The sequence below is a fragment of the Cryobacterium tagatosivorans genome (assembly GCF_004402215.1).
Classification (GTDB): domain Bacteria; phylum Actinomycetota; class Actinomycetes; order Actinomycetales; family Microbacteriaceae; genus Cryobacterium; species Cryobacterium tagatosivorans.
Genome location: NZ_SOEZ01000010.1, coordinates 1 through 56,576, shown reverse-complemented (window position 1 = coordinate 56,576; position 56,576 = coordinate 1). Strand labels below are relative to the sequence as shown.

At 67.7% G+C, this 56,576-nt stretch carries 53 protein-coding genes, 1 tRNA gene and 1 pseudogene (1 of these 55 running past the window's edge); 29 read left to right on the top strand and 26 right to left on the bottom strand.

Annotation, left to right across the window (positions count from 1 at the left end; translation table 11 throughout):
• The 11 genes from E3O23_RS01975 to E3O23_RS01925 all read left to right on the top strand — a co-directional run.
• Nucleotides 1-251 carry the 3' portion of an FAD-binding oxidoreductase gene (locus E3O23_RS01975; RefSeq protein WP_134487520.1) on the top strand. The gene continues 1,240 nt to the left of window position 1, outside the view, so 251 of the gene's 1,491 nt are visible here — the last part of the coding sequence; the start codon falls outside the window, past its left edge; the stop codon is at nt 249-251.
• 58 nt (nt 252-309) lie between these two features.
• Nucleotides 310-1,227: a creatininase family protein gene (locus E3O23_RS01970; protein WP_134487517.1), complete on the top strand. Its 918-nt coding sequence runs from the start codon at nt 310-312 to the stop codon at nt 1,225-1,227.
• A gap of 143 nt (nt 1,228-1,370) precedes the next feature.
• Nucleotides 1,371-2,483 carry a sugar ABC transporter substrate-binding protein gene (locus E3O23_RS01965; protein ID WP_166790379.1) on the top strand — a complete coding sequence of 371 codons (1,113 nt, stop codon included), beginning with the start codon at nt 1,371-1,373 and terminating at the stop codon, nt 2,481-2,483.
• A 24-nt stretch (nt 2,484-2,507) separates the two neighbouring features.
• Nucleotides 2,508-4,085, top strand: a complete 1,578-nt coding sequence (locus tag E3O23_RS01960) for a sugar ABC transporter ATP-binding protein (protein ID WP_134487511.1) — start codon at nt 2,508-2,510, stop codon at nt 4,083-4,085.
• An 80-nt stretch (nt 4,086-4,165) separates the two neighbouring features.
• Complete coding sequence (locus tag E3O23_RS01955; RefSeq protein WP_166790378.1) at nt 4,166-5,311, top strand: sugar ABC transporter permease; 1,146 nt, start codon at nt 4,166-4,168, stop codon at nt 5,309-5,311.
• Nucleotides 5,312-5,345: 34 nt separating this feature from the next.
• On the top strand, nt 5,346-6,479 hold the full coding sequence (locus E3O23_RS01950) for a Gfo/Idh/MocA family protein (protein ID WP_198415102.1): 1,134 nt from the start codon (nt 5,346-5,348) through the stop codon (nt 6,477-6,479).
• A gap of 38 nt (nt 6,480-6,517) precedes the next feature.
• Nucleotides 6,518-8,383, top strand: a complete 1,866-nt coding sequence (locus E3O23_RS01945) for an oxidoreductase (protein ID WP_134487505.1) — start codon at nt 6,518-6,520, stop codon at nt 8,381-8,383.
• 9 nt (nt 8,384-8,392) lie between these two features.
• Nucleotides 8,393-9,196 carry a DeoR/GlpR family DNA-binding transcription regulator gene (locus E3O23_RS01940; protein ID WP_134487502.1) on the top strand — a complete coding sequence of 268 codons (804 nt, stop codon included), beginning with the start codon at nt 8,393-8,395 and terminating at the stop codon, nt 9,194-9,196.
• A 15-nt stretch (nt 9,197-9,211) separates the two neighbouring features.
• Nucleotides 9,212-10,474: a Tm-1-like ATP-binding domain-containing protein gene (locus E3O23_RS01935; protein WP_134487499.1), complete on the top strand. Its 1,263-nt coding sequence runs from the start codon at nt 9,212-9,214 to the stop codon at nt 10,472-10,474.
• The gene (locus E3O23_RS01930; RefSeq protein ID WP_338145292.1) at nt 10,471-11,232 is read left to right on the top strand and encodes an SDR family oxidoreductase; all 762 of its coding nucleotides are present in this window, start codon (nt 10,471-10,473) and stop codon (nt 11,230-11,232) included. The genes E3O23_RS01935 and E3O23_RS01930 overlap by 4 nt, the downstream gene beginning before the upstream one ends.
• 213 nt (nt 11,233-11,445) lie before the next feature.
• Nucleotides 11,446-11,700: a DUF3263 domain-containing protein gene (locus tag E3O23_RS01925; RefSeq protein WP_134487494.1), complete on the top strand. Its 255-nt coding sequence runs from the start codon at nt 11,446-11,448 to the stop codon at nt 11,698-11,700.
• Nucleotides 11,701-12,167: 467 nt separating this feature from the next.
• Here E3O23_RS01925 and E3O23_RS01920 read toward each other — a convergent pair.
• Nucleotides 12,168-12,241, bottom strand: a tRNA-Gly gene (locus E3O23_RS01920).
• Between the two features lie 65 nt (nt 12,242-12,306).
• Here E3O23_RS01920 and dcd point away from each other — a divergent pair.
• The gene (gene dcd / locus E3O23_RS01915; protein ID WP_134487491.1) at nt 12,307-12,912 is read left to right on the top strand and encodes a dCTP deaminase; all 606 of its coding nucleotides are present in this window, start codon (nt 12,307-12,309) and stop codon (nt 12,910-12,912) included.
• Between the two features lie 121 nt (nt 12,913-13,033).
• On the opposite strand, the gene E3O23_RS01910 is transcribed toward dcd, so the two are convergent.
• From E3O23_RS01910 to E3O23_RS01895, 4 genes are all read right to left on the bottom strand, one after another.
• Nucleotides 13,034-13,297, bottom strand: a complete 264-nt coding sequence (locus tag E3O23_RS01910) for a GlsB/YeaQ/YmgE family stress response membrane protein (RefSeq protein ID WP_134487488.1) — start codon at nt 13,295-13,297, stop codon at nt 13,034-13,036.
• 104 nt (nt 13,298-13,401) lie between these two features.
• Nucleotides 13,402-13,575 (bottom strand): CsbD family protein, encoded by a 174-nt coding sequence (locus E3O23_RS01905; RefSeq protein WP_134487485.1) that lies wholly within the window; start codon nt 13,573-13,575, stop codon nt 13,402-13,404.
• Nucleotides 13,576-13,644: 69 nt separating this feature from the next.
• Nucleotides 13,645-14,070 carry a hypothetical protein gene (locus E3O23_RS01900; RefSeq protein WP_134487483.1) on the bottom strand — a complete coding sequence of 142 codons (426 nt, stop codon included), beginning with the start codon at nt 14,068-14,070 and terminating at the stop codon, nt 13,645-13,647.
• A gap of 4 nt (nt 14,071-14,074) precedes the next feature.
• On the bottom strand, nt 14,075-14,494 hold the full coding sequence (locus E3O23_RS01895; protein WP_134487480.1) for an Asp23/Gls24 family envelope stress response protein: 420 nt from the start codon (nt 14,492-14,494) through the stop codon (nt 14,075-14,077).
• Between the two features lie 132 nt (nt 14,495-14,626).
• Between E3O23_RS01895 and E3O23_RS01890 the strand changes: the two genes are divergently transcribed.
• Genes E3O23_RS01890 through E3O23_RS01875 form a run of 4 tightly spaced genes read left to right on the top strand, consistent with a single transcriptional unit; the run spans nt 14,627 to nt 16,719 of the window.
• A complete protein-coding gene (locus E3O23_RS01890; RefSeq protein ID WP_241983278.1) occupies nt 14,627-15,193 on the top strand; it encodes an RNA polymerase sigma factor in 567 nt (188 codons plus the stop codon).
• Nucleotides 15,190-15,798: an Asp23/Gls24 family envelope stress response protein gene (locus E3O23_RS01885; protein WP_134487477.1), complete on the top strand. Its 609-nt coding sequence runs from the start codon at nt 15,190-15,192 to the stop codon at nt 15,796-15,798. The genes E3O23_RS01890 and E3O23_RS01885 overlap by 4 nt, the downstream gene beginning before the upstream one ends.
• Nucleotides 15,795-16,151, top strand: a complete 357-nt coding sequence (locus E3O23_RS01880) for a hypothetical protein (RefSeq protein WP_134487474.1) — start codon at nt 15,795-15,797, stop codon at nt 16,149-16,151. The genes E3O23_RS01885 and E3O23_RS01880 overlap by 4 nt, the downstream gene beginning before the upstream one ends.
• 43 nt (nt 16,152-16,194) lie before the next feature.
• A complete protein-coding gene (locus E3O23_RS01875; protein WP_134487471.1) occupies nt 16,195-16,719 on the top strand; it encodes a hypothetical protein in 525 nt (174 codons plus the stop codon).
• A gap of 24 nt (nt 16,720-16,743) precedes the next feature.
• Here the strand turns inward: E3O23_RS01875 and E3O23_RS01870 are convergent, their stop codons facing one another.
• The 3 genes from E3O23_RS01870 to E3O23_RS01860 form a co-directional block, all read right to left on the bottom strand.
• Nucleotides 16,744-17,544: an isocitrate lyase/PEP mutase family protein gene (locus tag E3O23_RS01870; protein ID WP_134487468.1), complete on the bottom strand. Its 801-nt coding sequence runs from the start codon at nt 17,542-17,544 to the stop codon at nt 16,744-16,746.
• A gap of 65 nt (nt 17,545-17,609) precedes the next feature.
• Entirely contained in the window at nt 17,610-18,359 is a 750-nt protein-coding gene (locus E3O23_RS01865; RefSeq protein ID WP_134487465.1) for an SDR family NAD(P)-dependent oxidoreductase, read from the bottom strand.
• The gene (locus E3O23_RS01860; RefSeq protein ID WP_134487462.1) at nt 18,352-19,224 is read right to left on the bottom strand and encodes a fumarylacetoacetate hydrolase family protein; all 873 of its coding nucleotides are present in this window, start codon (nt 19,222-19,224) and stop codon (nt 18,352-18,354) included. The genes E3O23_RS01865 and E3O23_RS01860 overlap by 8 nt, the downstream gene beginning before the upstream one ends.
• 154 nt (nt 19,225-19,378) lie before the next feature.
• Between E3O23_RS01860 and E3O23_RS01855 the strand changes: the two genes are divergently transcribed.
• Genes E3O23_RS01855 through E3O23_RS01840 form a run of 4 tightly spaced genes read left to right on the top strand, consistent with a single transcriptional unit; the run spans nt 19,379 to nt 22,917 of the window.
• Nucleotides 19,379-20,665 carry an enolase C-terminal domain-like protein gene (locus tag E3O23_RS01855; protein WP_134487460.1) on the top strand — a complete coding sequence of 429 codons (1,287 nt, stop codon included), beginning with the start codon at nt 19,379-19,381 and terminating at the stop codon, nt 20,663-20,665.
• A complete protein-coding gene (locus E3O23_RS01850; protein WP_134487457.1) occupies nt 20,658-21,614 on the top strand; it encodes an aldo/keto reductase in 957 nt (318 codons plus the stop codon). The genes E3O23_RS01855 and E3O23_RS01850 overlap by 8 nt, the downstream gene beginning before the upstream one ends.
• Complete coding sequence (locus E3O23_RS01845; RefSeq protein ID WP_134487454.1) at nt 21,611-22,534, top strand: amidohydrolase family protein; 924 nt, start codon at nt 21,611-21,613, stop codon at nt 22,532-22,534. The genes E3O23_RS01850 and E3O23_RS01845 overlap by 4 nt, the downstream gene beginning before the upstream one ends.
• Entirely contained in the window at nt 22,507-22,917 is a 411-nt protein-coding gene (locus E3O23_RS01840) for an RbsD/FucU family protein (RefSeq protein WP_134487451.1), read from the top strand. Before E3O23_RS01845 ends, E3O23_RS01840 begins: the two co-directional genes overlap by 28 nt.
• A 25-nt stretch (nt 22,918-22,942) precedes the next feature.
• On the opposite strand, the gene E3O23_RS01835 is transcribed toward E3O23_RS01840, so the two are convergent.
• A complete protein-coding gene (locus tag E3O23_RS01835; RefSeq protein WP_134487449.1) occupies nt 22,943-23,812 on the bottom strand; it encodes a sugar phosphate isomerase/epimerase family protein in 870 nt (289 codons plus the stop codon).
• A gap of 213 nt (nt 23,813-24,025) precedes the next feature.
• On the opposite strand from E3O23_RS01835, the gene E3O23_RS01830 reads away from it, so the two are divergent.
• The 3 genes from E3O23_RS01830 to E3O23_RS01820 all read left to right on the top strand — a co-directional run bounded on the left by E3O23_RS01830 (nt 24,026) and on the right by E3O23_RS01820 (nt 27,763).
• Nucleotides 24,026-25,537, top strand: a complete 1,512-nt coding sequence (locus tag E3O23_RS01830; RefSeq protein WP_134487446.1) for a sugar ABC transporter ATP-binding protein — start codon at nt 24,026-24,028, stop codon at nt 25,535-25,537.
• Between the two features lie 5 nt (nt 25,538-25,542).
• Complete coding sequence (locus E3O23_RS01825; protein ID WP_134487443.1) at nt 25,543-26,562, top strand: ABC transporter permease; 1,020 nt, start codon at nt 25,543-25,545, stop codon at nt 26,560-26,562.
• Nucleotides 26,563-26,770: 208 nt separating this feature from the next.
• Complete coding sequence (locus E3O23_RS01820) at nt 26,771-27,763, top strand: ABC transporter substrate-binding protein (protein WP_134487440.1); 993 nt, start codon at nt 26,771-26,773, stop codon at nt 27,761-27,763.
• Between the two features lie 82 nt (nt 27,764-27,845).
• Here E3O23_RS01820 and E3O23_RS01815 read toward each other — a convergent pair whose 3' ends face one another.
• The 11 genes from E3O23_RS01815 to E3O23_RS01765 form a co-directional block, all read right to left on the bottom strand.
• The gene (locus E3O23_RS01815; RefSeq protein ID WP_134487437.1) at nt 27,846-29,486 is read right to left on the bottom strand and encodes a fucose isomerase; all 1,641 of its coding nucleotides are present in this window, start codon (nt 29,484-29,486) and stop codon (nt 27,846-27,848) included.
• A gap of 60 nt (nt 29,487-29,546) precedes the next feature.
• The gene (locus E3O23_RS01810; RefSeq protein WP_134487434.1) at nt 29,547-30,542 is read right to left on the bottom strand and encodes a LacI family DNA-binding transcriptional regulator; all 996 of its coding nucleotides are present in this window, start codon (nt 30,540-30,542) and stop codon (nt 29,547-29,549) included.
• Nucleotides 30,543-30,591: 49 nt separating this feature from the next.
• Nucleotides 30,592-31,560, bottom strand: a complete 969-nt coding sequence (locus E3O23_RS01805; protein WP_134487431.1) for a phosphotriesterase family protein — start codon at nt 31,558-31,560, stop codon at nt 30,592-30,594.
• Nucleotides 31,557-32,471 (bottom strand): shikimate dehydrogenase family protein, encoded by a 915-nt coding sequence (locus tag E3O23_RS18255; protein ID WP_134487428.1) that lies wholly within the window; start codon nt 32,469-32,471, stop codon nt 31,557-31,559. Before E3O23_RS18255 ends, E3O23_RS01805 begins: the two co-directional genes overlap by 4 nt.
• Entirely contained in the window at nt 32,468-33,094 is a 627-nt protein-coding gene (locus tag E3O23_RS18250; RefSeq protein ID WP_134487425.1) for a bifunctional 4-hydroxy-2-oxoglutarate aldolase/2-dehydro-3-deoxy-phosphogluconate aldolase, read from the bottom strand. The genes E3O23_RS18255 and E3O23_RS18250 overlap by 4 nt, the downstream gene beginning before the upstream one ends.
• A gap of 5 nt (nt 33,095-33,099) precedes the next feature.
• Nucleotides 33,100-34,056 (bottom strand): NAD(P)-dependent oxidoreductase, encoded by a 957-nt coding sequence (locus E3O23_RS01790; RefSeq protein ID WP_134487422.1) that lies wholly within the window; start codon nt 34,054-34,056, stop codon nt 33,100-33,102.
• Nucleotides 34,056-35,555 (bottom strand): xylulokinase, encoded by a 1,500-nt coding sequence (xylB, locus tag E3O23_RS01785; protein WP_134487420.1) that lies wholly within the window; start codon nt 35,553-35,555, stop codon nt 34,056-34,058. Before xylB ends, E3O23_RS01790 begins: the two co-directional genes overlap by 1 nt.
• Before the next feature lie 5 nt (nt 35,556-35,560).
• The gene (locus E3O23_RS01780) at nt 35,561-36,139 is read right to left on the bottom strand and encodes a glucose-6-phosphate isomerase family protein (RefSeq protein WP_134487417.1); all 579 of its coding nucleotides are present in this window, start codon (nt 36,137-36,139) and stop codon (nt 35,561-35,563) included.
• An 84-nt stretch (nt 36,140-36,223) separates the two neighbouring features.
• The gene (locus tag E3O23_RS01775; protein ID WP_241983277.1) at nt 36,224-37,102 is read right to left on the bottom strand and encodes a GntR family transcriptional regulator; all 879 of its coding nucleotides are present in this window, start codon (nt 37,100-37,102) and stop codon (nt 36,224-36,226) included.
• An 11-nt stretch (nt 37,103-37,113) separates the two neighbouring features.
• Entirely contained in the window at nt 37,114-37,518 is a 405-nt protein-coding gene (rbsD, locus tag E3O23_RS01770; protein WP_134487414.1) for a D-ribose pyranase, read from the bottom strand.
• Entirely contained in the window at nt 37,518-38,477 is a 960-nt protein-coding gene (locus E3O23_RS01765) for a ribokinase (protein WP_134487411.1), read from the bottom strand. Before E3O23_RS01765 ends, rbsD begins: the two co-directional genes overlap by 1 nt.
• Before the next feature lie 137 nt (nt 38,478-38,614).
• Between E3O23_RS01765 and E3O23_RS01760 the strand changes: the two genes are divergently transcribed.
• A complete protein-coding gene (locus E3O23_RS01760) occupies nt 38,615-39,277 on the top strand; it encodes a transaldolase family protein (RefSeq protein WP_134487408.1) in 663 nt (220 codons plus the stop codon).
• Between the two features lie 10 nt (nt 39,278-39,287).
• Here the strand turns inward: E3O23_RS01760 and E3O23_RS01755 are convergent, their stop codons facing one another.
• The 4 genes and pseudogenes from E3O23_RS01755 to E3O23_RS18650 all read right to left on the bottom strand — a co-directional run.
• Nucleotides 39,288-39,965, bottom strand: a complete 678-nt coding sequence (locus E3O23_RS01755) for a FadR/GntR family transcriptional regulator (RefSeq protein WP_134487405.1) — start codon at nt 39,963-39,965, stop codon at nt 39,288-39,290.
• Nucleotides 39,966-40,006: 41 nt separating this feature from the next.
• Nucleotides 40,007-41,326 carry an MFS transporter gene (locus E3O23_RS01750; RefSeq protein ID WP_134487402.1) on the bottom strand — a complete coding sequence of 440 codons (1,320 nt, stop codon included), beginning with the start codon at nt 41,324-41,326 and terminating at the stop codon, nt 40,007-40,009.
• A 106-nt stretch (nt 41,327-41,432) separates the two neighbouring features.
• Nucleotides 41,433-42,863, bottom strand: a complete 1,431-nt coding sequence (locus E3O23_RS18755; RefSeq protein ID WP_134487399.1) for a DUF4082 domain-containing protein — start codon at nt 42,861-42,863, stop codon at nt 41,433-41,435.
• A gap of 157 nt (nt 42,864-43,020) precedes the next feature.
• A pseudogene (locus tag E3O23_RS18650) lies at nt 43,021-47,067 on the bottom strand (DUF4082 domain-containing protein); the annotation flags it as partial.
• Between the two features lie 555 nt (nt 47,068-47,622).
• On the opposite strand from E3O23_RS18650, the gene dnaK reads away from it, so the two are divergent.
• The 5 genes from dnaK to E3O23_RS01715 all read left to right on the top strand — a co-directional run bounded on the left by dnaK (nt 47,623) and on the right by E3O23_RS01715 (nt 52,753).
• Entirely contained in the window at nt 47,623-49,494 is a 1,872-nt protein-coding gene (gene dnaK, locus E3O23_RS01735) for a molecular chaperone DnaK (protein WP_134487393.1), read from the top strand.
• Nucleotides 49,494-50,084, top strand: a complete 591-nt coding sequence (locus E3O23_RS01730; RefSeq protein ID WP_134487390.1) for a nucleotide exchange factor GrpE — start codon at nt 49,494-49,496, stop codon at nt 50,082-50,084. Before dnaK ends, E3O23_RS01730 begins: the two co-directional genes overlap by 1 nt.
• A complete protein-coding gene (locus tag E3O23_RS01725; protein WP_134487387.1) occupies nt 50,077-51,078 on the top strand; it encodes a DnaJ C-terminal domain-containing protein in 1,002 nt (333 codons plus the stop codon). Before E3O23_RS01730 ends, E3O23_RS01725 begins: the two co-directional genes overlap by 8 nt.
• A 2-nt stretch (nt 51,079-51,080) precedes the next feature.
• Nucleotides 51,081-51,497, top strand: coding sequence for a heat shock protein transcriptional repressor HspR (locus E3O23_RS01720; protein WP_134487384.1), 417 nt, complete (start codon nt 51,081-51,083; stop codon nt 51,495-51,497).
• Nucleotides 51,498-51,625: 128 nt separating this feature from the next.
• The gene (locus E3O23_RS01715) at nt 51,626-52,753 is read left to right on the top strand and encodes a class I SAM-dependent methyltransferase (protein WP_134487381.1); all 1,128 of its coding nucleotides are present in this window, start codon (nt 51,626-51,628) and stop codon (nt 52,751-52,753) included.
• 30 nt (nt 52,754-52,783) lie between these two features.
• On the opposite strand, the gene E3O23_RS01710 is transcribed toward E3O23_RS01715, so the two are convergent.
• Both E3O23_RS01710 and E3O23_RS01705 read right to left on the bottom strand, forming a co-directional pair.
• Nucleotides 52,784-53,392, bottom strand: coding sequence for a histidine phosphatase family protein (locus E3O23_RS01710; protein WP_134487379.1), 609 nt, complete (start codon nt 53,390-53,392; stop codon nt 52,784-52,786).
• Nucleotides 53,393-53,486: 94 nt separating this feature from the next.
• A partial coding sequence (locus tag E3O23_RS01705) for a DEAD/DEAH box helicase (protein ID WP_134487377.1) occupies nt 53,487-56,576 on the bottom strand: 3,090 nt, incomplete at its 5' end.

Genomic DNA, 56,576 nt, shown 5'->3' with positions numbered 1-56,576 from the left:
ACCCACCCGAAGATCCGGCGGAGGCCATGGCTCTGCACGATGAATTGTGGGACGCCGGCGTCAACGCATCCCTTGCCAACGGTGGAACCATCAACGAACACCACGGCGTCGGCCTCAAACTTGGGCGCTTCATGCGCCCTCAATACGGGACCGGCTTCGACCTGATGCGGGGCATCAAGGACGCGTGGGATCCGGACGGAATCATGAATCCGGGCAAGCTCGGATTCGGGCCTCCACGGAATCGTTCTTGAGCGGAATTCCGAGACTGTTAACCACCCTGACCCCCACCGCGCAAGGAGGCGCAACAAAATGAACAGCAGACCTGAACGCCAGATCAACCGGCTTACCGAAGGCGACGACGAGTTCCGGAGCAAGTTTCGCTCCTGGAACCTCGCCCACCTGTCCTACGTGGACATCGCCGAATACTTGAAGACGAAGGACACGGTGCTCGTCCCCATGGCGAGCACCGAGCAGCATGGGCCGCATCTCCCGCTGTACACGGACACCATCACCGCGGTCGAGATCTCCGAGCGAATCTCGGAAGAGATCGGTGTGCTGCACACGCCGCCGATCTGGACCGGCTACTCGCCCCAGCACATGTACGGGGTCGGGGAGGGGCGCGGCACCATCACCGTCCGTTCGTCCACCTTGCTCGCCCTCATGAACGACATCGCCCGCAGCCTCATCCACCACGGTTTCAGCCGTATCATCTTCATCAACGGTCACGGCTCAAACATCAAGGTTGTCGATCCCATCCTGCGCAAGCTGCGCTACGACACGGGTGCGCTCATCTCCTTCGTTAAGCCATACATGGAGCGCTACGAGGGGATCCTCACCGGCATCCTGGAGAACCCACCGGAGGAGACGCCGGGCTGGCATTCCTCCGAGCTCGAGACGTCCCAAGACCTGGCGTGGAACCCAGACTTGGTGCGGATGGAGCGTGCTGTCGACACTCGTGCGCACATTCCGGCTTTCCTGCCGAAGTCATTCAGCAAGGAAGACGGAATGCCGGATGCCGAGTTCGAGGGCTATCAGTACTTCAGTTTCCCGATGGATCACCACGAGTTTGTCGACAACGGGATTATCGGCAACCCGATGCGAGCCACCGCAGAGAAGGGCCACGAAGCTTTCCGCCGTCTGAGCGAGCACGTCGCCCGAGGCATCCTTGACCTTCAGAAAGTGCCCGTCACCGTCCACCACCGCGAGTTCATCGACCGCGTTCTATAAAGAAGACACCAACATCCCGCACAGATTGATCGGCTCAACGACGCAACCGCGGCGTTGGGTCCCCAAGGATGGATGCGCCGACCGCTTTGGTCGTCACCGTCCACCCGTTTCGCCAGAGTTGCCGAGACCAAGGAGATACAGCAGTGAATTCACATTTCATCAAGCGCCCCGCCACCTTCAGCGGCCCACGCAAACGCCGCAGCCTGATCGCCGCTGCGGCCATGGCCGCCAGCCTTTCGCTGGTCGCCCTAGCCGGCTGCAGCAACACCAATTCGGCATCCCCCGATTCTGGAGGCGATGGCGAGAAGATCGTGATCGGCGTCGCAATGAAGACCCAGCAGCAGCGCCGATGGGCGTTCGACGTCGACGCCATGCAGAAGGAAGCCGACAAGCTCGGGGTCAAGCTCATCGTCCAGTGGGCCAACGACGATGCCAGCACCCAGTCGAGCCAGATCGAGAACCTGCTCAGCCAGGGCGTGGACGCGCTCATCGTGACGCCTGTGGACGACAAGGCCGCAGCAGCCTCCGCGACACAGGCAAAGGCGGAAGGTGTGCCAGTCGTGTCATACGACATCGGCATCCAGGGCGTTCCGGTGGACTACTTCGTGATCCGGGACAACCCACAGGTCGGTGTCCTGCAAGCGGAGGCGGCTTTGAAGTTCGCGGCCGACGGGAACTATGCGCTCGTCGAGGGCGATGCGGCCAATGACGTGGCACAAGCCATCCACACGGCCCATGTCGCAACCCTCAAGGGCAAGTCCCCCACGGTCGTCTACGACCAGTTCACCAAGAACTGGGATCCGACAACGGCACTAGCGGAGGCTGAGAACATCCTGAGTTCAAACAACGACGACGTTTCAGCATTCCTCACGGCAAACGACGGCATGGCGACCTCGGTCGTGCAGGCGCTGAAAGCCCGCGGCCTGGGTGGGAAGGTCTTTGTATCCGGCCTAGACGCGGACGCGGCGAACCTGAAGCTCATCGACCAGGGCCTGCAGACCATGTCGGTCTGGACCCAGATTGACGAGCAAGGCAAAATCGCTGTCGACGTAGCCGTCAAGCTGGCCAAGGGAGAGAAAATCAAGCCGGAGACCACCGTTGACAACGGCTCCGATGCACCCATTCCGGCTCGCGTGGCACCCGTTGTGGCCGTCACAAAGGAGAATCTCTGTGACTTTGTGACAAAAATTGCCCCCGAGGGATGGGTCACGCCGGAAGAGGTCTTCGCCGACCCTTCCCAGTGCCCCACGAGCTGAACGCAAGCAGACACAGGTAGAACAATGTCGAAGATCGAAACACCGAGTGGCGCCGGTACGTCGGCGCCACTCGGCGGGGCGCCGTCTGAACCCGATCTGCTGCGCGTGGAGAACGCCGGCAAGTCCTTCGGCGGGGCAATCGCGTTGCACAACGTCTCCTTCAGCCTCCGCATCGGTCGCGCGCTCGGGATCATCGGTGAAAATGGCGCCGGCAAGTCCACCCTCATGAAGATCCTGGGAGGCGTGTACCCCGCAGGCAGCTACGAAGGGGACGTTTACCTCAGAGGAGAGAAGGTGAGATTCCGAAATGTTCAGGAGGCGCGGGCTGCCGGCGTGGTCCTCGTGCCGCAGGAGTTGCACATCGCACCGGAGCTCTCGATTGCAGAGAACATGTTCGCCGGCGCTCTGCCCAGCCGGGGAGCGTTCGTTGATTCGGAGACACTGGAGTTACGAGCGCACACCTGGCTGTCCTTCTTTGGGCTCGAACTCGACCCGTGGCTGCCGGCATCGATTCTGTCGCCGTCCGAGCAGCGGCTCATCCTCATCGCGGGCGCTCTCTCTCAGGAAGCCCGCGTACTCATTCTGGATGAGCCGACTGCATCTCTCTCTGATGGGGAAGCCCAGTCCCTGTTCGCCCACGTCGCCAAGTTGAGGAACAAGGGAATCGGAGTACTCTTCATCTCCCATCGACTGGACGACATCGCACAGGTCTGCGATGAAGTCCTCGTCATGCGCAATGGCGAGTCCGTGGCGTTCTTCCCCGAACGAAATGCCCCTCGCGGCGAGATCGTGCAGGCAATGATCGGGCGAGGGCAGGACGAGAACGTGGATCGGGCGCCCCGCGACATCGGCGACAAGGTTGCCCTCAACGTGGCAGCCCTGAGCGTTGCAGATCCAGTCGACAAGAGCCGCATCCGTGTTGACAAAGTCTCCTTCGATGTCAGAGCGGGTGAGATCGTCGGTCTGTTTGGCCTGGTGGGAGCTGGCCGCACCGAGATCCTGCGCACGCTCTTCGGAACTTGGCCGGGCGGCTTCGAAGGGACCATCGAGGTTGATGGCGCCCCTTACCGTCCGAGTACGCCCAGGGCAGCAATCCGACGCCGCGTTGCGATGCTGACGGAGGACCGCAAACAAACCGGCATCTTCTCGGGGCACTCGCTGATGTCGAACATCGACGCGGCCGCGCCCAGCCAGGTCTCCCGCTATGGCTTCTTCGATTCCTCGAAGGACCTGGATCGCGCGCTCGGGATCATCAAGTCCCTGGACGTGCGGGCACGGTCCGCGAGCCAGAGCATCGAGACGCTTAGCGGAGGGAACCAGCAGAAGGTCTTGCTAGGAAGGTGGCTAGCGACGAATCCGCACGTCCTGCTCCTCGACGAGCCGACGGCCGGCGTTGACGTCGGCGCCCGGGAGGAGATCTACCTCCAAATTGAGGAGCTCGCACGGGCAGGATGCGCGGTGCTGCTCGTCTCCAGCGATCTGGACGAGATCATGAGAATGAGTGATCGGACACTCGTCATGTACAAGGGTCGAATCACGGCCACAATCCAGGGGCGCCCCACTCGGCACGCGCTCATGACAGCAGCAACAGGAGGACAGTGATGTCGCAAACTACGCTCCCGTCCACGGCGGAGTCGAACAACTCCCTTCGCAAGCAAGCGCGGATGGAGCTGGGGGCAGTCATGAGCAGGCGCACACTCATTTTCGTCGGCGTCTTCGTCGTACTCGCGGTCCTCTTTCACCTCCAGTCCAACGGTTTGTTCCTCACCCCCCGCAATCTCTCTCTCATGTTGCGACAGAGCGCCATTCTCGCCGTCGTAGCAGCCGGGGTTGCCATCCTCATGACCATGTCAGAAATCGACCTCTCCATTGGCAGCGCAGTCTTCCTATGCGGAGTCGTCTCCGCTGAACTCGCAACGCAGGGCAATCTCCCTCTCATCGTGGTGGTACTCGCAGCGCTGGGCACGGGCGTTCTTCTTGGCGCGGTCCAAGGAGCTTGGGTTGTGTTCCTCGGCATACCCTCATTCATCGCGACCCTCGCCGGGCTGCTGGCCTTCCGAGGCATCGGCCTTCTCTGGACAAACGCAGCCACGATCGGCCCGGTGTCGCCCGAGTTCACAGCGCTAAGCGAAAGTTACATCCCACCCGGCATCTCGTACGTAATCATTGCGATCGCGCTCGCGTTCGGGGTTGGATTCATTGTCATCCGAGATCGCCGCAAGTCCGCCAAGCGTCGCATGGAGGCGCGGGAAGGCATCCTCGCACGCCCGCCCGTGCCGATGGGCAGGACGATCGGCGAGATCGCACTGCTCGTCGTGCCCCTGGGCATCCTTGCTTGGATCGTCGGTGGATTCCTCGGAATCCCTATGGCGCTCGTCTGGGTGGTCATTATCGTGATCGCGTTGTCGGTCCTTATGCTCAGGACAACGTATGGTCGCGGTGCGTACCTGCTTGGGGCCAATCGTGAGGCCGCGATCTACTCCGGCGTCAACGTCAAGCGCACAGTCTTCATCGGTTTCATCATAATGGGCGCGTTGTACGGTGTTGCAGGGGTTCTTCTGACCGCGCGTCTGGGGTCGTCTACGCCGGGCGCGGGTGAATTCCTGGAACTGGACGCGATCGCGGCTGCCGTCATCGGCGGTGTCTCACTGCGCGGAGGCGTCGGCAAAGTGGCGGGCGCCGTAATGGGTGCCGTGCTGTTGACCACGATCAACAACGGCATGAGCATCCTCAACATCTCTTCGTTTTCGCAAGCCATCATCAAGGGCCTGATTCTCATCGCCGCCCTCGGCGTCGACGCCTACATACTGCGTCGCTCCTCCCGATAAATCCAACACCCACCATAAGAGACAGGACATAGTCGTGCGCGATCTCAAGTTTGCAGTCATCGGCGGAGGTTTCATGGGCAAGGCCCATAGCATCGCTCTCGCCACCTACCCCATGTATGTCTGGCCTGCCCCGTACTATCCAGTGCGCGATCTCATCGTCGAAATCAACGACGAACTTGCGGCAGAGTCGCAGAAGCGCTTCGGCTTCAACAGAGCCGGCACGAGCTGGCGCGAAGCCGTGGAAGACCCCGAAATTGACGTGATTGACATTCTTGTGCCCAATGTGATGCATTACGAAGTTGTCATGGCAGCGATCGCCAACGGCAAACACGTGATCTGCGAGAAGCCCCTGGCTCTGACCGCAAACCTTGCCCGCGAAATGGCCGACGCAGCGGAAGCAGCAGGCGTCGTCAATCAGGTGGGATTCAATTGGCGTCTGGCCCCCGCCGTTCAGCTCGCAAAGAAGCTAATCGACGAAGGGGCCATTGGAGAGATCCGCAGTGTCCGCTCCTTCTGGCTCGGAGAATTCTTCAACGATCCAAGCGTCCCGCTCGTCTGGCGCTTCAAGAAGGACCAGGCCGGCTCTGGTGCTCTCGGAGACATCGGCAGTCATGCCATCGACTTCAGCCGCTTCCTCGCTGGCGACATCACTGCAGTACAAGGGATCCAGCACCAATTCGTCACTGAACGGCCGCTCTTGAGCGGCTCGGGCACCGGGCCCGTGGACGTTGACGACGCCACAGCGTTCATGCTCAAATTCGCCAGCGGCGCAACTGGCTACATCGAGAGCTCCTGGGCCGCACCCGGCAAGAAGACCTCGGCAGGATTCGAGGTCATCGGTTCCACCGGGAGCCTCTCCTTCAACTGGGAACACATGGGGGAACTGCAGTACTACGACGGTCGCGACAGTGCCGACCGGCAGGGCTACCGCACAATCCTCACTGGTCCCGCTCACCCGTCCGGGGACTTCTTCTGGCCCATTTCCGGGTACCAAATCGGATACGCCGATACCAAGGTCATCCAGATCGCGGATTTCCTATCCGCGGTAGCTGGAACGACTGAGCGTCCGCAGACCACGTTCCGGGAGGGCCTCAAGTCAACGCTCGTCGAAGAGGCGGTCATTGAATCGGCCAAGTCAGGGCTCTGGACACCTGTCCAGAACGACTGAAACTTCCAACCCATCGCACTCAAAGAGGAGCACATGCAATGAGCACCCTGGATGTTCTGTATACCCCGGCCCAGATCGGGCGCTTGACACTGAAGAATCGCTTCGTCCAATCACCCATGCATACCAAATTCGCTACAGAATTCGGCGAAGTGTCCGAAAAGCTCACCGACTACCTGGTCGCCAGGGCAAAGGGAGGTGTCTCGCTCATCATCCTGGAGAACACGGCCATCGACTGGAAGGTGGGGCGTGCCGCGGGCAACCCCGTGCGCATCGACGATGACCTTTTCATTGCTGGTCTCAGCGATCTCACCGAGGCCATCCATCGCGAGGGCGTCCTCATCGCGACGCAGCTCCACCACGCCGGCCGCCAGAATCCCCGCAGCAACACCGTCGACGGGTTAGGTCCGGTTGCGCCTTCCGCTATCACTTCCTCGGCGATCGGCGACGAACCTCGAGCACTGGAAGTCAGCGAGATCAAACAGATCGTTCAGCAATTCCGGGATGCCGCGCGCCGATCGGTGGCTGCCGGATTTGATCTGATTGACATTCACGGTTCCCACGGATACCTGTTGACCCAGTTCCTCTCGCCACAGTCCAACCACCGCACGGACGAGTACGGCGGGTCTTTTGACAACCGGGCACGTTTCCCCCTCGAAGTCGTGCGCGCCATCCGGGACGAGGTGGGTCCGGACTTTCCGCTGAGCTACCGCATCAGCCTTGAGGAACGAGTTGAGGGCGGCATGGAGGCCGAGGAAGGCATCGCCTTCTGCAAGCTCATCGAACCATACGTTGACGTTTTCAATGTGACGGCCGCGACCTACGAAAGCATGGATTCCGTGTTCATGATGCAGGGTCGCGAACCCGCTGAGCTGTTGCCCCTGGCGGCGCGGGTCAAGGCAGTGGTCTCCAAGCCGGTCATCGGAGTTAGCCGTCTCGGCTGGGCGCTGGATACCTCAGCGAGGGCAATTGAAAGCGGTGCTCTTGACTTCGTGGCGCTTGCGCGTACCCAACTCACCGACGCGAACCTCGTGTTCAAGATCAAGAACGGCGAGTCGGGCCGTGTGAGACGGTGCATCGGCTGCAACGAGTGTGTGGGCGGATTCCTCTTCCGCGGCTGGCGCGTCCATTGCGTAATGAACCCAGAACTCGGTTACGAACGAGAAGCGGCGCAGGGGCTGACTCCACAGGCCAAGAGCAAGAGGGTACTCGTAGTCGGCGGTGGTCCAGCCGGCTTCGAGGCGGCCCGCGCGGCTGCGCTGCGCGGTCACGACGTGCGCCTGGTCGAAGCATCAGCCCGGATCGGAGGCCAGGTGCTGACGGCAGCCGCAGTCGATTACAAACGACGCGAGATGGAAGCGTACGTGACATTCATGGAAAAGGAGCTGGAACATGTTGGCGTGCGCGTTCAGGTAAACGCACCATTCGACTTCAGCACATCTGCAGAGGGAGCGGATGTCGTCGTCGTCGCTACCGGGGGGTATGCGCCTGCTGCCCCAGAAGGCACAATCGACGCAATGCACGCGTTGCGTTCCGGCGAGCTCCCCCCAGGACGGGTCACGATCCTCGGGTCAAATGAGATAGCGCTGAACGCCGCAGCCTTCGCTGCCCAGCAGGGGCGCGAAACGGTCGTCATCACGAACGAAGGTGGCGTCGGTTACGACATGAATCCAATTCTTGCGGCGCACACCGTCGGCATCCTGGAACGACTCGGCGTTCGCTTCGTTTCGACCGATCCGGGGGATTCCGGCATTCGGCTGTCGTCTCCTGACTGGGCGGCGGACTCTCGTGCCCCCTTCGCCGAGATTCCGGCGGACGCGGAGGTTCTGGTGGTCGGTGCACGTGCCAAGGGCGGTCGCTTGTACGCTGCTACACAATCGGGTTTTTGGACCGGAATCGGGATTTAGGAGCAGCATATGGATACGTCGCTACGACGAGCGAGCATCCGCGAGGTCGTCGACCGCGACGGGTATGCGAAGCTGAACTCGCTCAGTGAGTTGTTTGGAGTTGCCCCGGTCACGATTCACCGAGACCTCGACTACCTGGTCACGGAAGGCGTTCTTGAACGCGTGCGCGGCGGCGCCCGAAGTCTCTCCGGACTCCACCACGAGATCAGGACGGACTTCAACCTTCGTCGTTCGCAGGTCATAGAGCAGAAGAGAGCCATCGCCCGGCGCGCCCTCGACGAGATTCCCGACGGCGCGACGGTCTTCTTCGACGCCTCGACCACTGTTCTTGAACTGGCGCTTGAGTTGGAACAAGACGCCAGCCGGAGCCTGACGATAGTCACCAACTCTCCAGCGATTGCCTTCATGTTGCACGCTCCGTACATCCGCGTGATCGTGACACCGGGCGAAGTTGATCAGTCGCTGCGTGCAATCACTGGACTATGGACGGCCGAGTTCCTGGGCGGGCTCAGCCTCGACACTGCATTTGTCTCCGCAGCGGGTCTGACGGTGAGCGGTGGCCTCATGACAACTCAGAGGGAGCTCGCAGAGATCACGAAAACGGTCTTCGCCCGCTCGGAGCGACGGATCGCGCTGGTCGACTCCACCAAGTTCGATGCGCCCGCTCTCCTGTCAATGGCACCCCTTGGTCAGCTGGATCTTGTGATCACTGACGCGGAAATGCTCAGCAGCGTAGAGAAGAAGTATGTCGACGGCGGTCTGCCACTCGTGCGAGCTCCCGGCAACGCGCCTAGTCGCGGCCGGCAATCTTAGGCAAGGAACCATTCAATGGAGAAAACGCCCAATATCGCCCTGATCGGGACCCTCGACACAAAGAGCGACGAGATTCGGTATGTGCGAGATCGCCTGCGCGGGTTGGGGGCGGGCACGATCGTGATCGACTCAGGCATCCTGGGCACCGCGACGTTACTCGCCGACGTCTCGAGGGACGTCGTCGCCGAGGGGTCGGGTCACTCGCTCGCGGAGGTACGAAATACGGGCTCTCGAGGTGCTGCAGTTGCGCTTATGCAGGAGGGCCTCCGACAGGTGGTCAAGGACCTGTACGCAGCCGGCCACATCGACGGCCTCCTATGCCTCGGAGGCGCGGAAGGCGGTCTGATGGCTGCCGCAGCGATGCAGGCCCTACCCGTGGGCGTCCCCAAGGTCATCGTCTCGCCGAGCGCGTCCGGCAGGCGCGAATTCGGCCCGTTCATGGGGAGTAGCGATGTCGTGGTTATGCACTCCGTGGTCGACATTCTTGGTCTGAATTCGGTGGCCAGAAGCGTGTTCGACAATGCGACAGCCGCGGTGATGGGCATGGTCACCTGGGCAGGTCGGCCGCCTGTCAGTCACCGGCCCTGTGTCGGAATCACCATGCTGGGCCAGACCACCCCGGGGGCAATGGTGCTCGCCAAACGGCTTGAAGACGCCGGTTACGAGCCAATTATCTTCCATGCCAATGGAGTGGGCGGACCGGCGATGGACGACTTCGTGCGGGACGGCGTCATTACGGCCGTCATCGACTTCACCCTTTCGGAGGTCGCCAACAGCCTCTTTGGCGGTGTGCACGCTACAGGGCCTGACCGGATGACGGCTGCGGTCAAGCACAATGTGCCATTGATCGTGGTGCCGGGAGCCTGCGACTTCTTCAATCAAGGTGCCATGGACACCGTGCCGGACCGATACCGCTCCCGAGCGCTCTATCACCACAATGCCGTCGCCACACTTGTACGAATCAACGAGACGGAAATGCAGGAACTGGGACGGCAGATTGCCGCATGCGTCGCCCCCGCCACGGCCCCTACCGCCGTGATGGTACCGACCAAAGGGCTCTCCCTTATCGGCGTCCCCGGCGGACCCATCGCGAACGAGAAGGCAGACAATGCCCTGATTGAAGCGCTGCGACGGCATCTCCCCGCTACCATCCCCCTGACAACGATTGATCGCGACATCAACAGCGCCGAGTTCGCCAATGCCGTTGCGGATCGATTTCTCGAGCTGGTAGGAACACCGCGCACCTTGCCAAGCGTTCTTGCGGAACACCAGCCATGAGTCCGGCGCAAGGCCAAGAGTCACGCTTCGGGAGGATGAATGTCGACCTACAATCGGCAACCGCGCTCGTCACGGGAGCTTCGCGCGGAATAGGTCGAGCAATCGCTCTCGACCTGTCGAGGAGCGGCGCACGAGTCATCGGGTTGCAGCGTTCCGACGACGTCCATTCCCACATAGCCCGGAGCGTGGCCGTCGACCTGTCCGATCCGGAGGCAATCGAATCCAGGATGGAGGAACTGCTCCGAGACGAAGAGATCGACATCTTGGTGAACAACGCGGGGATGGTCATACGCCACCCGTTTGAAAAGTACCCCCTCCGGGACTGGGATGACGTGCTGAACGTCAATCTGCGAGCCGTGGCGCAGGTGACCCAGCAAGTGGGGCGGCAGATGCTCACACGGGGCAGCGGGCGAATTGTCAACATCGCCTCCGCCAATTCGTTTGTCGGCGGCACGAACGTCGCCGCGTATTCAGCGTCAAAGGGCGCGATCGCTCAGTTCACGAAGGCGCTGGCAAATGAGTGGGGAAACCGAGGTGTCACTGTGAACGCCGTCGCACCCGGATACATCGCCACCGAACTCAATAAGGCCCTCTTGAACGACGAGGCACGTAGGCGGAGCATTCTGGATCGGATTCCCGCTGGTCGCTGGGGCGACGCCGACGACATCGCCGGAACCGTGACCTTCTTGTGCTCAGCAGCTGCTCATTACATCAACGGGGCGATCATCCCCGTGGACGGCGGATACCTCGTTCGTTGACGGATCGCCGAGGGCGGCGGCCCAGGCGTCTCTTGACGTAGCACGCGGCGATGCTCTTTGAAATCGAACGCATTGCCAGCGAGAGGGGCTAGTGGGGCGCAATAGCGAAGCGTGAAGCGTGAAGCGGACCGGAAGTTGTCGGGATCACGGCGCGACGATACGCAGAGCGCAACCCGTCACGTCGCAGGGCAGGCGTCTTCTTAGAATGAGTCCATGTTCACGGAACGACGCCGAAAGACTCTCGATTTCGAGATGAAGTGGACGCCAGGCGCCGGCGGATCCAAGCGCGAGGCGATCCGAGACACCTTCGGCATTGGCGTTTCGCGATACCACCAGATCCTGCGCTATCTCTGCTTCCAAACGGAGGCCCGCGACTTCGCCCCGGAAGTCACCGAACCGTGGCTCGACCGGCAATCCACGCGGGTGCGACAGCTGACCTCTGCCGCAGATCCGACTCGAAGCACGTAAGGAGGATCGCGCAGTGCATCGGAACTGGTTTCGGGTTGACGGAGCCTCCCGTGGGGAAGCAGCCGCCGCGCCAGGTTCAGGGTTCCTCTGACCGGCCTGCCGGGCTGCGTTACGCTACGCCGCGCCCAAGAATGGAGCCCGCAGACAACAGCGAGGCGACCGGGACGCGGTCCTGACCGCACTGGGACCGAAGTCCAGACGGATGGGTGATTGTCAGTTGCGCACAAGGTAGTAGTCCGCGACACCGTCGCGGGGCGCCTGCGGGCGTGGGTCGTGGCGGTGCGTCATACTGGCGACGCTTGGCACCGCATCTATGTGTTTCGCCGTCGCTCTATCGTTTTGCACTCTCCCAGCTTGGGAGGCTTCAACGCTGCCACGGAGCTACAGCCCAGCCCACGAATTCGGTTCAAGAAGTTGCAACAGCACACCAGGTGGACAGCAAAGCGTCATCGGGTGAGGCTGACAAATGGAGCGGATGACGGGAATCGAACCCGCGCTATCAGCTTGGGAAGCTGAAGTTCTACCATTGAACTACATCCGCGTAACCGGCCTGTAGCGTGCCGGAACCGTGCCAGCTTATCAACTGCGCGCCGGTAGGCTGGCATCGTGCTTCTCTCGGACCGCGACATCAAGCTTGAACTCGGCGCCGGACGTATCGGCCTGGACCCGTACCAGCCGGAGATGATCCAGCCGTCGAGCATCGATGTGCGCCTCGACCGCTACTTCCGGCTGTTCGACAACCACAAGTACCCCTACATCGACCCGGCCGAGGACCAGCCCGACCTCACCCGGCTGATCGAGACGCAGCCGGACGAGCCGTTCATCCTGCACCCGGGCGAATTCGTGCTCGGCTCCACCTACGAGCTCGTCAGCCTGCCCGACGACGTCGCCGCCCGGCTCGAGGGCAAGAGCTCGCTCGGCCGGCTTGGCCTGCTCACGCACTCCACCGCCGGGTTCATCGACCCGGGCTTCTCCGGCCACGTCACGCTCGAGCTGAGCAACGTCGCGACGCTGCCGATCAAGCTCTGGCCAGGCATGAAGATCGGGCAGCTCTGCTTCTTCCGACTGAGCTCACCGGCCGAACGGCCCTACGGCTCGGGCGAGTACAGCTCCCGGTACCAGGGCCAGCGCGGCCCTACCGCCTCGCGCTCGTTCCAGGGCTTCCACCGCACGGATGTCCGCGCGACCGACGCCGGCAGTGCCGGCGCGTAACCGGAAGCCTCCGCGCAGAACCCCGCACGCACCCGCCCTGCCCGCACGGCACACGGAAAACCGCCGGCGCTCCGAGAGTCTCGGAGCGCCGGCGGCTATTCAGGCCAGGAGGCCGGGCTGATTACGCCCGGCGACGGTTGGCCAGTGCGCCGTAAACCAGCAGCACGATGATGGATCCACCGATGGCCAGCAGCCAGGTGGAGATCGAGAAGAAGTCGGTCAGCGGAACGTTGAAGAGCAGCGATCCGAGCCATCCGCCGACGAAGGCGCCGATGACGCCCAGGATGAGCGTGATCAGCCATCCGCCGCCCTGGCGACCGGGGAGGATTGCCTTTGCGATCGCGCCGGCAATGAGTCCGAGGATGAGGAATGCGATGAAGCCCATGTGGGTGTCCTTTATTCGATGGTGATGTGGTCGTGATTGATGCGATTGCGCCTGAAGGCGCCCGGGTTCCCCCCAGGGACAACCCGGGTGCCGCCTGAAGGCGCCTATTTCTTGAAGGCGTCCTTGATGTTCTCGCCGGCCTTTTTCAGGCTGGCACCGGCCTGGTCGGCCTTGCCCTCGGCAACCGCGGAGTCATCGTTGGTTACCTTGCCGAAGCCCTCTTTGGCCTTGCCTTTGAGGTCATCGGCTTCGTTGTTGATCTTTTCTGATGCGCCCATGAGGGCCTCTCTTTCTCTAGGGGAAGGGTGCAGCCGACATGGCTGTGCCCGGGAAGTTGGTGCGAGAGTCTATTTGCGGGAGATGGCGCGGGCGAGAACGCCCGCGACGACACCGAGCGAGGTGAGGCCGACCGCGACGAGCCCGACCAGGCGAACGGGATCCCTGCGGTAGTGCGAGCGAACCTGGGTCAGGATGTTCCCGGCCAGCGCCGCCGCCACGGGCGCGCCGCTCCGGCGAACCGAAACCCGGGCGATGGCCGATCCGGTGAGGGCGGCCGCCTCCTGGCGAATCTGCTCCTGCACGCGGTCGATCATGACCGCGGCGGGGATGGGTGCGCTCACGATGAGTTCGATCCGGCCCTCGGGCCGGGCGAGCGTCACTCCCACCTGGTCCGGAGCCAGGTCGAGGCAGCCCGCGGCGACGGAGGCGGCAACCCGGGTGAACGCGCGCGCGCTGATCCGGGTGGTGCCCCGATCCGTCTCCTGCTCGATCACGTGTTCAGGCTCCGACCGGTGTGCTCGTGCTGCCGGTGGTGTCGTCGTCGGAAGCCAGGTGCACGTCTTTGACGGTCACGTTGACCTCGGTGACCTGCAGCTCGACGAGGGATTCAACGGCCGCGATGACGGCGGCGCGCACATCGGCGGCGACCTTATGCAGCGGAACCGGGTACTCGGCCACCAGGGAGATATCGACGGCGACCTGCGAGTCTGCGACGGTGATGCTCACGCCCTGTGCGAGGTCGGCGCCGCTGATGGCCTCGCGGATGGCGCCGAGGGGGCCCGCGCCGTTGGCCAGCGCGTGCACGCCGGATACCTCGCGCGCCGCGATGCCGACGATCTTCGCGATGACGCTCTCGGAGATGACCGTTGTGCCGGCGATCGTGCCGGTTGTGCCGATTGTGGGTGAGGTTTCAACCATTGTGTTCAACTCCTTGCAAGAATGGGGACCGGTCAATTCGGGCAACCGAATGACGGGATGGTCACTAGTAAGACGCAACTCGTCACGCATTCGTCACGGATGTGCACGAAATAGTTTGAAAAGGGGGTTCCGTTGACGCCGCTACACGACGGGCTGCGCCTGGCCGAAGCGCCCGACGGCGTGCTCGCCGGCCGCGCCGTGGACGGGGATGTGCGCTCTTTCGAGGTTCTCGTGCGCCGCCACGGCCCGCTGATGCGCGCGTACGCCACCCGGATCCTCGGGTCGACGAGCGAGAGCGACGACGTCGTGCAGGAAGCGTTCATCACCGCCTGGGACCAGTTGCCCACCGTGAAAGACCTGAGCGCGGTCAAGTCGTGGCTGATGCGGATCACCAGTCACAAGGCCATCGACCGGATTCGCGCCCGGCGCGACCACGCGCCGCTTGAGGACTGGGACGTGGAGGCGCCGGACTCCGACACTCCCCACCGTCGCGCCGAGGCGGCATCGCAATGGGAGATGATCTCCCAGGTGCTCGGCCGGCTCAGCGAGACCCAGCGCCAGTGCTGGCTGCTGCGGGAAATGGGTGGCTACAGCTACGACGAGATTGCCGAGGAACTCAAGATTCCTCCCTCCACGGTTCGCGGACACCTGGCCCGGGCACGACGGAAACTCGTAGAAGAAATGGAGGAATGGCGATGACGACACCACCCACTGGCCCGCACGACGAGCGGCACGACGAGTCGGAGGACATCATCGCCGACCTCAGCGAGTACCTGGACCGCGGCGAGAGCCCCCCACTGGAGCTCCTGGACCGCTCGCCGGCGCACCGGATCGCGCTCGAATCGCTGCTCCGGTTCCGCTCGGTGGCCCGGGGACTGCTCCAGGCAGACGCCGACGCCGAGCCGAGCCGCGACGACAGCTGGGTCTCGCGCATCCTGACCAACATTCACATCGAGGCCCGGGCCGGGAGGTCCATTCCGCTCGCCTCGCCGACCCCGAGCGCGGAGTTCAGCATCACGGAAGGCGCCGTGCGCGGGCTCATCCGGGCGGCGGGCGATTCCGTGCCCGGCTCGCTCATCGGCCGGTGCCGGCTCGACGGCGATGTCACGGTACCCGGCGAGCCGATCACCGTGGCGGTGGAGGCGAGCGTCCCCTGGGGCGAGCCCATCCCGGCCGCCGCCGACCACATCCGCGAGGGCATCGCGGATGCCCTTCACCGGCATACGGAGCTGACGCTGGCCGCCATCGATGTGACCGTTACCGACGTCAATCTCAGCCGCGATGGGCAGGAGCCGGAGCAATGACCACGCCAGAATTGTCCGAGCAGCTCACCGGCCTGGTGAGGTCGATCGACGGGGTCGTGCAGGTTTACGACGCGCGCCCGACCGCGCTTGCGGCGGCCGCCGACCTCGTGGCGACGGTCATCGGGCAGCCGGCCGGGGAGCCGATCGCGGTCACGAACACCGGCGGCGGCATCAGCGTCGCGGTGAGCGTGGCCATCTCGGATGCGAGCCCGGCCGCCGAGGTGTGCCGGCGCATCCTCGAGGCCATTTCCGGCCACCTCGGCTCGAATGCCGACGGCACGACCGTCGACCGGGTGAAGATCCAGGTCAGCCGGATCAGTTCGGGCCAGGCCGGCGGCGACGCCGGCGGGTAGCTTGTTCACACGGATGCAACATGGCCCGGGCTAAAATCGGGGCATGACCTCCGCTTCCGTGCCCGATTTCGCCAACGCCCTCATCGCGCCCGGACCGACACCGGAGTACCCCGGCCGGATGCGCCGCTTCGGCCAGCTCGTCGGCTCCTGGTCGACGACCAGCTCGCGGCTGGACGAGGCAAGCGGCGAGTGGACCGAACGCGAGTTCACCTGGATCGTCGAGTTCATCCTCGACGGTCGCGCCGTGCAGGACGTCGAGGTCGTCGCCAGCGCCACGCATCCCTCCGGGTTCGAGACCGTGGCCACCGCCATCCGGGTCTACGACCCGAACGCCGGCGCATGGCGAGTCAGCTTCTTCGCGCCGACGCTGGGGGAGTACTGCCACCTCGTCGCCACCCCGCACCGCAACGGCCTCCGCCAGGACGGCACGGGCACCGACGGCCGCCCGATCCGCTGGAACTTCACCTCGATCACCGCCGACGCCTACACGTGGGAGGGCTGGGTCTCGAACGACGAGGGTGCCAGCTGGCTCATCGTCGCACGCAACCGGGCCACCCGCATCCGCTGACCCGTCCGGGACCGAGCGTGAACGCTAGAGCGCGAAGGTGAAGCCGAGATCGTCTGGGTAATCGCCGAGCGCCGTGAGGTTCGCCGCCGCGCGCTGGAGGGCCGCGAGGGTGAGCCCGAGCGTGCCGGGTCCGAAGCTCACCCGGGACACGCCGAGTTCGGCCAGGCGAGCCAGCGGAACGGCGCCCGGCTTCCCGATCACGGAGAGGCGCCCGTTCACCTGGTCGAGGGCGCGCTTGACCTTGTCCTCGTCACCGAGGCCGAGGAAGAAGATCACGTCGGCGCCGGCGGCCAGGTACGCGTTCGCCCGGGCGACCGCCTCGTCCCAGTCGCCGCCGCCGGCGAGGGTGTCGACCCGGGCGTTGATCACGAGCGGGATCCCGGTGGCATCCCCGGCCGCGCGGGCGGCGGCCACCCGGGCGGCCGCGGTTTCGATGTCGAACTGGGGCGCTTTGGCCGCGCCGATGGAGTCTTCGATGTTGATGCCGACGGCGCCCGACTCTTCGATCAGCCGGCGCACGTTGCGGGTCACGCCCGCGGCATCCGGGGCGTAGCCCTTTTCGAAGTCGACCGACACCGGCAGGTCGACCGCGCCGGTGATGATCCGCGCGGCGATGATCGCCTCGTCGACGGTGATCCCTTCGCCGTCGGGCAGCCCGCGCACGTTCGAGATCGAGTGCGACGCGGTCGCCAGCGCCCGCACCCCGGGCGCGTCCGCGACGATCTTCGCGGTCATCGCATCCCACACGTTCGTCACGATCAGCGGCGTGCCCGGCACGTGCAGGGAGTTGAGGAGCTCGGCCTTCTGGAATTGGGTGAGTGTCATCGGCCCAGTCTGACCGCCATGGATGCCCCGCGCCACCCCAGCCGAATTCGGCGGGGACCGCGCTGCTACTCGGGCCGGAGGCGCAGGTTCTGCATGCCGCCGTCGACGGCGAGGGAGACGCCGGTCGTCGAGCCGGACCGTGGGCTGGCCAGGTAGGCCACCGCGTCGGCGACTTCGTCCGGGGCGACGAGCCGCCCATGCGGCTGGCGGGCGCGCAGTGCGGCCCGCTCGGCGGCGGGGTCGTCGGCGTTCTCGAGGAGGCGACTGATCCACGGCGTGTCCGCGGTTCCGGGGCTCACACTGTTGACCCGGATGCCTTCGCGCAGGTGGTCGGCCGCCATCGCCCTGGTGAGCGCGAGCACGGCGCCCTTCGACGCGCTGTAGAGGGCGCGCTCGGGCAGGCCGGCCGTGGCCGCGATCGAGCCGGTGTTGACGATGGCGGCGGAGGGCGACCGGCGCAGCCAGGGGAGCGCCGCACGCGAGACCCGGGCGATACCGACAACGTTGATGCTGAGCACCCGAGCCCATTCGTCGTCGTCATTGTCTGCGACGTTGCCCTGCGCGCCGATCCCGGCATTGTTCACCACGATGTCTATCCGGCCGAATTCGGCGGCCACCGCGGCGATGGCCGCCCGCACGGACGCGTCGTCGGCGATGTTGGCGCGCACGGCGAAGTGCGCCGCATCCGCTGCCTCCGGCTGGAGGTCGAGCACGGCGACGGAGGCGCCGCCGTCATGCAGCCGGTGGGCGATGGCGGCTCCGATCCCGGACGCGCCCCCCGTGACGACGGCGACGAGGTTCTCGAATTCACGCATTCTGGTGCCTTTCGTTGGGAGCGTCGACGAACTCCTGGCGCTGCCGCCCGAGACCCTCGATCTCGATCTCGCAGACGTCCCCGGCGGCGAGGTAGGGGAACCGCCCGGACAGGGCGACTCCTTCCGGCGTGCCGGTGAGCACGAGGTCGCCGGGCTCGAGCGCCAGGTACTGGCTCAGGTGCCAGATCACGAAGTCAACCGGGAAGATCTGGTCGGCCGTGGTCGAATCCTGCCTGGCCTCGCCGTTGACCCAGCTCCGCAGCGCCAGGTCCTGGTAATCGACCTCGTCCGGGGTCACCAGCCACGGCCCGGTGGGGTTGAAGCCGGGAGCGCACTTGCCCTTCGACCACTGGCCGCCGGAGACGCTCATCTGGAAGTCGCGCTCGGAGAGGTCGTTCGCGGTGACGAATCCGGCGATGTGATCGATGCTCTCCGCCGGCGAGGCGAGGTAGGACGCGCGCGCGCCGATCACGATCCCGAGTTCGACCTCCCAGTCGGTTTTCGTGCTGGTCCGGGGGATCTCCACCGTGTCGTTGGGTCCGACGACGGTGTTGGGGGTCTTGAGGAAGATGATCGGAACGTCGGGCGGGTTCGAGCCGGACTCGGCCGCGTGCGCGGCGTAGTTCATCCCGATGCAGACGACGGCGCTCGGCCGGGCGATGGGTGCGCCGATCCGCTGCGACCCGGCGTCGGTGAACGGCGCCAGGGAGCCGCCCCGGAGGGCCTGCCGTACCCGGTCGATCCCGCCGGATGACAGGAAGTCGCCGTCGATGTCGCGCGCGATCGGCGAGAGGTCGAAGTACCGGCCGTCGACGAGGACGGCGGGCTTCTCGTGGCCGATCGGGCCGAGGCGGGCGAATTTCATCTGGCAACTTTCATCGGGGCGGCAGGGGTGCTCGAACATCTGAACTCTCCGGCCGCGATATGGCTGGAGCTCGCGGCGCCGAGGAGCAGGACGTCAATTGACATTCTATACATCCGATGTTTAGGCTCTGAGTGCCGACCAAGGAGAAACAACTGTGAGTACCGTCATCGCGCTGGAGACCAGCGACGTACGCTTCCCGACCTCGACCTCCCTGGACGGGTCGGACGCCATGAATCCCGACCCCGACTACTCGGCCGCCTATCTGCGCATCATCACCGACGCCGACGACGGGCTGGAGGGACACGGCTTCGTCTTCACGATCGGGCGCGGCAACGAGGTGCAGGTTGCCGGCATCCGGGCGCTGGCCGATCACCTCGTCGGCCGCAACGCCGAGGATCTCCTGGACAACATGGGGGCCACCTGGCGGGACTTCGTCTGGGATTCCCAGCTGCGCTGGCTCGGACCGGAGAAGGGCGTCATGCACATGGCCATCGGCGCGGTCGTGAACGCACTCTGGGACCTCAAGGCCAAACGCGCCGGCCTTCCGCTCTGGCAGCTCCTGTCCCGGATGACGCCGGAGCAGCTCGTCGAACTGATCGACTTCCGCTACCTCACCGACGCCCTCACCCCGGCGGATGCCCTCGCCATCCTCCGCGCCGCGGCGCCCGGTCGCGCCGCGCGGGAGTCGCACCTGCTGGCATCCGGGTACCCCGCGTACACCACGACGCCCGGCTGGCTCGGCTACAGCGATGAGAAGCTGGCCCGCCTGGCCCGGGAAGCGGTCGCCGACGGTTTCTCGATGATCAAGCTCAAGGTCGGCGCGAACGTCGACGACGACATCCGCCGGATGCGCATCGCCAGGGAGGCCGTCGGCCCCGATATCCGGATCGGCACGGACGCGAACCAGCGTTGGGGGGTCGACGAGGCAATCGCGTGGATGGCGCGCCTGGCCGAGTTCGACGTGGCCTGGATCGAGGAGCCCACCAGCCCCGACGACATCCTCGCCCACGCCGCGATTGCCCGCGGCGTCGCGCCCATTCCGGTGGCGACCGGGGAGCACATGGCCAACCGGATCATGTTCAAGCAATTCCTCCAGGCCGACGCCCTGCAGGTGCTGCAGATCGACGCCACCAGGGTCGGCGGCGTGAACGAGAACATCGCCATCCTGCTGCTGGCGGCGAAGTTCGGCGTTCCGGTCTGCCCGCACGCCGGCGGGGTCGGCCTCTGCGAGGCCGTGCAGCACCTCTCCATGTTCGACTTCGTCGCGGTCTCCGGCACGACCGAGAAACGCGTGATCGAATACGTCGACCACCTGCACGAGCACTTTGTGACACCGGTCGTGGTCCGGCAGGGCGCCTACCGGGCGCCGACCGCGCCGGGCGCCGGCATGGAGATGCACGCCGCCAGCCGCGCCGAGTACGCTTTCCCCGGACATGACTGAGATCGCTCTTCCGCGCCTGGGCTACGGCGCCGCCAACGTGGGCAACCTCTACCGGGCGCTGACGGATGACCAGGCCTGGGCCATCCTGCAGGCCGCCTGGGACGAGGGGGTCCGGTACTTCGACACGGCCCCGCACTACGGGCTGGGCCTGTCGGAACGGCGGCTCGGCGCGTTCCTGGCGACGAAGCCGCGGGGTGAGTACCTGGTGTCCACCAAGGTGGGGCGGTTGCTGCGGCCGAACCCCGAGGGGGCAGGCACGCTCGACCTGGCCCACGACTTCGCCGTGCCGGCCGACACCAGGCGCCTGTGGGACTTCTCCGCCGAGGGCATCCGGCGGAGCGTCGAGGAATCGCTGGTCCGCACGGGGCTCGACCGGTTCGACGCTTTGTTCCTGCACGACCCCGAGCGGCACAGCCTGCGGGAGGGGTGCGAATCCGCCCTGCCGGCGCTGGCCGGGCTGCGCGATGAAGGGCTCGTCGACGCCATCGGCGTGGGCTCGATGGACACCGACGCCCTGCTGGCCTCGGTGGAGACCGGGCTGCTCGACCTCCTCATGGTCGCCGGCCGATTCACCCTCGCCGAACAGCCCGCGCTCGCCGCCGTGGTCCCGGCCTGCCGGGAATGCGGCGTCGGAATCGTCAACGCCTCCGTGTTCAACTCGGGGCTGCTCGCGACCAACGATCCCGGGGCGAACGCGCGGTACGACTACGGGACGGCGCCGGCCGAGGTGCTCGAGCGCGTGCGGCAAATCGCGGCCGTCTGCCGCGACTTCGGGGTCTCTCTCCCCGCGGCCGCCCTGCAGTACACGCTGCGGGAGGACGCGGTGCGCACCATTGTGGTCGGCGGAAGCCGGCCGGAGCAGCTGCACGAGAACGCCGGGCACATGCGGGCACCCATCCCCGAGGAACTCTGGCAGGCGCTGGCGCAGAGACAGCTGATTCCCGCATGAGTGCGGGCATCCGTCGCATCGACGCCCACCTGCACCTCTGGGACCTGGACGTGAGCGAGTACGCCTGGTTGGGCCCGGAGTCCGGGGAGCTGCACGCGAGCTGGACGCCGGGGCAGGCCGCCGCGGAGCTCGATCGGGCCGGAATGGCCGGAGCCGTGCTCGTCCAGGCCGAAGACAGCCGGGTGGACACGCAGTTCCTCCTCGACGTCGCCGCTGACCACCCGTGGGTGCTGGGCGTGGTGGGCTGGATCCAGCTCGATGATCCCGTCGCCGCCGGCCTCGACCTCGACCGCTGGCTGATGCAGCCCGCCTTCCGCGGTGTGCGCCACCTCATCAATGACGACCCACGGGAGGACTTCCTCGACCGCGGGGCGGTGCGCGCGTCCCTCCGGGAGCTGGCGAACCGGGGGCTCCCGTTCGACATCCACGACGCCTGGCCGCGCCACCTCGGCCAGGCCGAGCGGCTGGCCAGGGACCTGCCGGGGTTGACCCTGGTCATCGATCACCTGGCCAAGCCGCCGCGCGGCCGGGACGGCTTCGAGGCCTGGCGGACGGGCCTGGCCGGCGTGGCCGCCCATCCGAACACGGTGGCCAAGATCTCCGGCCTCGGCTTCGCGGGAACCCCGATCACGGTCGCCGCCCTCCGTCCGGCCTGGGACACGGCCCTGGAGCTCTTCGGCCCGGGCCGCCTCATGTACGGCGGCGACTGGCCGCTGACCGTGCCGAAGGGGGGCTACCAGCGGACCTGGCGGGTGGTTTCGGAACTGGTCGGCGAGCTGGCCCCGGCCGAGCAGGCGAGCATCCTGTCGGGAACCGCCACCCGCGTCTACGGGCTCCCCGAGGGCCCGTCCCCCGTCCCCGACCACGCCAACGACCACACGAAAGGAACGGCATGCTTCTCGGAATCAACCCTCTCCTGACCGGAGAACTGCTCAAGCACCTCGACGAGATGGGACACTCCGACTCCGCCATGATCGTCGACGCCCATTTCCCGGCGTCCCGCCTGGCGAAGCGCCTGGTCTCCCTGCCGGGCACGTCGTCGCCCGACGCGCTCCGGGCGGTGCGGAGCGTGCTCCCGCTCGACGACGCACCGGCGGTCGACCTGATGACCTCGGCCGACGGAGCGCTCCTCGAGGTGCAGGAGCAGCTCCTGGGCGCGGCCGGCGTCGGCCCCGAGGAGAGCCGTTTCGTGGACCGGTATGACTTCTACGCGGCCGCCGACAGCGCCTACGTCATCATCCGCACGGGCGAAACGCGCACCTACGGGTGCGTCGTCGTGCGCAAGGGGCTCGTCGGGCACTGAGAACGGGGCCCCGGCGCCCGCCGCGCTACTGCCCGGCGATCGACCGGACGCCGTGCAGCCGGCCGCGAATGAACGTGTTGGCGTGGGCGGCGAGGTCGCCGGAGTCCTGCCAGAGGTTGCGCCAGATGCCGAGCATCCGGCTCAGATCTTCGTTGACGACGGCCGAGGAGAACGACTCGAAGACCACCGGCCCGTCGTAGTCGATCCGTGCCAGCCCGCGGAAGAAGGCATCGAAGTCGACAGTTCCGGAACCGAGGTAGCCGCGGTGGCTCTCGCCGATATGCACGTAGCCGAGCCGGTCGGCGACGTCGAGCACCGGGGAGAACAGATCCGGCTCCTCGATGTTCATGTGATACGTGTCGAGGTGCACAGAGACGTTCGGGTGGTCGACCTCGTCGAGAAAGGCCAGCGCCTGGCGACCGGTGTTCAGCAGGTTCGTTTCGTAGCGGTTGACAACCTCGAGGGACAGGTGGATGCCGAGGTCGGCGGCGCGACCGGCCAGCCGGTGCAAGGCGGCCGCGCTCGACGCGCGCCCGGCCGCGGTCGCGGGTTCCAGATACTTCTTCATCGCGCTGTAGATCACGCCGCAGAGTCGCGTTCCGCCCATCGCGTGCACGATCTCGAGGCACTCGCCCAGCATCCGCTCGCCGGCGGCCGCCACGGCGGGGTCAGGGCTGGTTAGGTCGGTTGATTCGCTGAGTCCGAGTGAGGCGCTCGCGGCCAGTCCATGCTCCTTGAGCAGCCGCGCGGCCAGATCGCGGTCGAATCCAGCGGGGTCCATGAGCGGGATTTCGATGAGGTCGAAGCCCGCCTTGCTCGTCTCGCGGATGGCGTGGGTGAGCCCGGCTTCGTCGAAAGTCCCTGTAAATACAAGGGCATGGGCACCAATCTGCATGGGGAATATCACTCTCGTCGGGGGTCAGGCCTGGCCGGTGCCAGGTCGCGCACCTTCAGACTATGACTACTTGACCGAATTAGATACATTAGGATACAACTAGTACCAGCGACCAAGTAATTTCTAAAATTGGTCGGACCTTTGGCGTTTTTCGTGGCATGATCATGCACACGTGTTCCTCCAAATCCATCCTCCGATGAAGTAGGTGAGTGTGTGTCAACCCAGCTTTTGAAAGTCAGCGGGATCAGCAAGAGCTTCCCCGGCGTGCAGGCGCTGAAGGACGTTCAATTCGAACTGAACCGCGGCGAGGTCCTCACCCTCGTCGGCGAAAACGGGGCAGGCAAGTCCAGCCTGATGAAGATCCTCTCCGGGATCTACTCGAAGGACTCCGGCAACATCGTGCTCGAGGGCACGGAGGTCGAGATCGACAGCCCGAAGGCCGCCCAGGCGCTCGGCATCAGCATCATCCACCAGGAGATGAACCTGATGCCCCACCTCACGGTCGCGCAGAACATCTACATCGGACGCGAGCCGCGGACCGGCCTCTTCGTCCGGGCACGCGCGCTGAACCAGCGCGCCACCGAGCTGCTGACCCGCCTGGGAATCGACCTCGACCCGCGGGAACTCATCGAGAACCTCACGGTGGCCAAGCAGCAGATGGTGGAGATCGCCAAGGCGCTGTCGTTCGACGCGAAGGTGCTCATCATGGACGAGCCCACCTCCGCCCTGACCGAGGCCGAGACGGAAACCCTCTTCAACCTGATCGAGGGTCTCAAGGCGTCCGGAACCGGCATCATCTACATCTCGCACCGGATGGACGAGCTGCGCCGGCTCTCCGACCGGGTGACGGTGCTGCGCGACGGCGCCTACATCGGCACGCTCGACAAAGCCGACATCGACATCCCGACCATCATCGAGATGATGGTGGGCCGCCACATCGAGGAGGGCGCCCGACCCGAGGCTCGCCAGCACGCCCACGACGACGTCGTGCTCAAGGTCGAGGGGCTGAACACCCGCCATCTCCTGAAAGACATCAGCTTCGAACTGCGCCGCGGCGAGATCCTCGGCTTCGCCGGGCTCATGGGCGCCGGTCGAACCGAGGTCGCCCGGGCGATCATCGGCGCCGATCCCTCCGAGGGAACGCTCATCCACATCGACGGCAAGCCGGTGAAGATCTCGCAGCCCTCCGAGGCGGTGGCGCACGGTGTTGGCTACCTCTCCGAGGACCGCAAGCTGTTCGGCCTGTTGCTCGAACAGGACGTGAACACGAACATCCTGCTGGCCTCACTGGCCGACTACACGAACCGGTTCGGCTTCGTGAACACCGAAAAGGGCAAGCGGAAGTCCCGCGACTACGTGAAGGCGCTGCGGATCAAGACGCCATCGATCCACGCCACCACGAAGAACCTGTCCGGCGGCAACCAGCAGAAGGTCGTCATCGCCAAGTGGCTGGCGCGCGACTGCGACATCCTCATCTTCGACGAACCGACCCGAGGGATCGACGTCGGGGCGAAGGAAGAGATCTACCGGCTGCTCAACGAGCTCGTGGCGCAGGGGAAGTCGATCATCATGATCTCCTCCGAGCTTCCCGAGGTGCTGCGGCTCTCCCACCGCATCGTGGTGATGGCCGGCGGCCGCATCACGGGCGTTCTCAACAACGAGGACGCCAGCCAGGCGAAAATCATGGACTACGCAACCCGCATGGGCGACGAGAAAGAGCAGTGAAGCAAATGAACGCAACTCCTGTGACGGAAAAGTCACCCCTGCGCAAGCCGGACGGGCGCACCGCCGGTTCGACCAGGAGCTTCCTCCGGGCCAAGCTCCAGCAATCGCTCGCCTTTGCCACCCTGGTCGTCCTCCTGGCCTTCTTCTCCCTGGCCAACGACGCCTTCTTCACCTGGAGCAACATCTCCGGCATCCTGCTCTCGACCGCGGTGATCGGGATCCTCGCCCTCGGCACGACCTTCGTCATCATCACGGGCGGCATCGACCTGTCCATCGGAACGGGCATGACGCTGGCCTCGGTGATGACCGGGATCTTCCTGGTGAACATGCAGCTCCCCCTCGTCGTCGGCGTGCTCGGCGGCATCGCGACCGGGGCGCTGATGGGCTTCATCAATGGGTTCAACATCGCCGTGCTTCGGCTTCCCCCGTTCATTGCCACCCTGGCGATGATGTTGATCGCCCAGGGGCTGGCGCTCGTCATTTCCGGCGTCCGACCGATCTACTTCAGCAGCGTCCAGGGCTTCCGGGACATCGCACTCGGCACCTTCATCCCCGGACTGCCGAACGCCGTGCTCATCCTGTTCCTGCTGGCGGCAGTGGCCTACCTCGTGCTCAGCAAGACGATCCTCGGCCGCTACACCTTCGCCATCGGCAGCAACGAAGAGGCGACCCGGCTCTCCGGGGTCGACACCCGCAAGTGGAAGATCATGATCTACACCGTGGCCGGCCTCTTCACCGGAATCGCCGGCGTCGTCATCGCCTCCCGGCTCAACTCGGCCCAGCCGCAACTCGGCGCCGGCTACGAACTGCAGGCGATCGCCGCGGTCATCATCGGCGGGACCTCGCTCCTCGGTGGCCGGGGATCGATCATGGGCACCCTGATCGGCGCCCTGATCATGAGCGTGCTGATCAACGGCCTGCGCATCATGTCCATCCAGACCGAATGGCAGAACGTGGTCGTGGGCGCCGTCATCCTGGTCGCCGTCTTCACCGACGCGCTCCGCCAGCGACGGGCCGGCTCCTAGCCTTCACCAAGCTGGGAAGGGCTGCGTTCCCCGAGAGGCCGGGCAGCCCTTCCTCAACCGATCCTGAAATCGGTTACATCCGCAGAAGTACGCGTTTGGTAACGATCCTGTATCTACATGTATTTTTGCTAGGTTCGGCCGCTCGAAATCGATACCGTGGCGTTGTCAGCTGTGCTGCTGATCGCCGAACAAACAATGGAGTTACTCGATGAAAACAGGTAAAAAGGTCGCGTTCGTCGCAGCCGCTGCCGCGGTTGCGCTCATGCTGGCCGGCTGCTCGACGAGCGCCGCGTCCACCGATGACAGCGCGAACGGCGGCGACAGCAAGGAGCTGTACATCGCCCTCGTGTCGAAGGGCTTCCAGCACCAGTTCTGGCAGGCCGTGAAGCAGGGCGCGGAGAGCAAGGCGAAGGAGCTCGGCGTCAAGGTCACCTTCGAAGGCCCGGCGTCCGAGACCGAGGTCGACAACCAGCTGCAGATGCTCCAGGCCGCGATCGACAAGAAGCCGGATGCCATCGGTTACGCCGCCCTCGACCCGGAAGCCTGCGTCCCGCTGATGGATGCTGCCAAGGCCGCCGAGATTCCCGTCGTCCAGTTCGACGCCGGCTGCAACAGCGACTACCCGCTCAGCATCGCCAAGACCGACAGCCTCGGTGCCGGCGCGCTCGCGGCCACCCACATGGCCGAGCTCATCGGTGACAAGGGCGAGGTCGCCATTGTCGGCCACAGCCAGATCAACTCCACCGGGGTCGAGCGTCGCGACGGCTTCGTCGACGAGATCAAGAAGAACCACCCCGACATCAAGATCGTCGACATCCAGTACGGCGAGGGCGACCACCTGAAGTCGGCCGACATCGCCAAGGCCATGATCGCGGCGCACCCCAAGCTCAAGGGCCTCTACGGCACCAACGAGGGCTCCGCCATCGGCATCGTCGACGCCGTCGGCGAGCTGGGCCTCAAGGCCGGCGACCTGACCGTCATCGGCTTCGACTCCGGCCAGGCGCAGATCGACGCGATCACGAACGGCATGATGTCCGGAGCGATCACGCAGAACCCGATCGGTATCGGCGAGCAGACCGTGCAGGCCGCGTACGACGCCATCAAGGGCAAGACCCCGGAGAAGATCATCGACACCGGCTACTTCTGGTACGACAAGTCCAACATGGAAGACGCCGAGATCGCCGCGGTTCTCTACAAGTAACACCCGCGTCCTCCGCGAGGAGCGCACACAGCAGAGCCCCTGCCCCGACTCGTCGGGACAGGGGCTCTGCTGTGTGGGCGGGTCAGCGGATCGCGACGTCCCCGCAGAGGTGCACGATGACGCCGAGTTCGCGGAACAGCGCGGCCTTGGCCAGCACGGCGCGGTCGGCCAGGTCGGCATCGGGCGCGTAGGCGACCTGGGCGTGGTTGGCCTTGTGCCTGGCCATCAGCTGGTCGCGGGAGACCCCGTCCAGCACCGCGTGCATGATCGGCCACTGCGGATCGGTGGCGTCCAGGCGTCGCTGCGTCTCTTCCGCCGGAAGGTCGGCCACATGCCCGCGGCCGAGGTCGACGTGGAGCACCCCGTCCATGATGAAGACTCGCGACCAGACGATCTCGCCGGGCTTCGACACCCCGCTCAGGGTGCCTCCACCGAGGGGGAAGAACATCGCCGGCTGGCGCATGCTGTAGCTCTTGTCGTAGCCCCCGTTGTGTGAGGCGGGGACCGAGCCCGAAATCTCGAAGACCCAGACGAACTCCCCGTCGTATTCCTCGCCCCAGCGCACGTCATGCAGCGTGTTGGCCGGGTCGAGCCCCATCGCCGTCCACACGCGGTTGGTCACCAGCGCGTCCACGGCCACGCCCTCGTCGACCTCGTTGAAGTGCGGAAGGGCCAGCCCGGCGTACAGCTCACGGCTGCCGTCGCGCGAGAAGACGGGAGGCCGCTCGACGTTGTTGAGCAGGCCCTCGGCCAGGTCGCTCGCCGGGACCAGGTCCTTCAGCCCCTGCTGGTACTGGATGCCGACGGCGTCGAGCCCGTAGTCATCCGAGATCCGGAGTGCTGCGATGTACATGGCGAACTGGCTGCGCACCTGGGCGGGGGTGAGCTCCGTGGCCTCGTCCGTGCCGAAGTGGAAGGTGAAGCCCGCGGCGTCCAGCCACGTCTTGATCTCGTCGGCCTCTGAATCGCTGACCCGGTTTATTTCGGCGTAGAGCGCGCTCTGGGAGAGGCGCTCCTTGTAGATGCCGAGCGGGTTGAGCAGTTCGTCGTCGATGATGGCGTTGTACATGCCCATGCAGCCCTCGTCGAAGATACCGATGATGGCCTTCTCCTGCCGGAGTTGCCGGGCGAGCGCGACGCCGAGTTCGACCTCCGGGCTGGCCGGGTCGAGCGCGGGAAGGTCGTGCACGTGGCTCTGGTCGTGCTCGATGACGCCAGTGTCGAGCCAGGACCGCAGCTTCTCGACGGCCCATTCGTCGGTGAAGTCCTTGCTCCACAGCGCGGAATAGGCCACTCCGGCCTTGGTCAGGCTGCCGGTGAGGTTGAGGAGTCCGACGAGGCCGGGGTAGTCGCCGGCCCAGTTCGCCACGACGAGGATCGGGCCACGGTGCGACCGCAGGCCGGCCAGCACGTGGTGGCTGTACTGCCACACGGCCTCGACGACGACGAGCGGCGCGTCGGGGTCGATCGTCTTGAAGACCTCGATGCCCATGCGCTGGCCGTCGATGAAACCGTGCCCCTTGACCGGGTCGACGGCGTGCCCGCGCTGCACGCCCCAGCCCAGCGCCTCCACGGCCGCTCCGAAGTCGGCTTCGAGGCGCTGCTGGGTGGGCCAGCATTTCTCGTTCGCGCTGTGCCGCAGGTCGCCGCTGGCCACGGTGATGATCGTGCGGGCGGGCGCCGGCGCCTGGCTGAGTGGAAGAGGAAGGGGGTAGGTGGTCATTCAAGGCGTCCTTTGTTCGTTCGAACCATGACACCAGCGTTGCAGAAATCGATTTCAGGGTCAACCGGCAGGGCTGCTCCCCGAGCCGTCGTCCGAGGAGGGAGTGTTGGACAGGATGAGGGTGCGGGCCGGCTGGTCGTCGCCCTCGAGCCGTTCGAGCAGGAGGGCAGCGGCCCTCGCGCCGAGGCGCCGGGCGGGCAGCGGGATGACGGTCACTCCGATCGGTGGCTGCAGCAGGAACGGGAGATCGCCGAAGACGGCCACGCCGATACTCGGCGGGACGAGGCCGCGTTCGGCGAGGACCTGGAGGGCTCCGACGCTCATCAGGTTGTTGGCGACGAACACGGCGTCGGGCGGTGTCTCCAGGGCAAGCAACTCGGGCATGGCCGCCCGGCCGCCGGAGACCCGGAAGTCGGCGTAGCGCAGGTAGCCGTCCGGGTCCCCGCCGTTCTCCCGAACGGCCTCGCGCCAACCCTGGGCCCGCCGCTCGGCGGTCTCCACGGTGCTCGGCCCGGTGATGCAGGCAATGCGCTGGAAACCCTGGTCGTACAGGGCGCGCGTCGCATCGCGGCCGCCTGCCACGCTGTCCAGGAGGACGCTGTCGATGTCATAGCCGTGCGGGCGCCGGTCGACGGCGACGATCGGACGGCCTCGACCGAGAAGCGGGGCCAGGTCCGCCTGCCCACCGGCGGTGGCCAGGATGACCCCGGCCATGTTCTCCGACACGGCGATCCGCAGGTACCGGGCCTCCTTGTCGGGGTCATCGTCGGTGTTGCAGAGCACGACGGAGTAGCCGGCCGCCTGGGCGACGTCCTCCACCCCGCGGGCAATCGAGGTGAAGAAGGGATTCTCGATGTCGGGGATGACCAGGGCGATCACCTCGGAGTGCTGCTTCCGCAGGCTGCGCGCGGTGCGATTCGGGGTGAACGACAGCGCCTCCGCGGCTTCCCGCACCCGCTGCGCCCTGTCGGGTGACACCGCAATGCCGTTCAAGACGCGCGAAACCGTCGCGGGCGACACCCCGGCCAGCGTCGCGACGTCGTAGATCGTTGACATTCTGCCAACCCTACCGACATCGCCTCACCGATGAGGCGACATCCGGTCGCTAGCTCCAGGTGAGGAAGCGCTGGGCATTCCTCGTGAGCATCGCCTCTACGAGGTCGGCACCGATTCGGGTGCGAAGCTGCGGCAGGTAGCGCGTGCCGAGGTAGGCCAGCCCCGGCATCCCGCCGTACGCGCTGTAGCGACTGCGGCGGGCGACGTCGCCGCCGATCAGGATGTGGTCCCCGCCGCCGCCGGAGACGACGGCCTCGGTGAGGTCGAGGAGCTCCGCGTCGCTGCGCGTGCGCGGCCTGGCCATCCCGTCGTAGCCCAGCATGGCCCCTCGCCCGGCGAGTTCGAGGTGCAGGGCGGGGTTCGGGTCGCGGTCGGCATGCGCGAGCACGACCCGGTGCGCCGGGACGCCGGCGGCGGCGAGCAGGTCAAGGACCTCGTGGGCCGCGGTGCAGAACTCCAGGTGAACCATGACCGGTGCGCCCGTTGCCGCATGGGCCAGGGCGACGGCGTCGAGGGTGATCCGTTCGAAGGTCGTGATCGACCAGTAGCCGATTCCGGCCTTCAGCAGCCCGGCCCGAACGGGCGCGCCGTCGGGCCCGGCCGCCAGGCCGTGCTCGTCGTCGCCGGGGGCGGGATCGCCGTCGTGCCGGGGCATCCCCACGGTCAGGTCGGCCAGGAAGAGCCGCCCTCGTGGTTCGGCCGGGAGGGTGCGCAGCCAGTGCGCGGCGGGGTAGTGGCCCTCTCGGTGCGCCCCCGTGGTCGCGATGACGCCGAGGCCGGTCGCGAGGCTGATCCGGGCGACGGCCTCCGGGCTGCGGCCCAGGCCGATGGGGGTCGCATCCACCATGGCGTCGAAGCCGCTGGTCGCGAGCAGGCGCGCTTCCTCCCGGGAGGAAGCCTCGTCGTCCAGCTCGTCGCCGACGAGCAACGGACTGGCCTGGAACAGGTGCTCGTGGTAGTTCACCCGGCCCAGCCGGGCCGGGTCGAGGTCGCCGAGGACCGTGCGCACCTTGCTCATCGGGACGCCAGGGCCGCCTTGGAGAGCTCCGCGACGAGTTCCTCGGTCAGCTCTACTCCGAACACCTCGGCGATGACCTGAGACCAGCCGTGGATGAAGTAGCGCCAGCCATCGACGACGACGAGGCCGGATGCCGCTTCCTGCGCCCGAGCCTGGGCGAGGAACTCGAGGGTTCCCCGGTAGTTGAACTCCCACACGTAGGACTGCTCGGGGAATGCCGTGCCTTCCGGCACGGGGGAGCCCGGTCGGTCCTTGCCCAGGCCGCTGGCGTTCACGATGAGGCTGCCCTCCGGCGCGGCCGCGAACACGCCACGGGTCGCCGCCGGGTCGGTCGCCAGCAGGTAGCTGATGAGCCCGTCCGGGGTGCCGCGGCGCGCGTGCACGCTGCGGAGGTGGTCGAGGCGTTCCGGGCTGGTGTCCGTGACGACGATGCGCTCGGGCGCGTCAGCACGCTCGGCGAGGTTCCAGGTGAGCGCGGTGCCGGCCCCGCCCGCACCCAGGCAGACCGCGTGCGCGCCCGTCCGGCCGAAGTGGTCGGCGGGGAGGAACTCCCCCACGGCGAGTCCGGCGGTGATCGGGTCTTTGGCGTGCCCGATCAGCCGCCCGTCATGCTTGGAAATGCTCGAGATTTCGCCGCAGAGGGTGCTGAACTGGTCCAGCTCGTCGAACAGCTCGCTCGCGGCGGCGTAGAGCCCCATCTTGTGGGTCGTGACGAGGGCGCCTCGGTGGTCGGGGTCGTCCCTGATCCGCTCGACGAGCCGCACGTACTGCTCGGGCGTCGCGTCGACGGGGAGGTCGTGCCCGATCAGGGTGCGGGTGGGGAGACCAAGGATCCCGGCCCACGTCGGGAAGATCTTCATGATCGACGACTGCGCCGTGCTGACGCCGACGAATCCCATGTAGCCGCTCATGCGCGGGTGCCGGCCGAGGCGAACCAGCGGGCCTTGCGCAGAACCTCGTCATACCGTCCGGCGGCCAGGTCGGCGCCGGAAACGAGGTCCCCGCCGGCCCCGACCGCGACCGCGCCGGCAGCGAACCAGTCATCGAGGTTCTCGGGAGTGACGCCACCGGTGGGCATGAGGGCCACGTCGGGGAACGGACCGCGCAGGGCCTTGAGGAACGCCGGACCGCCCAGCGACGCCGGGAAGATCTTCACGACGTCGGCCCCGTACTCGATCGCGGCCATAACCTCGCTGGGGGTGAGCGCCCCGGTCAGGACGAGCAGGCCGGTGGCCTTCATCGCAGCGGTGAGGTGCGGTCGCGTGCCGGGGCTGACCAGGAAGCGCGCCCCGGCGTCCGCGGCCCTGGCGGCCTCCTCCGGCGTGGTGACCGTGCCGGCGCCCAGATAGATGCGGTCGCCGTAGCGCGCGTCGAGCTCGCGGATGACCGCGGGCGCGTCGGGGGTGGAGTAGGTGATCTCCAGCCCGGAGATTCCGCCGGCGATCAGTGCGTCGGCTGCGAGCAGGGCCGACTCGGCGCTGGGCGCGCGCACGACGGCGAGCACGCGGGCGTTGATCAGGGGGGCGAGGGTCATGGCGCTCACGCTTTCGTCGAAATGGGGTGGGGCGGTGCCTCGCCGGCGAGCACCGCGAGCAGGTTGGTCACGGCGATGGAGCCCATGTTGTCGACGGCTTCGACGGTCTGGGCGCCGAAGTGCGGCGTCACGATCACTCGCGCCGCAAGGTCGGCGGCGAGGAGGGGGGACGCCGCTCCGCTCGTGTCTCCGACAAGAGTGTCGGCGCCGAAGCCGGACACCAGGCCGGAGCGCAGCGCGTCGGCGAGGGCGTCTTCGTCGACCAGTTCGGGCCGGGCGGTGTTGATGAGGACCAGCCCGGTGCGGGCAGAGGCCAGCCAGTCGCGATCGACGATCGTGCTGCCTCCGGGGGCGTGCAGGGTGACGATGTCGCACTCCGCGGCCATCCGGGACAGGTCGAACGGGGATGCCCCGGCGGCCTCGATCTGTTCGGCGGACATCCACGGATCGTGGGCCAGGACCCGCGAGCCGAATCCCGACAGTCGCTGGGCGACTCCCTGGCCGATCCGGCCGAAGCCGACGATGCCGACGGTGAGCGAGCCGAGCTCGCGGCCACGCAGCACGGACCAGTCACCGACCCGCACTCGGCGGTCGCCTTCGGTCGTGCCGCGCAGCACGGCCAGCATCAGGCCGACGGCGTGGTCGGCTACGGCCGCGCTGTTCGCTCCGGGAGTGTTCGTGACGACGATGCCGCGCTCGTGGGCGGCCCGGAGGTCGACCGCCTCGAAGCCGACGCCGTAGCGGGCGACGACGCGAAGCAGCGGCGCGGCGTCGAGGTGCTCGGCGGTGACCGGACCCGTGCCGGCGATCCAGCCGACGGCGGTCCGGAGTGCGGGGCGCAGAGCCTCCAGCTCATGGTCTGACGGGCCCGGGTGGACGGTGTGGCCGTGCTCGGCGAGACGGGCGACCAGGTCGACGGATCCGGACGAGAACGACCGGCTGGTGGCGAGGACGGAGCCCATCAGCGGGTCGCCCGCTTCGCGAACCAGGGTTCGAGGCTTTCGTAGCCGTCGACGAAGACGGCGTGCCGGGTGAGGTAGTCGGCGTGGCGCCCGGAGTCGGGAGTGAACTCCGCCGTCACCTCCGAGAGGTTGCGGGCGGCGCCGAAGTCGTCGACGAGCCCGAGGCCGACGGCGGCGGTCACCGCCGCGCCCAGGCTGTTCGCTTCCTCGACGATGGTGCGGCGTCGCACGGGCAGCCCCCAGACATCCGCCATGATCTGCAGCCAGACGTCGCTCGCGGCGCCGCCGCCGATCGCGTCGATCCGGTCGACGGTCGCACCCGATTCCCGGAACGACTGGAGGCAGGTCAGCAGGTTGAAGGCAACGCCCTCGAGGACCGCGCGGGTCATCTCGGCGCGGCCGTGGTGACGCCCGATGCCGATGAATGACCCGGTGGCGTTGGGGTTCCAGTAGGGCGAGCGCTCGCCGAGGAGGTAGGGGAGGAAGTAGAGCCCGCTCGAGGAGGCGTCCGCCGTGGAGGCGTCTGCAACCAGGGCCGACAGGCTCGTGCCGGCCGGATCCGGGGTCAGGAGCTCCGCCACCCATTGCAGCGCGGCGCCGCCGGCCTGCATCGTTGCGGTGGGCACGTAGCTTCCCGGCACGACGTGATCGAAGGTCATGGTGCGCATCCTCGGGTCGTAGACCGGGGTGTCGCTGGCGAATGAAATCCAGGACGAGGTTCCCAGGCAGACGTAGGCGCCGTCCTCGGGCGCCACGATCCCGGCGCCGACGGCGGCAATCGGGCCGTCGCCTCCGCCCATGACGACGCGGGTGTCCCGGCTCAGGCCGGTGGCGTTCGCCGCGTCGCCGGTGAGTCGACCGACGATGGCCGTCGATTCGAGCACCTCGGGGAAGATTGCCGCATCCAGCCCGGCGGCGGCGAGCATCTCTGCCGACCACATTCCGCGCCCCTGGTCGTAGGCGTTCGTGGCGGAGGCATCCGACCGGTCCGTGGCCAGGCGCCCGGTCAGCCGGTGCACGACGAAGTCCTTGGCGACGCAGAAGTGGCGAACCCGGGCGAAGGTCTCCGGCTCGTTGTCGCGCACCCACATGATCTTTTCGAGCGAGTAGGTGGGGTTGAGGCGGTGGCCGAGCAGCGAATACGCCCGCTCCTGGCCGATGATGCCCTCGAGCCGCGCCGTCTGGGCCGCGCTTCTGGTGTCGGCCCAGATGATTGCCGGGCGCACCGGCTGATAGGCGGCGTCCAGGAGCACCGCCCCCATCATCTGGCCGCTGACGGTCAGGCCGGTGACCTCGGCGGGATCGACGCCGGACCGCGCGACGAGGGAGCGCGTGGCCGAGACGACGGCGTTCCACCAGTCCTGCGGGTCCTGTTCCGCGATTCCACCGTCAGCGAAGCGCGCGGGGTAGGCCACGGTGACCGCCGTCACGAGGCGCCCGTCATCGTGGTGAAGCGACGCCTTGTCTCCGGTCGTGCCGAGGTCGTGGGCGATGATCATTGGGGTCAGCCTTCGACGTAGTCGACGAACTCGACACCATCGGTACCGCTGAGCGCGCGGAGGCCCATGCCGTGCTCGAGCACCCACCCGTAGTCGTGGCCGGCGCCTCCGGGGTACACGGCGAGGAAGGAATACGGCTCGTCGCCGATGTTGACGCTGCGGTGCGCCCAGCCCGGCGGCATGTAGCCGATGGTGCCGGGGGTCATCTCGACCCAGCGGGTTTCGGTACCGTCGAACATGAGCAGGCCGCCGCGGCCGGAGATGCCGAGATAGATCTCGCCCTGGTGGTTGGGGTGCTGGTGACCCTTGGTCATCCACAGCTCGCCGGCGGTCGTGCCCGGCTGGATTGTCGTGATCGACTGCGGCAGTTCACGGTCGATTTCCGGCACCGGCGAGGAGATGACGGAGTAGACCACCGGGTCGCCGTCGGCGACGGCCTTTTGCCAGGCCGCGTGGTCGCGGAACAGGCCTTCGAGGTCTGACATGCGGCGGGTGAGCGTGGGCCCTTCGGGGCTGAGCGTCCCCGCGGACTGGTCGAAGCGGATGCTCATGGGGGGCACGGGCAGTGCGTGGTACTGGGACACGGCGGTCTCCTCGGTCTCGAGTCAGCTGCTTTGCTGCAACCTCAGACTACCTGTAATTACAGGTGACATGTAATTACAGGTTGATTAGTTTGCCGCCAGGGGCAGGTCGGCTCCCTGCCGGCCCGTGTGCCGCAGCGATGCTGTGCTCTCGTCGGTCGATGACGCACGGAGCTGGAACTCGAATCGGCTGCGATCGCCCCGGTGGTACGCGACGAAGTACTCCATCGGGCTGTCCTTCTCGTCGTAACCGACGCTGCGGAGCACGAGCAGCGCCTGGCCGGGGCCGACCCCGAGCAGCGCCGCCTGGGCCTCGTCCGCCGAGGCGGCCTCGGCCGAGCGTACGCCGCGCACCGCGCGGATCCCGTGCGTGGCAAGCAGCGCGTAGAGGGACTGGTCGCGGAGGTCGTCGTGGAGCACGAGGGCCCCCACCTCGCGCGGCAGGTAGGTCGTGGTCCAGGACCACGGCTCCTCGTCCACGTAGCGAAGACGCTCGATGAGCACGACGGGCGTGCCGGGGGCGAGGCCGAGCGCATCCGCGACCTCGTCCTCGGCGGGTACGATCTCTTGCCTGCGCACGTCGCTGTGCACGTGGCCGCCGCGCGCGGCCACCTCCTCGTAGAGTCCGGTGAGCGTGTGGACGAGGCTTTCGGCGGTCTTCTGGTGAGCGACGAAGGTGCCCTTGCCCTTGACCCGGTCGATGACACCCTGGTGTTCGAGTTGGAGCAACGCTTGCCGCACGACCGTTCGGGAGACGCCGAACTGCTCGCAGAGCTTGTGCTCGCCGGGCAGCAGGTCGCCCGGCCGCATGCCGAGCCGGTTGATGTCCTCGATGATCCGGCGCTTGAGCTGGTGGTACATGGGCACGGGTGCCCGGCGGTCGATATCGCCGGCGCCGGACCGGCTTGCCGGCGCTTGAGCGGGGGGAGGTGTGGCGTCCATTGTGCCTTCAGGATCTTTAGTCATGGTGCCCGATCTCAGTATGCGACGCCGGCGTGCAGGATGACGTTGGCGTACGCGGTGTACTCGCCGGAGCGTACGAAGGCGCGAGCACCGTGGGTGAGCTCCTTGAAGTGCTGGTGGGGGACCAGTGTGATGTCGATACCGAGCGGCTTGAGCCGCTCGCGCAGCGCGGCCAGCATCTGGGGGCTGTGCTGTTCGATTTCCGCGGATGCTGTGGCGCCCTCGATGACGAGTTCGGCGAGGACCGTGTCGAGGACGTCCAGGAATGCCGGAGCCCCGGGGCGGTAGGCCAGGTCGATGCGCTCGGAGCTCTGGGGAATCGGGAGTCCGGCATCCGTCACGACGATGAGGTCGGTGTGCCCCGTCTCCGAGATGACGCGGGACAACTGGGGATTGATCGTGGTGTGCGTGCTCCGCATCAGGCCACAGCCTCTTGCGCCTCGAGCAGCGCGTCGACGTCGGCCCGTCCCGGCAGGCTCGGCGAGGCCCCGCGCTTGGTGACCGCGAGCGCGCCCGCCGCGATGGCACGGCCGATGGCGGCCGGCAGCTCATAGCCGAGCGCGAGCGATGCGCCGAGGTAGCCCGCGAAGGCGTCCCCGGCCGCCGTCGTATCCACGGCGGTGACCGGGATGGAGTCGAACGCCACGACGTCGCCGGCGGAAACCAGGACCGCGCCGGCGGCCGCCATGGTGATCAGGGCGTAGCGCGCTCCGCGGTCGGTGAACCAGCGGCCGGCCTGGACGGCGGAATCGCGGTCGTGCACGCGAATCCCGGTGAGGATGCTCGCCTCGGTTTCGTTCGGGGTGACGATGTCGACGAGCGGCCAAATGCCCTCGTCGAGCTTCGCGGCGGGGGCCGGATCGAGGACGACAGTGAGGCCTGCGTCGTGACCCCGGCGGATCGCGTGCTGGGTGAGCGCCCAGGGGATTTCGAGCTGGGTGAGCAGGACCGCGGACGAGGCTCCGCGCTCGGCGAACGCGGTGTCGATTTGCGCTTCGCTGAGTGACGCGTTGGCCAGCGGCACCATCACGATGTCGTTTTCGCCGGAATCGTCGACCCGAATGTGGGCGATCCCGGTCGGTCCGTCGACCATCCGGACGTGGTCGATGTTGACGCCCGCGGCGCGGAGGCCGCCGGTGACGAGCCCGCTGAAGAGGTCGGTGCCGACGCAGGCGACCATGTGCGCGGTGCCGCCGGCGAGGCCCGCGGCCACGGCCTGGTTGGCCCCCTTGCCCCCGAGCACGAGCGTGAACTCATCGCCGAGGATCGTTTCCCCCCGCGCCGGAAGCCGGTGGGAGAACGTGGTGAGGTCGGCCGTGATGCTTCCGACGATCAGCACGCCGCCGGTGGGGGATGCCGACGACTTTGTCTGGCTCATTCTTGCCTTTCGCAGGGCGAATCACGCCCATCACGGGGTCGTCCCAAGGACGCCCCTTTCTACCTGTAATTACATTAGCCGACAGGTAGGACTAGGGTCGATGTCACTGCCGATCGCCCGAGGAAGAAAGCCAGCCAGTGAACCGTGAACTCCGTTTCTATGCCGATAGCGCCAACGTCGAGGAAGTCAGTGGCCTGCTGGCCGACGGACTGGTGCACGGAGTCACCACGAACCCGACGATCCTCGCACGCGGGCAACGCTCGGTCCGCGACATCCCGGAGCTGTACGCCCGGTGGGAAGCGGAGGGCGCCCGCGAGATCTTCTTCCAGGCCTGGGGAGACAGCGCGCAGGCCATGATCGGCAATGCCGAACGCCTGGCGGCTCTCGGGTCGCTGGTGGTCGTCAAGGTCCCCGCGACGCGGGCGGGATTCACCGCGGCTGCCGCGCTCGTTTCGACCGGCGCGAGCGTCCTGGTGACCGCCGTCTACGCGCAGGCGCAGGCGCTGGCGGCAGCCACGATCGGCGTGAGGTACATCGCTCCGTACCTGGGCCGGTTGAATGACGCCGGGCGGGAGGGCGTCGCCGAGATCTCGGCCATGCAGGCGCTGGTCCAGGGGAGCGGCACGGACGTGCTCGCCGCGAGCCTGCGAACCCCGGACGACATCGTGGCCCTGGCGCAGGCCGGCGTGCCCTTCTTCACCGCCGCTCCCTCGGTCATTCTCGCGGCGCTGCACAGCGAGGTCAGCGACCGCTCAGCCGAGGACTTCGAGGCCGCCGTGGCGCGAGGATTGCAGGGCTAACGCACCGGGCTCACGAGGCGGCGGCATCCCGCAGCCACTGCTCGACCCCGGAAATGTGCACGATGGTCAGCGCCTGGGCGAGTTCGGCATCGCCGCGCTCCAGGGCGTCGACGATCGCCTCATGCTCGGCCAGGGTACGGGCGACCGCATGCTCCTGGGTGAGTCCGCGCCAGATGCGCGCCCGCACGGTGTTGCTGGAGAGCGAGTCGACCAGGCTGGCCAAATAGGAATTACCGGCCGCCGCAACGATGGCGCCGTGGAATTCGAGGTCGTGCGCGACGAGTCCCTCGACGCTGGTCGAATCGCTCACCGAGGTGATCTGGGCACGCAGGTCGGCGATGGAGGCCGCATCCATCCGCAACGCGGCCAACGCGACAGCGGCCGGTTCGAGGATCCTGCGCACCGCGAAGAGCTCGAGGATCGAACCGTCGGCGTGGAGATCCACCACGAAGGAGAGGGCCTCGAGAAGCAGGCGAGGCTCGAGGCTGGTGACGTAGGTGCCGTCGCCCCGGCGCACGTCGAGGACCCGGATGACCTCCAGCGCCTTGATGGCCTCGCGCATGGAACTGCGGGACAGCCCCAGCCGGTCGCTGAGCTCCTTCTCCGGGGGCAGCCGGTCGCCCGGTCCGATCTCGCCCGAGAGGATCATTTCCTTGATCTTGAAGATCGCTTCATCGGTGACGGCCATGCAAAGATCCTACCTTTCCGGGCCTTCCGAACCGGCGGAGGTCAGCGGATCTGCTGCTGTTTCGCCACCACCGGCAGCAGGAGCAGCAGGCCCAGGAGCAGCACGAGCACGATGCCCAGGATCCCCCAGTAGGTCTCGCCGAAGATCGTCACCATCAGCGCGAATGCGGTGGGGGCGAGGAAACTCGCCGCGCGCCCGGTCGTCGCGTACAGGCCGAAGACCTCACCCTCGCGTCCGGCCGGGATCAGCCGGGCGAGGAACGTGCGGCTCGCCGACTGGGCCGGTCCGACGAAGAGGCAGAGGGCCAGGCCCGCGGTCCAGAACACGATCTGCCCGCCGTCGTGCAGGAAGAAGACAAGCCCGCCGCAGATGATCAGACCGATGAGGGCCGTCATGATGATCGGCTTCGCGCCGAGCCGGTCGTCGAGCGCGCCCACGCTCATGGTCGCGATTCCGGCGACGACGTTCGCCGCGATGGCGAAGATGATCACCTCGCCGGCGGAGAACCCGAAGACGGATGCCGCCAGCACGCCCCCGAAGGTGAACACCCCGGCCAGGCCGTCGCGGAAGACCGCACTCGCGATGAGGAAGTACACCGTCTGCCGGCTGGTCCTCCAGAGCCTGGCGATGTCGTGTCCGAGCACGGCGTAGGACCGGAAGAAGCCGACCCGGTCGCGCCGGGCGGCCGGCGGCGAGCGGTATTCGGGCACCCGGAGCAGCACAGGGAGGGCGAAGAGACCGAACCAGGCGGCGGAGATGAGCATCGAGACGCGCACCGCCATCCCGTTCTCACTCGTCACGCCGAACAGGCCCACCTCCGGCTTGATGAAGCCGAAATAGACGATGAGCAGCAGCACGATCCCGCCGAGGTAGCCCATGCCCCAGCCGAAGCCGCTCACCTTGCCGATCGTCCGAGGAGTCGAGACCTGGGCGAGCATGGCGTTGTAGTTGACCCCGGCGAACTCGAAGAACACGTTCCCGGCCGCGACGAGGAACAGCCCGAGCAGGAGGAAGGCGGGCGATGCCTCGACGAAGAACATGGCGGCGGTCAGCGCGACCACGATGAACGTGTTCACCCCGAGCCAGAACTTGCGCCGGCCCGAGGTGTCCGAGCGCTGCCCGGTGACCGGGGCGAGCACGGCGATCAGGAACCCGGCGATGGCCAGGGCCCAGCCGAGCTGGGCCGAGATCACATCCTTGTCGCCGAACGCCGAACCGGTGATGTAGACGGTGAAGACGAAGGTGGTGACCACCGCGTTGAAGGCGGCGGATCCCCAGTCCCAGAAGGCCCAGGCAACCACGTGTCCCCGCGCGGGCACGGGGTGGGCGTCGTTGTCGGCGATGACAAATGGCTCGGTCATGCGATCAGGCTACTGGCTGGGTCGCCGATCAGCCGTACAGCTCGGCGACGAGTTCGGCGAACACCTCCTGGGCGTCGCAGGGGACCCTTCGGCGGGTGAACCCTGGTTACGGCGCGGTCGTGAAGACGACGTCCACCCAGTAGTTGGTGCCCCGGTAGCTGGACGTGGGGAACCCGGAGGTCGTCCCGTAGCGGTAGATCCCGTTGGGCCCGTCGGTGCCGCTGGCGAGTCCCTGGAGCGGCGGGCTGTTGGCCGCGGTGTTGAAGAAGTTGGCGGTGGCCGAATAGCGCCCGGCGGGTGCGAAGTAGGAGACGACGTAGGTCGTATTGGCACTGATGCTCACGGGCGCGGAGAGGGTGGCCTGCTGCCAGCCGGAGGCGGTTTCACCGGTGAAGGTGACCGTCGCGAGCAGGGTGCCGGTCGATGACCACAGGTGCCCGGTGTGGGCGCCGGTGTTCTGGCTGCCCTTGTAGAAGCGGATGCCGGTGACCGAGCCGGCGACGCTCGATCGGAACTTCATCCCCAGCTCCACGGCGCGCGGGTCGTTTTCGGTGATGGTCGCCGGCACCGCGCTCGCGCTGAAGACGCTGCACGGGCAGGCGCCGGTGGCGGTCGTTGTGAAGCTCCAGGTGCGCGGCGCCTCCATGGCCTGGCCGCTCGAATTGGTCGCGCCGCTGACTGTGGCGGTGTAGGTGGTGTTGTTCGCGAGGGCCGCGGCGGGGGTGAACGTGACCCGATCCGTCGCGGCGTCGTAGGCGGTCGTCCCGGTGACGCTGGCGCCGGCGGCGGTCTTCAGCGTGAAGCCGATCGAGGCGGGGGTCACCGCCTGGTCGAAGGTCGCCCAGGGCGCGGTGCTCACCGCCACGCCGGTCGCTCCGGCCGCCGGGGCGGTCGCGGTGACGACCGGCGCTGCCGGGGGCGCAGTCGTGACGACGACATCCACCCAGTAGTTGGCGTCGCGGAAGCTCGAGTCGGGGAATGCCGGGGCGCCGTAGACGTAGATGCCGTTGGGTCCGTCGGTGCCGCTGGCCAGTCCCTGCAGGGGCGGGCTGTTGGCCGCGGTCGTGAAGAAGTTGCTGGTGGCCGAGTAGCGCCCGTTGGGTGCGTGGTAGGAGACCACGTAGGTGGTGTTGGCGCTGATGTTCACGGGAGTGGAGAGATTGGCCTGCTGCCAGCCCGAGGCGGTCTCGCCGGTGAAGGTGACCGAGGCGAGCAGGGTCCCGGCCGAGGTCCAGAGGTGCCCAGTGTGGGTTCCGGTGTTCTCGGCGCCCTTGTAGAAGCGGATGCCGGTGACCGTCGCGGCGACGCTCGACCGGAACTTCATCCCCAGCTCCACGGCCGCGGAGTCGTTGTCGCTGAGGGTGGCCGGAACGTCACTGGGGCTGAACACGCTGCACGGGCACTCGCCGACGGCCGCGGTGGTGAAGCTCCAGGTTCGAGGGGCGGTCATGGCCTGGCCGGTCGCGTTCACGGCGCCGCTGACCGTGGCCGTGTAGCTCGTGCTGTTGGCGAGGGCGCTCGCCGGGGTGAAGGTCACCGTGTTGGTGGTCCCNGGCGCCGCTGACCGTGGCCGTGTAGCTCGTGCTGTTGGCGAGGGCGCTCGCCGGGGTGAAGGTCACCGTGTTGGTGGTCCCGCTGTAACCCGTCGATCCGCTGACGGCGACGCCCGCGGCGTCCTTGAGGGTGAAGGTGATCGAGGACGCAGTCACCGCCTGGTCGAAGGTCGCCGACGGTGCGGTGCCCACCGCCACGCCGGTGGCGCCGGCCGTCGGGGTCGTCGACGTCACCGTCGGGGCGGCGGGGGCGGCCGCGGTGGTGAAGGTCCAGGTCTTCGGGGTCGTCATGGACTGGCCGGTGGAATTGGTGGCGCCGCTGACGGTGGCGGTGTAGCCGGTGCTGTACGCCAGGGCGGCGGCCGGGGTGAAGGTCACCGTGTTGGTGGCGCCGGTGTAGCCCGTCGTTCCGGCGACCGCGGCGCCCGCGGCATCCTTGAGGGCGAAGGTGATCGAGGACGCAGTCACCGCCTGGTCGAAGGTCGCCGACGGCGTGGTGCCCGCGGCCACCCCGGTGGCGCCGGCCGCCGGGGTCGTCGAGGTCACCGTCGGGGCGGCGGGCGCGGCCGCGGTGGTGAAGGTCCAGGTCTTCGGCGCGGCCATGGCCTGGCCGCTCGTATTCGCGGCGCCGCTGACGGTGGCCGTGTAGCTCGTCGCGTAGGCGAGGGCCGCGGTGGGGGTGAAGGTGGCCTTGTTGGTGATGCTGCTGTAGCTCGTCGTTCCGGCGACGGATACGCCCGCGGCATCCTTGAGCGTGAAGGCGATCGAGGCCGGGGTCACCGCCTGGTCGAACGTTGCCGACGGCGCCGTGTCGAGGGCGACGCCGGTGGCTCCGGCGACGGGGGTGGTCGCGGTGACCACGGGCGCGGTGGTGGCCTTCAGGAAGACGACGTCGACCCAGTAGTTGGTTGCGTTGTAGCTCGAGGTCGGGAAGGTCGCCGTCCCGTAGTTGTACACCCCGTTGGGACCGTCGGTGCCGCTGGCGAGGCCGTGCAGGGGCGCGTTGTCGGCCGCGCCGGCGAAGTAGTTGCCGTTGGCGGAGTAGTACCCGTTGGGGGCGAAGTAGGAGACGACATAGGTGGTGCCCGCGCTGATCGCAACCGGCGTGGCGAGGCTCGCCTGCTGCCAGCCGGAAGCGGTTTCGCCGGTGAAGGTCACCGCGGCCAGCAGGGCGCCGGTCGACGTCCAGAGGTGCCCGGTGTGGGTGCCGATGTTCTGGCTTCCCTTGTAGAAGCGGATGCCGGTGACCGTGCCCGCCACGTCGGTCCGGAACTTCATCCCCAGCTCAACGGCGGCGGAGTCGTTCTCGGTGATGGTCGCCGGAACGGCGCTCGGGCTGAACACGCTGCACGGGCAGGCGCCGGCCGCGGCGGTCGTGAAGGTCCACGTGCGCGGCGTCGTCATGGTCTGGCCGGTGACATTCGTGGCGCCGCTGACCGACGCGGTGTAGCTGGTGCTGTTGGCCAGGGGGACGATTGGGGTGAAGCGAACGGTGTCGCTGCCTGTGTCGTAGCTGGTCGCCCCGCCGACGGAGTTGTTGCCGGCGTCGGTGAGGGTGAACGTGATCGACGACGGCGTCACCGGCTGGTCGAACGTGGCCGTGGGCGCGACGCTGACGGCCACGCCCGTGGCACCGGCCGCGGGGCTGGTGGACGTGACCGTGGGCACGGTCGGGGTCGCCGCGGTGGTGAATGACCAGGTGGCCGGGGCGGTCATCGTCTTTCCGGCGGAGGTCGTGGCTCCGCTGACCGTGGAGGTGTACCCGGTGCTGTACGCCAGGGCGGTCGCCGGGGTGAAGGTGACCCGGTTGTTCGTGGCGTTGTAGCCGGTCGTTCCGGCGACGGCGGTGCCCGCGGCGTCCTTGAGGGTGAACGTGATCGAGGAGGGGGTCACCGGCTGGTCGAAGGTCGCCGTCGGCATGGTGCTCACGGGCATCCCGGTGGCACCGTTCGCCGGCGTGGTCGAGGTGACCACGGGGGCGGTGGACGTGCCGGCCGAGTAGATGACGTCGACCCAGTAGTTCTCCGCGCCGAAGCTGTTCGTCGGGAAGGAGCTCGTGCCGGAGTAGTTGTAGAGCCCGTTGCCCTGCGCCGGGGTGCTGCGGGTCGCATGGAGCGGGGCGCTGTCGACCGACGCGTTTCCGGCCGGCATGGGGGAAGGGTGCGGGTACAGGTAGCCGGACGCCTGCGCGTAGTGCCCGAGGGGCGCGAAGTAGGACACGACGTAGCTCGTGTTCGCGGCGATGGCGACCGGGGTGGAGAAGGTGACCGATTGCCACCCGGACGTGGTCTCACCCGTGAAATTCGCGGTCGCCAGCCGCTGCCCGGTGGACGACCACAGGCTCCCGGAATGCGTGCCCTTGTTGTTCGTCGACTTGTAGAACCGCACCCCGGTCACGGTCCCTGGCGTGTCGGAGGTGAATCTGAGGCCGAGCTCCACGCTGCCGGTATCGCCAGAGTCGGCGACATCCGGGATCACGTTGGGCCCGAAAATCGAGCAGGGGCAGGTGATGGTCACCGTGGCGCCGGCGGACGGGGTCTCCAGGTTGCCGCTGTCGTCGACGGCCCGGGTCTTGACGTTCGCGGTGGGGCTGCCGTGGGCGATCCAGCTGAACGTCCAGCTGCCCTTCCCGGTGGCCGGGCGCCAGGTCGCGCCCGCGTCGGTGGAGACCTCGACGCCAGCGACGACCCCGCCTGTGTCGGCTGCCGTGCCGGTGATGGTGATTTTCGCGCCGTCGGCGATGGTCTGGCCGCCGAGGCCCGACGTGATCACGGACGAGGGGGCCGTCGTGTCCGTTGATTTCGTGGCCGCCACCAGCCCCGTCATCAGGGTGGCCGGCTGGGCCCCCATGTCCGCGAACAGGTTCACGGTGGCCTGCTGCATGTTGCGGTCCGGGGCCCCGCGGTCCGGGTAGCTGTCGAGGCCGTACGACCACTGCACCGTGCCGGCCCCGAAGACGAGGGCGCCGCTCGGCGCGCGGTACATGGTGAGGTTATGCGTCACCGTGGCGGGCGCGACACTGGTCCCGTAGTCGGTGAAGACCTCGGGCGCGGCGAGCGTGGTTGACGACAATCGGAAGGCCCCCGCTGGTCGGAAGCCGTTGTCCGAATCGACGTCCCACTCGTAGCCGAGGGTGTCCAGCCCCGAACCCAGGGTGAGGGACTGGGTTCCGGTCAGCGCCGCGGCGGCGGTGTTGCGCCACAGCCGCATCGCCGCGTATTCGGCCGGAACCTTGATGTCGGTCGACCCCGCATTGACCAGGAAGAACTGGCCGGTCAGCGCGTTCTCGGGATTCCCGCCGCCGCCGGAGGTGCCGTACCGCGGGTCGCGCCAGGTGCCTGTCCACGCCACTGGGTCGGTCGGGGCGTTGAAGTGCGTGTCCTTGTAGCAGACGATCGTGCGGCCCGGCGTGGACGAGCCATCGGAGCTGGCCGTCCACCGGGTTTTCCAGAAGATCTCATTCCCGCTGAAGAACGCGAGGTTGACCCCGGCGTCCCTGGCCGCTTCGACGTTGGCTCGTTGGGAGGCGTCCCAGTACTCGTCGTGGCCGGTGGACATGAAGACCTTGTGATTGAGCAGCAGCGAGCCGCGGGTGGACGTGTCCACGCCGGCCTGGTAGGTCACGTCGTAGCCGTTGGCCTCCATGAAGCGGATCATCGGCATTTCGGCATCCATGAGCCAGTTGGGCCCTTGCGCGTCCGGGTTGAACGGCCGGTTGTAGGACACGGCGAAGGCGGCCTTGTACCCCTGCGGCTCGCCCGGGGGACAGGCGACCGTGCAGCGGTAAAGGCTGTTGCCGCCGTAGTTGTTATAGGCCTGCCAGGTCGTGTCCGAGGTCTGGAAGACGATGCTGCTCGTGCTGGCGTCGTTGCGGACGACGAAGGGGATCAGGCTGCTGCCGCCGTTGTCATTGCGGATGAGGTGCGCGATGTAGACGCCGGAGACCGCGGCGGCAGGCACATTCCAGGTCGCCGACTGGGCCCAGTTTCCGCAGTCGATCAGGCCGGTGGCGGAGAAGGTGAGGCAGGCGGGCTGGCTCTGCGGCAGGGAAGCGGAGGGGAGAAGCCCGGCGGCGACCTTGCGTGCGCCGTTCCCCTGGTAGTAGCCGAGCCTGAGGATGTCGATGCGGTACGACGAGGCCGGGGTCTTGATCTTGAATCGAACCGGCGAGCCCGCGGCGACACTCATCGACGTGGCGAAGCCCTGGATGCTGGTATCGCCCGTGCCGGAGACGTCCCAATCGCTGCGGGGTGTCCCCGGCAGGGTGTTCTCGCAGGCGACGGCGCTGGCCACCGGAGCCGCACAGGGATCGCCGGCGGCCGTGGCGGCCTGGACGGTGAGGACGCTCATCCCGGCGGTCAGGGCCGACGCCAGGAGGGCGGGGATGACGAACCAGAAGGCAAGGTTCCGAAGAAACGGCTTGCGGGTCCGGGTCATCTTCTTCTCCACCACGTCGACGAATGATCGATCGAAGCTACGACCGAAGATCGACCCGACGATCCTCAGCGGCGCTATTCACGCAGAACTATAGACCTCGATGGCGATCTTGGCGAGGGCGCGCCCGCGCGGTGTCTGGCGACTCTTCCGGCTCGTCGACTCGCGTCTTTCAAAGTTGAGTCGTTCACACTCAACTTTCAGCTGCGTGGCTTGACAGTCGTTTCGATCGGCGTCACACTTGAGTCTGCAACGCTCAAGTTCGTGAAATCGGGTTGGGCAACATTTACTTTGAAGGAGAACGCACACATGGCTCGTGCAGTAGGCATCGACCTCGGAACCACCAACTCTGTGGTGGCCGTCCTCGAGGGTGGAGAACCCACCGTCATCGCAAACGCCGAAGGATTCCGCACGACCCCGTCAGTGGTCGCCTTCACGAAGGACGGTGAGGTGCTGGTCGGCGAGACCGCCAAGCGCCAGGCCGTCACCAACGTGGACCGCACCATCGCGTCGGTCAAGCGCCACATGGGCACCAACTGGAACGTCGGGATCGACGACAAGAAGTACACGCCGCAGGAAGTGTCTGCCCGCATCCTGGCCAAGCTCAAGCGCGACGCCGAGGCCTACCTGGGCGACACCGTGACGGATGCCGTCATCACCGTCCCCGCCTACTTCAACGACGCCGAGCGCCAGGCCACCAAGGAGGCCGGCGAGATCTCCGGGCTCAACGTGCTCCGTATCATCAACGAGCCCACCGCCGCGGCGCTGGCCTACGGCCTCGACAAGGGCAAGGAAGACGAGCTCATCCTGGTCTTCGACCTCGGAGGTGGAACGTTCGACGTCTCGCTCCTCGAGGTGGGCAAGGACGACGAGTTCTCGACCATCCAGGTGCGCTCGACCGCCGGCGACAACCGCCTCGGCGGCGACGACTGGGACCAGCGCATCGTCGACCACCTGATCAAGAAGTTCAAGGAAACCACCGGCGTCGACGTCTCCAAGGACAAGATCGCCAAGCAGCGCCTCAAGGAAGCAGCGGAGCAGGCCAAGAAGGAGCTGTCCTCGAGCATGTCGACGAGCATCCAGCTGCCCTACCTCTCGCTGACCGAGAACGGCCCGGCCAACCTCGACGAGACGCTCACCCGCGCGCAGTTCGAGAAGATGACCGAGGACCTGCTCGACCGCACGAAGAAGCCGTTCCAGGACGTCATCCGCGAGGCCGGCATCAAGGTGGGCGACATCGCGCACGTCGTGCTCGTCGGCGGATCGACCCGCATGCCCGCCGTCTACGAGCTGGTCAAGGCCGAGACCGGCGGCAAGGACCCGAACAAGGGCGTCAACCCGGACGAGGTCGTCGCCGTGGGCGCGGCCCTCCAGGCCGGCGTGCTGAAGGGCGAGCGCAAGGACGTCCTGCTCATCGACGTCACCCCGCTGAGCCTCGGCATCGAGACCAAGGGCGGCATCATGACGCGCCTCATCGACCGCAACACGGCCATCCCGACCAAGCGCAGCGAGACCTTCACCACGGCCGACGACAACCAGCCGTCCGTGGCGATCCAGGTCTTCCAGGGCGAGCGCGAGTTCACCCGCGACAACAAGAACCTGGGCACCTTCGAGTTGACCGGCATCGCGCCGGCCCCGCGCGGCATCCCGCAGGTCGAGGTCACCTTCGACCTCGACGCCAACGGGATCGTGCACGTGTCCGCCAAGGACAAGGGCACCGGCAAGGAGCAGTCGATGACCATCACCGGCGGCACCGCGCTGGCGAAGGAAGACATCGAGCGCATGGTCCGCGAGGGCGAGGAGCACGCCGCGGAGGACAAGCGCCGCCGCGAAGCCGCCGAGACCCGCAACACCGCCGAGCAGCTCGCCTACTCGATCGAGAAGCTGATCAAGGAGAACGAGGACAAGCTGCCCGAGGACGTCAAGTCCGAGGTCCAGGGCGATGTCGACGCGCTCAAGTCCGCGCTCGTCGGCGACGACGACGACGCCGTGAAGACGGCGTTCGACAAGCTCAACGAGAGCCAGGGCAAGCTGGGCGAGGCCATCTACGCGAAGAGCCAGGCGGATGCCGCTGCCGGCGCCTCCGCCGAGTCCGGCGCCGAACAGCCCGCCCAGGAAAGCTCTGACGAAGACGTTGTCGACGCCGAGGTTGTCGACGACGAGGACGAAGCGAAGAAGTAATGGCAGACGACACGAAGCGTCCCGAGGACGAGCCCGTTTCCGGCGAGGAGAGCGGCCCGGCCGAGGTGGCACCCGAGGGTGCCGCCTCGGCGGCTCCCGCCGACGGGATCGAAGAAGACGAACTGACGGTCCAGGACATCCTGGATGCGGCCGAGCTCGAGATCGCCGAGCCGTCGAGCGAGCATCTGGCCGACCTCAAGCGGGTGACCGCGGAGTACGCCAACTACCGCAAGCGCACCGAGGCGAACCGTGAGATCGAGCGCGAGCGAGTCACCGGGGAGGTTGTCAAGGTACTCATCCCGGTGCTCGACGACCTCGGTCGTGCCGAAAAGCACGGCGACCTGGAGGGCGACACCGCGTTCGCGACGATCGCGGCCAAGCTGCGCGCGAGCGTCGAGCGACTGGGCCTGAAGCCGTTCGGGGCGGTCGGGGATCCGTTCGATCCGACCGTGCACGAGGCGATCTTCCAGCTGCCGAGCCCGGACGTGGACACGGAAACCGTCGGCGACGTCGTCGAGACCGGGTACTACCTCGGCTCGAGCCTGCTGCGCGTGGCGAAGGTCGTCGTTCAGGTACCGAGCGATGGCTAGCCAGGACTGGTTCGATAAGGACTTCTACAAGATCCTCGGAGTCTCCAAGGATGTCTCACCGGCCGAGCTGAAGAAGGCTTACCGGAAGCTCGCCCGCAAGTACCACCCGGATGCGAATCCGGGCAATGCGGCGGCGGAGGCGAAGTTCAAGGAGCTCAGCGAGGCGCATGCCGTCATCGGCGACCCCGAACAGCGCAAGGAGTACGACGCCGTGCGCGCCATGGGTGGTGGAGCTCGCTTCACCGCCCCCGGCGGCGGCGGCCAGGCCGGCGGGTTCGAGGACGTCTTCGGCGGCATGTTCGGCGGCGGTGGCGGCGGCCGGCAGCAGGGCTACAGCTTCCAACAGGGCGGGTTCGACGACATCCTCGGCGGTGTCTTCGGGCGCGGCGGCGGCGGTGGCTTCGGCACCGCCAGCGGCGGATACCGCGGCTACGGCGGTCCGACCAGGGGCCATGACGTGGTCGCCACGGCGACGATCGACTTCATCACCGCGGTACACGGCGACCAGATCACGCTGCAGACGCAGGATGGCCGGCCGATCAAGGTCAAGATTCCCGCGGGCGTGGCCGACGGCCAGAAGATCAAACTGCGCGGCAAGGGCCAGCCCAGCCCCGACGGCGGTGAGCCGGGCGACATCGTGCTCACGATCACGGTGCGCAAGCACCCGGTCTTCGAGCGCGAGGGCCTCAACCTGCGCGTCACGGTGCCGATCACATTCGTCGAGGCGAGCCTCGGCGCCACGATCGAGGTGCCGACGCTCGGCGGCCCCCCGGTCAAGCTGCGCGTCGCCCCCGGCACGCCCAGCGGCCGGGTTCTCCGGGTCAAGGGGCGCGGGGTGACCACGCCCAAGGGCGTCGGCGACCTCCTCGCCGTCGTGCAGGTGGCCGTTCCGTCGCACCTCTCGCATGACGCCCAGGAGAAGCTCGAGGCCTTCGCCGAGGCCCTGCCGAAAGAGAACCCGCGCGACGACCTCCTGGCACGGGCGAAGGGCTGACCATGGACGAGAACACCCGGGTATTCGTGATTTCGATGGCGGCGGAGCTGGCGGGCATGCACCCGCAGACCCTCCGCCAATACGATCGCCTCGGGCTCGTCAGCCCGGGGCGCACGCCCGGGAAGTCCCGCCGCTATTCCATGCGGGACGTGGCCAGGCTGCGGGAGGTCGCCCAATTGGGCGCCCAGGGAGTGAGCCTGGAGGGCATCCGGCGCATTCTCGAGCTCGAAGACCACGTGCGCGGACTCGAGTCGCGCCTGCGCGAACTCGAGTCGGCCCTGGCCGATGAGATGCTCAACCGACCGGGCCGCCGCGTCTTCGCGGCCGGCTCGGCCGGCGAGGTCACCTCGATGCGGGCCGGGACGCGCCAGCGCCGCTCGAACCAGGTCGTCATCTGGCGGCCGCTCGAACCGCGCTGACAGCGCTCGATTGCGGACAACGCACCTTCAATTCGCTCGCGAAGGTACTTTGTCCGCAGTTCAAACCTGGCGACCGTGGGGAAGTTGCCCCGGCGGCCCGGCCACCCCGGCCCGGCTACCCTGAGGGGATGCCCGACTTCTCCTTCGACCGCCTGCGGCGCTACCCGGATGTCGAGGCCGAGAACCTCTTCGCGGTCGACGCGAGCGACCGGCTGATCCTCGACGAGGCGGCCGCGGCCCTGGCGGCTGCGGGTCCCGGCGAGGTCGTCGTGCTCGAGGACCACTACGGGGCGCTCACCCTCGGTGCTGCGGCGCTGCACGGTGCGCGGGGCATCCGGACCCACCAGGACGGTCTCTCCGGCGAGGAGGCGCTCGCCCGCAACGCGGCCGAGGCCGGGTTGGCCCAGGCCTGCCGATCGCTGCCGCTCGGCGAGGAGCTCCTGGCCGGGGCGCGGGTCGTGCTGCTGCAACTGCCCCGCAGCCTGTCGGCGCTCGACGAACTGGCCGACGCCGTGCGGCGGTTCGCGGCGCCGGACGTGCGTGTGTTCGCGGGCGGCCGGATCAAACACATGACCATCGCGATGAACGAGGTCCTCGCCCGCCATTTCGGCGAGCTGCGGGTGTCGCCGGCCCGCCAGAAGTCCCGCGTGCTGGTCGCCTCGCAGCCGTTGCCGCCGACCGACGCGCCGGCCTGGCCGCGGGTGGCGCGGCATGACGAGCTGGCGCTGACGGTCTGCGCACACGGGGCGGCCTTCGCGGGCACCACGATCGACATCGGCACCCGGTACCTCCTCGAGTTCCTCGACCGGATGAAACCGGATGCCGAGGAGGCCATCGACCTCGGCTGCGGCACCGGCGTGCTCGCGGCATCCCTCGCCCGGCGCCGTCCGGGGCTGCGGCTGATCGCCACCGACCAGTCGGCCGCGGCCGTCGCGTCCGCCCGCGCCACGATGGAGGCCAACGGCCTGGCCGACCGGGTGAGCGTCCTGCGCGACGACGCGCTCGGGAGCCGGCCCGATGCCTCGGCCGAGCTCATCCTGCTGAACCCGCCCTTCCACATCGGCTCGTCGGTGCACGCCGGCATCGCGCTGAAGCTCTTCGAGGATGCCGCGCGTGTGCTCCGGCCCGGCGGGGAGCTGTGGACCGTGTGGAACACCCACCTCGGCTACCGCCCGGCGCTCACCCGCATCGTCGGCCCGACCCACCAGGTCGGCCGCAACGCCAAGTTCACCGTGACCGTCTCCACCCGCCGCTGACTTACCCCCGCGAAACCGCAGTTGTGCGCCTTATTCGGGGGTTTTAGCGCGCACAACTGCGGTTTCGCGGGGGTGGAGGAGCTCGCCGTTGAGCACGTCGAGACGCCAGCCGTCGGCGTGGTGCCGCACGAGTGTGAGCGCGGCGTTGTCGATGCTGCCCACCTCCCGGTCGAGCGCCCGCGCGAGGGCCAGCCGGATGAGCGTGCCGTGCGTGACGATGATGATCCGCGCCCCGGGGTGCTCCCGGGCGAGCAGCTCCAGGCTGTCGATTCCGCGGCCGGCGACGTCGGCCTCGCTCTCCGCGCCGTGGAAGCCGCCCGGGAAGCGGAGCGCCTCGAGCTCGTCGCCCGCGCGGAGCCCCTCGGCCGGGCCGTAATCACGCTCCACCAGCCCCGGGATGCGCCGGGTCACGGCGAGCTCGAGGCCGGCGGCGATGAGGTCGGCCGTCTCGGCGGCGCGGGAGAGCGGCGAAGAGACGAGGAAGTCCCAGTCGTAGCCGGACAGGGCGGTGACGGCATCCGTTGCCTGCCCCCGGCCGGTGTCGTTCAGCGGGATGTCGGTCGCGCCCTGGATTCGCTGCTGGGCGTTCCAGTCGGTCTGGCCGTGGCGGATGAGGGCAAAGGTCGTGGTGGGGCTCACCTGACCATTGTGCCGTGGTCGGCTGAGCGGTCGCCCAGTGTGACCCCGGGCTCCGGGGCACTCCGGGCCCCCGGGCGCTCAGGGCTCCCGGCGCTCAGGCCAGGAGCTCGCGGATGTCGGCCGCCGTGAGCGCCGTGCCCTGCGCGGCGCCGGTGGTCATCACGCTGTCGAACAGCCGGGCCTTGGCGGCCTTGAGCGCCATCACCTTCTCCTCGATCGTGTCCTTGGAGACCAGCCGGTAGACCATCACCTTCTTGCTCTGGCCGATCCGGTGCACGCGGTCGACCGCCTGCGCCTCGGTCGCCGGGTTCCACCAGGGGTCGAGCAGGATCACGTAGTCGGCCTCGGTCAGGTTGAGGCCGAACCCACCGGCCTTGAGGCTGATCAGGAACACCGAGGCGTCGCCCTCCTTGAAGTCGGCGATCGCCCGCGCCCGGTTGCGCGTCTTGCCGTCGAGGTACGCGTAGGTGATCCCCGCGGCGTCCAGGCGGTCGCGGGCCTTGCCGAGGTACTGGGTGAACTGGCTGAAGATGAGGGTGCGGTGCCCCTCGGCAACGGTGTCGGCGAGCAGTTCGAGCAGCGCGTCGAGCTTGGTCGACGGGATCCCCTCGTAGGCCGGGTCGTACAGGCTGGCGTCGAGGCTGAGCTGGCGCAGCATGGTCAGCGACCGGAAGATCTCGAACCGGTTCGCGCCCAGGTCCCCGATCAGCCCGAGCACCTTCTGCCGCTCGCGCTGCAGGTGCGTTTCGTAGACCTTGCGGTGCTTCGGATGCAGTTCCAGCTCGAGCACCTGCTCCTGCTTGGCCGGCAGGTCCCGGGCCACCTCGTCCTTCGTGCGGCGCAGCATGAACGGGCGGATGCGCCGGCGGAGCTGGGCGAGCCGGTCCCCGTCGGACTCCTTCTCAATCGGTTTCCGGTAGTACTCGGCGAACCGGCTCGGGCTCGGGAACAGGCCGGGGGCGGTGATCGAGAGCAGCGACCAGAACTCCATCAGGTTGTTCTCGAGCGGCGTGCCGGTGATCGCCAGCTTGAACGGCGTCGACAGGCGGCGGGCGCACTGGTGCGCCCGGGACTGGTGGTTCTTGACGAACTGCGCCTCGTCCAGCAGCAGCCCGGCCCACTCCCGGGCGTTGTACTCCTCGAAGTCCAGCCGGAACAGCGTGTACGAGGTGATCACGACATCCGCGCCGGCGATCACGTCGGCCAGGGCGGTCGCCCGCTTGCGGGACGTTTCGGTGATCGTCGCCACCGCCAGCCCCGGCGCGAACCTGGCGCACTCGGCGGACCAGTTCGGCACCACGCTGGTCGGCGCGACGACGAGGAACGGGCGACGGGCGCCCGGCGAGCCCGCCCGGTCGTGCTGCTCGCGGGCCCGGGCGATCAGGGCGATCGCCTGCAGCGTCTTGCCGAGCCCCATGTCGTCGGCGAGGATGCCGCCCAGCTGGTGGTCGTAGAGGAAGCTCAGCCAGTCGTAGCCGGCCTGCTGGTAGCCGCGCAGGGTGGCGTGGACGCCGTCCGGCAGCGGGCATTCGGGCAGCGCCGTCGCATCCGCCGAGACCGTGGCGGCCAGGCCGGCCATGGTCTCGCGCCAGGCGGCGGCCTGGCCGGCGACGACGCCGAGCAGCTGCAGCTCGTCCCAGAGATCCACCTGGAACCGGCTGATGCCGAGTGCCGTCCCGCCGGGTTCCTGGAGTGCGCGGGCCTCCTCGATCAGGCGGCGCAGCTGGTGCAGCTCGGGGCGGTCGAGGCTGAAGTACGTGCCGCTCCGCAGGATCATCACGTCCCGGTCCGCGGCCAGGGCGCGGAAGAGCGCGTCGAACGGGATGTTCTCGCCGTCGATGCTGACCGTCACGGCGAGGTCGAACCAGTCGCGGCTGTCGGCACGGTCGGTCGTGGCCAGGCTGATCACCGGCGCCTGCTCCGCCGCCCGGTAGTCGGGGGCGTCGCCGGTCACCAGGGCGACCACGTCGCCGGAGCGGGTGAGTTCGGGCACCGCGGCCAGGAAGGCGATCATCGCGCCCCCGGCCAGGCCGGCCGACGCGGTCAGCCGGGGCGCGCCGCGGTGCTGGGGGGCGATGGTGGGGAAACGGGCGAGCACGGGCCCGAGCGCCCCGAGGATGTCCGCCTCGCGGCTGTCGTCGCGGAAGGCGGTGTCGCCCGGCCACGGCCAGAGGGCACGCCGGGTGCCCGCCGCTGCCGCCGGCGCCTCGCCCGGGGCCAGGTAGCGCCACTCCCAGCGCACGGCGATGCGCGGGCCGGCCGCCGTCTCGTTGGAGTGCGTGATCCCCAGCGCGAGCACGGGGCGGGGGATGTCGGGCAGGTCGAACGAGCCGTCGCGGCTGGTAGCCGCGCCCTGCCGGCGCAGGAAGGGGTAGACCTCCGTGAGGAAGGCACCCTCGTCGCCGGGCCGCACGAGGAGCGCGTCCGCGTTCTCGGCCAGGGCGCGCAGCTGGGCGCTGACCGGGTGGGCGAGCTGGGCGAGGGTGAGCCGGATGTCCGCGCCGTGGCCTGCTTCGGCGCCGGGCTCGTCCCAGGCGAAGAGCCCGTGGGCGGGGTCGCCGAGGAATCCGAGGCTCCGTCGATCGAGTCGGTGGCCGGCCAGGGTGATGGTCGGCGTGAGCGTGAGCCCGGCGTCGCCGCGCCGGATGTCGACCTCCAGCGTGGCCGGCGCCGCCGACAGCACGACGGGGTCCTGCGCCGGGTTCGCGTAGACGAGGGGCAGCCGGGCGCCCTGGGCAGTGTCGAGGATCTCCCACAGGCTCTCGCTCGCGACCTCGTCGACGTGCAACCAGTTGTCGGCCTGGACGCGGTGGCCCCGGCCCGCGGCGGACAGCGCGCGCAGCGAGGTCAGGATCGCGACGTGTGTTGCATCCAGGGAGTCGAGGGAGTAGATCAGGTTGTCCCAGGTGAGGCCGCCGCGGATCCACGAGCCGCCCGGGCCCATCACCATCGGGCGGATGCCCAGCCGCCGTGCCGGACGCGTGCGCCCGGCCGTGTACCAGCCGGCGCCCAGGGGGGCGAGGACCTCGAATTGCAGGGCGAGGGCCGCGCGGGCACGCACGGCGGAGCCGGAGTGCGGGGACGGCGCCCAGGCGGGCCGGTCCCAGGGCTCGAAGGTCGGCATACGGCCCGCGCCGAGCCGGCGCGCGCCGAGCTTGCCCGCGCCGCCCGGAGCAGCGGCGCC

Bases quoted from the DNA above. Each gene is read 5' to 3' on its own strand.
- E3O23_RS01910 (WP_134487488.1), bottom strand. From the start codon at position 13,297: ATGGGCTTCATCGCATTCCTCATCCTCGGACTCATTGCCGGCGCGATC.
- E3O23_RS01895 (WP_134487480.1), bottom strand. From the start codon at position 14,494: ATGGTTGAAACCTCACCCACAATCGGCACAACCGGCACGATCGCCGGC.
- E3O23_RS01755 (WP_134487405.1), bottom strand. From the start codon at position 39,965: ATGGCCGTCACCGATGAAGCGATCTTCAAGATCAAGGAAATGATCCTC.
- E3O23_RS01945 (WP_134487505.1), top strand. From the start codon at position 6,518: ATGAGCACCCTGGATGTTCTGTATACCCCGGCCCAGATCGGGCGCTTG.
- E3O23_RS01820 (WP_134487440.1), top strand. From the start codon at position 26,771: ATGAAAACAGGTAAAAAGGTCGCGTTCGTCGCAGCCGCTGCCGCGGTT.
- E3O23_RS01835 (WP_134487449.1), bottom strand. From the start codon at position 23,812: ATGCAGATTGGTGCCCATGCCCTTGTATTTACAGGGACTTTCGACGAA.
- E3O23_RS01970 (WP_134487517.1), top strand. From the start codon at position 310: ATGAACAGCAGACCTGAACGCCAGATCAACCGGCTTACCGAAGGCGAC.
- E3O23_RS18250 (WP_134487425.1), bottom strand. From the start codon at position 33,094: ATGACCCTCGCCCCCCTGATCAACGCCCGCGTGCTCGCCGTCGTGCGC.
- E3O23_RS01940 (WP_134487502.1), top strand. From the start codon at position 8,393: ATGGATACGTCGCTACGACGAGCGAGCATCCGCGAGGTCGTCGACCGC.
- E3O23_RS01750 (WP_134487402.1), bottom strand. From the start codon at position 41,326: ATGACCGAGCCATTTGTCATCGCCGACAACGACGCCCACCCCGTGCCC.
- E3O23_RS01865 (WP_134487465.1), bottom strand. From the start codon at position 18,359: ATGCGTGAATTCGAGAACCTCGTCGCCGTCGTCACGGGGGGCGCGTCC.
- E3O23_RS01765 (WP_134487411.1), bottom strand. From the start codon at position 38,477: ATGAGCCAGACAAAGTCGTCGGCATCCCCCACCGGCGGCGTGCTGATC.
- E3O23_RS01715 (WP_134487381.1), top strand. From the start codon at position 51,626: ATGCCCGACTTCTCCTTCGACCGCCTGCGGCGCTACCCGGATGTCGAG.
- xylB (WP_134487420.1), bottom strand. From the start codon at position 35,555: ATGATCATCGCCCACGACCTCGGCACGACCGGAGACAAGGCGTCGCTT.
- E3O23_RS01725 (WP_134487387.1), top strand. From the start codon at position 50,077: ATGGCTAGCCAGGACTGGTTCGATAAGGACTTCTACAAGATCCTCGGA.
- E3O23_RS01720 (WP_134487384.1), top strand. From the start codon at position 51,081: ATGGACGAGAACACCCGGGTATTCGTGATTTCGATGGCGGCGGAGCTG.
- dnaK (WP_134487393.1), top strand. From the start codon at position 47,623: ATGGCTCGTGCAGTAGGCATCGACCTCGGAACCACCAACTCTGTGGTG.
- E3O23_RS01930 (WP_338145292.1), top strand. From the start codon at position 10,471: ATGAGTCCGGCGCAAGGCCAAGAGTCACGCTTCGGGAGGATGAATGTC.
- E3O23_RS01880 (WP_134487474.1), top strand. From the start codon at position 15,795: ATGACCACGCCAGAATTGTCCGAGCAGCTCACCGGCCTGGTGAGGTCG.
- E3O23_RS01860 (WP_134487462.1), bottom strand. From the start codon at position 19,224: ATGAAATTCGCCCGCCTCGGCCCGATCGGCCACGAGAAGCCCGCCGTC.
- E3O23_RS01775 (WP_241983277.1), bottom strand. From the start codon at position 37,102: ATGACTAAAGATCCTGAAGGCACAATGGACGCCACACCTCCCCCCGCT.
- E3O23_RS01825 (WP_134487443.1), top strand. From the start codon at position 25,543: ATGAACGCAACTCCTGTGACGGAAAAGTCACCCCTGCGCAAGCCGGAC.
- E3O23_RS01875 (WP_134487471.1), top strand. From the start codon at position 16,195: ATGACCTCCGCTTCCGTGCCCGATTTCGCCAACGCCCTCATCGCGCCC.
- E3O23_RS18255 (WP_134487428.1), bottom strand. From the start codon at position 32,471: ATGAGCGGCTACATGGGATTCGTCGGCGTCAGCACGGCGCAGTCGTCG.
- E3O23_RS01815 (WP_134487437.1), bottom strand. From the start codon at position 29,486: ATGACCACCTACCCCCTTCCTCTTCCACTCAGCCAGGCGCCGGCGCCC.
- E3O23_RS01885 (WP_134487477.1), top strand. From the start codon at position 15,190: ATGACGACACCACCCACTGGCCCGCACGACGAGCGGCACGACGAGTCG.
- rbsD (WP_134487414.1), bottom strand. From the start codon at position 37,518: ATGCGGAGCACGCACACCACGATCAATCCCCAGTTGTCCCGCGTCATC.
- E3O23_RS01935 (WP_134487499.1), top strand. From the start codon at position 9,212: ATGGAGAAAACGCCCAATATCGCCCTGATCGGGACCCTCGACACAAAG.
- E3O23_RS01925 (WP_134487494.1), top strand. From the start codon at position 11,446: ATGTTCACGGAACGACGCCGAAAGACTCTCGATTTCGAGATGAAGTGG.
- E3O23_RS01905 (WP_134487485.1), bottom strand. From the start codon at position 13,575: ATGGGCGCATCAGAAAAGATCAACAACGAAGCCGATGACCTCAAAGGC.
- E3O23_RS01805 (WP_134487431.1), bottom strand. From the start codon at position 31,560: ATGAGCAAGGTGCGCACGGTCCTCGGCGACCTCGACCCGGCCCGGCTG.
- E3O23_RS01870 (WP_134487468.1), bottom strand. From the start codon at position 17,544: ATGACACTCACCCAATTCCAGAAGGCCGAGCTCCTCAACTCCCTGCAC.
- E3O23_RS01840 (WP_134487451.1), top strand. From the start codon at position 22,507: ATGCTTCTCGGAATCAACCCTCTCCTGACCGGAGAACTGCTCAAGCAC.
- E3O23_RS01955 (WP_166790378.1), top strand. From the start codon at position 4,166: ATGAGCAGGCGCACACTCATTTTCGTCGGCGTCTTCGTCGTACTCGCG.
- E3O23_RS01810 (WP_134487434.1), bottom strand. From the start codon at position 30,542: ATGTCAACGATCTACGACGTCGCGACGCTGGCCGGGGTGTCGCCCGCG.
- E3O23_RS01790 (WP_134487422.1), bottom strand. From the start codon at position 34,056: ATGGGCTCCGTCCTCGCCACCAGCCGGTCGTTCTCGTCCGGATCCGTC.
- E3O23_RS01850 (WP_134487457.1), top strand. From the start codon at position 20,658: ATGACTGAGATCGCTCTTCCGCGCCTGGGCTACGGCGCCGCCAACGTG.
- E3O23_RS01960 (WP_134487511.1), top strand. From the start codon at position 2,508: ATGTCGAAGATCGAAACACCGAGTGGCGCCGGTACGTCGGCGCCACTC.
- E3O23_RS01730 (WP_134487390.1), top strand. From the start codon at position 49,494: ATGGCAGACGACACGAAGCGTCCCGAGGACGAGCCCGTTTCCGGCGAG.
- E3O23_RS01845 (WP_134487454.1), top strand. From the start codon at position 21,611: ATGAGTGCGGGCATCCGTCGCATCGACGCCCACCTGCACCTCTGGGAC.